This window comes from Pseudoalteromonas sp. 10-33, assembly GCF_001469195.1.
In the GTDB taxonomy this organism is placed as follows: Bacteria; Pseudomonadota; Gammaproteobacteria; order Enterobacterales; family Alteromonadaceae; genus Pseudoalteromonas.
In genome coordinates, this window is the sequence record NZ_LOFI01000023.1 from 115,343 (window position 1) to 162,610 (window position 47,268).

The 47,268-nt window shown below is 39.6% G+C and carries 41 protein-coding genes and 1 pseudogene (1 of these 42 running past the window's edge); 20 read left to right on the top strand and 22 right to left on the bottom strand.

The features are described 5' to 3' along the window. On the bottom strand, positions 1-90 hold the start of the coding sequence (locus tag ATS76_RS11405; RefSeq protein ID WP_058552242.1) for a multidrug effflux MFS transporter. The gene continues 1,086 nt to the left of window position 1, outside the view; 90 of the gene's 1,176 nt are visible here — the first part of the coding sequence; its start codon is at positions 88-90; its stop codon lies beyond the left edge, outside the window. Positions 91-272: 182 nt separating this feature from the next. Between ATS76_RS11405 and ATS76_RS11410 the strand changes: the two genes are divergently transcribed. Then, the gene (locus ATS76_RS11410; protein WP_058552243.1) at positions 273-746 is read left to right on the top strand and encodes a hotdog fold domain-containing protein; all 474 of its coding nucleotides are present in this window, start codon (positions 273-275) and stop codon (positions 744-746) included. Between the two features lie 18 nt (positions 747-764). On the opposite strand, the gene ATS76_RS11415 is transcribed toward ATS76_RS11410, so the two are convergent. The 12 genes from ATS76_RS11415 to bcsR form a co-directional block, all read right to left on the bottom strand. Continuing rightward, a complete protein-coding gene (locus ATS76_RS11415) occupies positions 765-1,235 on the bottom strand; it encodes a bactofilin family protein (protein WP_058552244.1) in 471 nt (156 codons plus the stop codon). After that, on the bottom strand, positions 1,225-2,385 hold the full coding sequence (locus tag ATS76_RS11420) for a peptidoglycan DD-metalloendopeptidase family protein (protein WP_058552245.1): 1,161 nt from the start codon (positions 2,383-2,385) through the stop codon (positions 1,225-1,227). Before ATS76_RS11420 ends, ATS76_RS11415 begins: the two co-directional genes overlap by 11 nt. A gap of 143 nt (positions 2,386-2,528) precedes the next feature. Then, a complete protein-coding gene (gene fahA / locus ATS76_RS11425; RefSeq protein ID WP_058552246.1) occupies positions 2,529-3,842 on the bottom strand; it encodes a fumarylacetoacetase in 1,314 nt (437 codons plus the stop codon). Between the two features lie 135 nt (positions 3,843-3,977). Then, a complete protein-coding gene (gene hppD / locus ATS76_RS11430) occupies positions 3,978-5,024 on the bottom strand; it encodes a 4-hydroxyphenylpyruvate dioxygenase (protein WP_006791414.1) in 1,047 nt (348 codons plus the stop codon). 305 nt (positions 5,025-5,329) lie between these two features. Beyond that, positions 5,330-8,083: a metallophosphoesterase gene (locus tag ATS76_RS11435; protein WP_058552247.1), complete on the bottom strand. Its 2,754-nt coding sequence runs from the start codon at positions 8,081-8,083 to the stop codon at positions 5,330-5,332. A 176-nt stretch (positions 8,084-8,259) separates the two neighbouring features. Beyond that, positions 8,260-9,744: a peptide MFS transporter gene (locus ATS76_RS11440; protein ID WP_058405063.1), complete on the bottom strand. Its 1,485-nt coding sequence runs from the start codon at positions 9,742-9,744 to the stop codon at positions 8,260-8,262. A 248-nt stretch (positions 9,745-9,992) separates the two neighbouring features. Next, positions 9,993-13,811, bottom strand: a complete 3,819-nt coding sequence (locus tag ATS76_RS11445) for a cellulose synthase subunit BcsC-related outer membrane protein (RefSeq protein ID WP_058552248.1) — start codon at positions 13,809-13,811, stop codon at positions 9,993-9,995. After that, entirely contained in the window at positions 13,802-14,932 is a 1,131-nt protein-coding gene (gene bcsZ, locus ATS76_RS11450; RefSeq protein ID WP_058552249.1) for a cellulose synthase complex periplasmic endoglucanase BcsZ, read from the bottom strand. The genes ATS76_RS11445 and bcsZ overlap by 10 nt, the downstream gene beginning before the upstream one ends. Further along, complete coding sequence (bcsB, locus tag ATS76_RS11455; protein ID WP_058552250.1) at positions 14,932-17,178, bottom strand: cellulose biosynthesis cyclic di-GMP-binding regulatory protein BcsB; 2,247 nt, start codon at positions 17,176-17,178, stop codon at positions 14,932-14,934. The genes bcsZ and bcsB overlap by 1 nt, the downstream gene beginning before the upstream one ends. Next, positions 17,171-19,846: a UDP-forming cellulose synthase catalytic subunit gene (bcsA, locus tag ATS76_RS11460; RefSeq protein ID WP_058552251.1), complete on the bottom strand. Its 2,676-nt coding sequence runs from the start codon at positions 19,844-19,846 to the stop codon at positions 17,171-17,173. The genes bcsB and bcsA overlap by 8 nt, the downstream gene beginning before the upstream one ends. A 2-nt stretch (positions 19,847-19,848) precedes the next feature. After that, positions 19,849-20,562, bottom strand: coding sequence for a cellulose biosynthesis protein BcsQ (bcsQ, locus tag ATS76_RS11465; RefSeq protein WP_058552252.1), 714 nt, complete (start codon positions 20,560-20,562; stop codon positions 19,849-19,851). An 18-nt stretch (positions 20,563-20,580) separates the two neighbouring features. After that, positions 20,581-20,772, bottom strand: a complete 192-nt coding sequence (gene bcsR, locus ATS76_RS11470; RefSeq protein ID WP_058405069.1) for a BcsR/BcsP family cellulose biosynthesis protein — start codon at positions 20,770-20,772, stop codon at positions 20,581-20,583. 114 nt (positions 20,773-20,886) lie between these two features. Between bcsR and bcsE the strand changes: the two genes are divergently transcribed. The 4 genes from bcsE (at position 20,887) to tyrR (ending at position 25,988) form a co-directional block, all read left to right on the top strand. Continuing rightward, positions 20,887-22,503 (top strand): cellulose biosynthesis protein BcsE, encoded by a 1,617-nt coding sequence (bcsE, locus tag ATS76_RS11475; protein WP_058552253.1) that lies wholly within the window; start codon positions 20,887-20,889, stop codon positions 22,501-22,503. A 3-nt stretch (positions 22,504-22,506) separates the two neighbouring features. Next, the gene (locus ATS76_RS19310) at positions 22,507-22,683 is read left to right on the top strand and encodes a hypothetical protein (protein WP_201020874.1); all 177 of its coding nucleotides are present in this window, start codon (positions 22,507-22,509) and stop codon (positions 22,681-22,683) included. Then, complete coding sequence (bcsG, locus tag ATS76_RS11480; RefSeq protein WP_058552254.1) at positions 22,680-24,260, top strand: cellulose biosynthesis protein BcsG; 1,581 nt, start codon at positions 22,680-22,682, stop codon at positions 24,258-24,260. The genes ATS76_RS19310 and bcsG overlap by 4 nt, the downstream gene beginning before the upstream one ends. Positions 24,261-24,431: 171 nt before the next feature. After that, entirely contained in the window at positions 24,432-25,988 is a 1,557-nt protein-coding gene (tyrR, locus tag ATS76_RS11485; protein WP_006791402.1) for a transcriptional regulator TyrR, read from the top strand. 25 nt (positions 25,989-26,013) lie between these two features. On the opposite strand, the gene ATS76_RS11490 is transcribed toward tyrR, so the two are convergent. Beyond that, positions 26,014-26,508 (bottom strand): hypothetical protein, encoded by a 495-nt coding sequence (locus ATS76_RS11490; RefSeq protein ID WP_058552255.1) that lies wholly within the window; start codon positions 26,506-26,508, stop codon positions 26,014-26,016. Between the two features lie 108 nt (positions 26,509-26,616). Here ATS76_RS11490 and ATS76_RS11495 point away from each other — a divergent pair, with 108 nt between their 5' ends. Beyond that, entirely contained in the window at positions 26,617-27,153 is a 537-nt protein-coding gene (locus tag ATS76_RS11495; protein WP_058552256.1) for a thioesterase family protein, read from the top strand. A 31-nt stretch (positions 27,154-27,184) separates the two neighbouring features. Here ATS76_RS11495 and ATS76_RS11500 read toward each other — a convergent pair whose 3' ends face one another. Continuing rightward, a complete protein-coding gene (locus tag ATS76_RS11500; RefSeq protein WP_058552257.1) occupies positions 27,185-27,493 on the bottom strand; it encodes an EscU/YscU/HrcU family type III secretion system export apparatus switch protein in 309 nt (102 codons plus the stop codon). 2 nt (positions 27,494-27,495) lie between these two features. Continuing rightward, positions 27,496-30,120: a flagellar hook-length control protein FliK gene (gene fliK / locus ATS76_RS11505; RefSeq protein WP_058552258.1), complete on the bottom strand. Its 2,625-nt coding sequence runs from the start codon at positions 30,118-30,120 to the stop codon at positions 27,496-27,498. Between the two features lie 113 nt (positions 30,121-30,233). Between fliK and ccmA the strand changes: the two genes are divergently transcribed. The 10 genes from ccmA to ATS76_RS11555 are packed head-to-tail and all read left to right on the top strand — an operon-like array spanning position 30,234 to position 37,951. Continuing rightward, positions 30,234-30,854, top strand: coding sequence for a cytochrome c biogenesis heme-transporting ATPase CcmA (gene ccmA / locus ATS76_RS11510; protein WP_152995644.1), 621 nt, complete (start codon positions 30,234-30,236; stop codon positions 30,852-30,854). Further along, the gene (gene ccmB, locus ATS76_RS11515) at positions 30,854-31,540 is read left to right on the top strand and encodes a heme exporter protein CcmB (protein ID WP_058405077.1); all 687 of its coding nucleotides are present in this window, start codon (positions 30,854-30,856) and stop codon (positions 31,538-31,540) included. Before ccmA ends, ccmB begins: the two co-directional genes overlap by 1 nt. After that, entirely contained in the window at positions 31,540-32,277 is a 738-nt protein-coding gene (locus tag ATS76_RS11520; RefSeq protein ID WP_008127600.1) for a heme ABC transporter permease, read from the top strand. Before ccmB ends, ATS76_RS11520 begins: the two co-directional genes overlap by 1 nt. 2 nt (positions 32,278-32,279) lie before the next feature. Then, positions 32,280-32,483, top strand: coding sequence for a heme exporter protein CcmD (gene ccmD, locus ATS76_RS11525; RefSeq protein ID WP_006791394.1), 204 nt, complete (start codon positions 32,280-32,282; stop codon positions 32,481-32,483). Then, positions 32,480-32,959, top strand: coding sequence for a cytochrome c maturation protein CcmE (ccmE, locus tag ATS76_RS11530; protein WP_006791393.1), 480 nt, complete (start codon positions 32,480-32,482; stop codon positions 32,957-32,959). The genes ccmD and ccmE overlap by 4 nt, the downstream gene beginning before the upstream one ends. A gap of 2 nt (positions 32,960-32,961) precedes the next feature. Next, a complete protein-coding gene (locus ATS76_RS11535; protein WP_058405081.1) occupies positions 32,962-34,932 on the top strand; it encodes a heme lyase CcmF/NrfE family subunit in 1,971 nt (656 codons plus the stop codon). Beyond that, the gene (locus ATS76_RS11540) at positions 34,929-35,498 is read left to right on the top strand and encodes a DsbE family thiol:disulfide interchange protein (RefSeq protein ID WP_058552260.1); all 570 of its coding nucleotides are present in this window, start codon (positions 34,929-34,931) and stop codon (positions 35,496-35,498) included. Before ATS76_RS11535 ends, ATS76_RS11540 begins: the two co-directional genes overlap by 4 nt. Next, positions 35,498-35,959: a cytochrome c-type biogenesis protein gene (locus ATS76_RS11545; RefSeq protein WP_058552261.1), complete on the top strand. Its 462-nt coding sequence runs from the start codon at positions 35,498-35,500 to the stop codon at positions 35,957-35,959. Before ATS76_RS11540 ends, ATS76_RS11545 begins: the two co-directional genes overlap by 1 nt. Continuing rightward, a complete protein-coding gene (gene ccmI, locus ATS76_RS11550; RefSeq protein ID WP_058552262.1) occupies positions 35,960-37,210 on the top strand; it encodes a c-type cytochrome biogenesis protein CcmI in 1,251 nt (416 codons plus the stop codon). It begins immediately after the preceding gene. Positions 37,211-37,219: 9 nt separating this feature from the next. Beyond that, positions 37,220-37,951, top strand: a complete 732-nt coding sequence (locus ATS76_RS11555; protein ID WP_008127611.1) for an MlaA family lipoprotein — start codon at positions 37,220-37,222, stop codon at positions 37,949-37,951. An 81-nt stretch (positions 37,952-38,032) separates the two neighbouring features. Here ATS76_RS11555 and ATS76_RS11560 read toward each other — a convergent pair whose 3' ends face one another. Further along, complete coding sequence (locus tag ATS76_RS11560) at positions 38,033-39,256, bottom strand: EAL and HDOD domain-containing protein (RefSeq protein WP_058552263.1); 1,224 nt, start codon at positions 39,254-39,256, stop codon at positions 38,033-38,035. A gap of 332 nt (positions 39,257-39,588) precedes the next feature. Here ATS76_RS11560 and putP point away from each other — a divergent pair, with 332 nt between their 5' ends. Further along, a complete protein-coding gene (putP, locus tag ATS76_RS11565; protein ID WP_058552264.1) occupies positions 39,589-41,067 on the top strand; it encodes a sodium/proline symporter PutP in 1,479 nt (492 codons plus the stop codon). Between the two features lie 71 nt (positions 41,068-41,138). On the opposite strand, the gene ATS76_RS11570 is transcribed toward putP, so the two are convergent. Continuing rightward, the gene (locus ATS76_RS11570) at positions 41,139-41,456 is read right to left on the bottom strand and encodes a YebG family protein (RefSeq protein WP_006794841.1); all 318 of its coding nucleotides are present in this window, start codon (positions 41,454-41,456) and stop codon (positions 41,139-41,141) included. 313 nt (positions 41,457-41,769) lie between these two features. On the opposite strand from ATS76_RS11570, the gene ATS76_RS11575 reads away from it, so the two are divergent. After that, positions 41,770-42,066, top strand: a complete 297-nt coding sequence (locus ATS76_RS11575; protein ID WP_058552265.1) for a ComEA family DNA-binding protein — start codon at positions 41,770-41,772, stop codon at positions 42,064-42,066. Between the two features lie 10 nt (positions 42,067-42,076). On the opposite strand, the gene ATS76_RS11580 is transcribed toward ATS76_RS11575, so the two are convergent. From ATS76_RS11580 to ATS76_RS11590, 3 genes and pseudogenes are all read right to left on the bottom strand, one after another. Further along, positions 42,077-42,379 (bottom strand): hypothetical protein, encoded by a 303-nt coding sequence (locus ATS76_RS11580; RefSeq protein WP_058552266.1) that lies wholly within the window; start codon positions 42,377-42,379, stop codon positions 42,077-42,079. 5 nt (positions 42,380-42,384) lie between these two features. After that, positions 42,385-42,903: a disulfide bond formation protein DsbB gene (gene dsbB / locus ATS76_RS11585; protein ID WP_006794837.1), complete on the bottom strand. Its 519-nt coding sequence runs from the start codon at positions 42,901-42,903 to the stop codon at positions 42,385-42,387. A gap of 241 nt (positions 42,904-43,144) precedes the next feature. Further along, positions 43,145-44,115: pseudogene (locus tag ATS76_RS11590) on the bottom strand (integron integrase). 250 nt (positions 44,116-44,365) lie between these two features. Between ATS76_RS11590 and ATS76_RS11595 the strand changes: the two are divergent. After that, positions 44,366-44,800, top strand: coding sequence for a hypothetical protein (locus ATS76_RS11595; protein ID WP_058552267.1), 435 nt, complete (start codon positions 44,366-44,368; stop codon positions 44,798-44,800). A 138-nt stretch (positions 44,801-44,938) separates the two neighbouring features. Next, entirely contained in the window at positions 44,939-45,445 is a 507-nt protein-coding gene (locus ATS76_RS11600) for a hypothetical protein (protein WP_058552268.1), read from the top strand. 40 nt (positions 45,446-45,485) lie between these two features. Here the strand turns inward: ATS76_RS11600 and ATS76_RS11605 are convergent, their stop codons facing one another. Next, positions 45,486-46,748, bottom strand: a complete 1,263-nt coding sequence (locus ATS76_RS11605) for an IS110 family transposase (RefSeq protein ID WP_058552269.1) — start codon at positions 46,746-46,748, stop codon at positions 45,486-45,488. Between the last annotated feature and the right edge of the window lie 520 nt (positions 46,749-47,268).

A 47,268-nucleotide genomic window follows, 5' to 3' on the forward strand; every position in this document is an offset into this window, starting at 1 on the left:
ATAAATATCAATAGCCATAGGGCAAAAAATAACAAGCAACGCTAAGATAAGTAATAAAGTTAGATTAGGTTTTGCGGGCTGTGTATGCATTGAGTCTCCTTTTTCGCGTATTTTAGGGGGGCACTCATAAAAAAGAAAGGGCTTTTGGCCTATGCATACGTCGTCATTCGTATTTTTTATTAAACACCTGATAAAAGCAGCGATTAAAACGGCTTTTTTAAACTGGTCTGATGTGTTAGCGTTAATAAAGTAACTGTAACTGGAAAACTATAATGGCAAATCAATCACCACTTGTAAAAACGTGGCATAAATTTAAAAACTTACCCTTTGGTAATTGGCTTTTTACTAAGGCGGTTTGTTTTAAAGCCCCTTACTTTGGCTCTATGAAACCTTACGTATTAGACCTTCGAGAAGGCCACTGTAGCGCTGTTGTTAAAAACCGCCGAAGTGTTCATAACCACATTGGAACTATTCATGCAATTGCACAGTGTAACCTAGCTGAGTTGTGTGCAGGTGTGATGGTTGATGCGACTGTACCGGTAAAAACCCACCGTTGGATCCCAAAGGGGATGACCGTACAATATTTGGCAAAGGTTGATACAGACGTTAAAGCTATTGCTGAGATTGATTTACCACGCCAGTGGATAGATAAAGAAGACTTGGTTGTACCCGTGAAGCTTTATAATACCCGCAACGAACTCGTGTTCACTGCAGATATTACAATGTATATTACTGAGAAAAAATAGTCTACCGCTAGTGTAGCGCTAGCTTTTATCGGTGGCTTGTTTATTTACAAACGACAAGCCGCTGTCATCTTCTTCAATCAGTGTTTTTACTTCTGTTTCAATTGGTTCAGCAGTTAATTCTACTGTTTCTTTTTCAGTGCGTTGCTTTAAGTTACCTTCTATTACAGCGCCAGCATCAATACTCAATGAGTCATGAAACACATCGCCATGAACATGGGCACCACTTTGTATTTTTACTTCACTTGCATTGATAGAGCCAATAACGGTGCCTTTAACAACAATACCTACGGCCTCAACAATTCCCTCAACAACACCGGAGGAGCCAATGACTAATTGTTCGGCTTTTATGTCACCATCTATTCGGCCATCAAGTTGAACTTCGCCTTGGCTTATTAAAGTGCCAGTAAGGCGCACATCTTCAGAAATTATAGAGGGGGTATGATTAACCTTTCTTAGGTTAGTACTTGCTGATTTTTTTTTACCGAACACGAGAGAGCGCCTTTGTTATTTTTAGAGGATTGACTTGTTCGCCATTAACCAATACTTCGTAGTGTAAATGAGTGCTGGTACTTCTTCCAGTGCTCCCCATTAAACCAATCACATCGTGCTTAGCAATATGCTGGCCTTTTTTTACTTTTATTTTATTTAAGTGGCCAAAGCGAGTAACTAAGCCATTTTTGTGTTCAAGTTCAATAAAGTTACCGTATCCGCCATTACGCCCTGCACGAAGAACCACAGCGTCTGCAGGAGCAAAAATTTCGGTTTTGTGCCAACCAGCTAAGTCTACGCCTTTGTGAAATGCACGACGATTATTCATTGGGTCTTTACGTAAACCAAAGCTACTTGAAATGTAATATTTAGCGGCGGGTAAAGGCAGGGTGTTAGGTAATTCAGTTAATAAATTTTCTAGGTTGTTTAACGCAACTAATTTGTCGACTATTGCCAAAAAATGACTGGGTATATTTGTTTCGTCAAACACATCAAATGGCCCACCTTGAGCAATGTGCAAAGCGTTAATTGCTAAGTGGCTTTCTAAAGCGGTATCAAGCCCTGCGCCTTTAAGCATGGCTAAAATGGCGTTGTGTCGCTCGTTTATTTTTTTGTCTAGGTAGTTAAAGCTTTGTTCGTATTGGTCATTTAAACGCGCCAAACGCGCTTCAAAACTATTAGGTTGACCTAAATTAACTTGCTTAGCATTTGGATCTTCATCAACTAAAGGTTCATGGAATTCGTTTTTATTTTCATTAATAGGGGACTCAAGCTCTTCACCTAACTGAATAACGTCATGGCTAATTGAAGCAGGTAAAGATTCGATCATGCTTTGAAGTAGCGCTTGTTTTTGCTCAAGCGTTACAAGCTGCTTAAGTTGCTGTTCGTGAAGACGTTGCTGCTCGGTAACTTTTTGTTCCCAAAGTGCTTGTTTGTTTAGCTGGTTTTTTTCTATGTCAGAGATGTGATTAGTTTGCGTATAAACACGAAAGCTCGAAATGCTCACCCACGCAATTGTTGCTAAAATAAGCATTATTGCGAAAAGTTGTAACCAAGACGCTAAAACAACATGCTTAACCTCGCCATTTTGACGAATAAGAAGTTGGCGAGCTGGAAAAAGTTTTTTGTAAGACTTTATAAATACTGACATGGCATATAAACACTGGCTACTAACCGGAATAATGTATCAATCTGAGCTTAAAAAGCCAGAAAAAAATTGTAACTGTTCAAAAATTAATAAAAAAGGGCTGCTTTTAAAAGCAACCCTCTTCATTTGGTTATGCTTGATTGGGATTATTTTGCGGCCAAAACCGTACTCTCAACTGAGCCAAAACCAATACGTGCGAAGCCTTCTTTTTCGCACCAGCCACGCATAATAACGTTATCGCCATCTTCTAAAAAGCTGCGTTGCTCGCCATTGCTTAGCGTTATTTTTTCTTTACCGCCACGAGATAGCTCCAGTAAAGAGCCCGCTTCTTCATGTGTAGGCCCCGATTGCGTACCCGAACCCAACATGTCACCCGGCATAAAGTTACACCCGTTAACCGTATGGTGAGTGACCATTTGAGCTACAGTCCAGTACGAATGCTTAAAGCTAGAGGTAGATACGCGGGTAGGAGAGTGCCCTTCGCTACGCATTTTTTCGGTTTGAATTTTTACATCCATTTGAATATCAAATGCACCTTGCTCGCGATTAGCTGCAGACTCTAGGTATTCCATTGGTTGTGGGTCATTTTCATCACGCGTCCAACTTGTTCTGTACGGTGCGAGTGCTTCTGTTGTAACAATCCAAGGAGACACTGTTGATGCAAAGTTTTTCGCTAAAAACGGACCTAATGGTTGATATTCCCAAGCTTGTAAGTCACGGGCTGACCAGTCGTTAAACACACAAAAACCAAATACATGATTTTCTGCATTTTCGATTGCAATTGCATCGCCAAGCGCATTTCCTTTACCTAAGTAAATGCCAAGCTCTAGCTCGTAATCAAGGCGTTTACATGGCCCGAATGATGGTACTTCAGCATCAGGTGCTTTAGTTTGTCCTTTAGGGCGGTGAAATGTTTGCCCAGACACATCAATAGATGAAGAACGGCCGTGGTAACCAATTGGTACCCATTTATAGTTTGGTAATAGTGGGTTATCAGGGCGAAATAAACTACCGACTGCTGTTGCATGATAAATAGAAGTGTAAAAGTCGGTGTAGTCACCAATACGACATGGCAATGCAAATTCAATATCAGCTTGTGCTATTAATGTATTTGCAATGTCTTTTTGACAATCAGCGCCTTCTCGTAATGCTTTTGAAAGTGCCATACGAAGTGCTGACCAAAATTGCTGACCCAAACCCATAAATGCATTTAGTGTTGATTCGCTAGCTGCATCGAGAGCTGTTTTAGCATCGCCTGTAAATACATTAAGCTCACTTAGTTTTGCAAGATCGATAACCTGATCACCTATCGCTACACCGCCACGAAATTCTTCGTTAGTACCTTTGCGACGAAACTCGGCAAATGGCAAGTTTTGAATAGGAAAGTCGCAATTGGCAACATTCGCTGACTCTACCCAGCTTGTTAAATTGATATCATGGGTTTCGTTAATTAGGCTCATTACATTTCCTTTGGTTTAACTGTATGGCAACAATGGAGTATTTATTTAAGCATACTTGCACTTTAAGCCATAATTTTAAATATTAAAACGACAAAAAGCAGCGAAGGTCGCTGCTTTTAATTTACTCAAAAAAGGTTATAAAACGCCGCGGCGCTCTTGATCGCGTTCAATTGATTCAAATAACGCTTGGAAATTACCTTCACCAAAACCGCCATCATCAACACGTTGAATCATTTCAATAAAAATTGGGCCAAATAAGTTTTTAGAGAAAATTTGTAGTAGGTAACAATTTTCGCTTTGGCTATCTACCAGTATTTGGTGTTCGCGAATTTTGTCTTTGTCTTCTTTAACCCACGGTACACGGTCAAAAATGGTGTCGTAGTACTCAGGAATAATATCAAGCGTTGCAATAGTTGATTTATCTAGTTTGTCTAGCGAGCTAACTAAATCGTCAGTTAAAAATGCTAAATGCTGTACGCCTGGGCCATTGTACTCACCTAAGTATTCGTCAATTTGGTTGTTGTCGTTGCCTTTACCTTCATTGATTGGAATTGAGAAGGTGCCACATGGAGATTTAAGCGCATATGAAATTAGCGCCGTTTTTTGACCTTTAATGTCAAAGTAACGTACTTCTGTAAAACCAAACACATCTTTATAAAAGTTTGCCCATGTTTCCATTGTGCCTTTATAAACATTATTAGTTAGGTGGTCGATGCGCTTAAAGCCTTTGTCTTCAACAACCGTTTGCGTTGCTAAATCTTCAAAGTCACTTTCATAAATGGTGCCTTTATCGCCAAATTGGTCAATAAAGTAAATTAGGCTATCGCCAATACCGTAAATTGCAGGGTAAGGAAGGTTTTTGTGTGTAGAATCGGTTGCAGGTTTTGCACCGCGCTCTACTGCAGTTTCAAATGCTTTTTGAGCATCTTCAACACGCCAACCCATTGAACAAATTGCAGGGCCATGGCTTTTAGCAAATTCGGCTGAAAAACCTTCACGCTCGTTGTTCAGTAAAAAGTGAATGTCGTTTTGATTGTAATAAACAATGTCTTTGCCTTTAAACTTTTTAAGCTTTGAAAAGCCAAAGTCAGTAAATACTTTGTCCATGTAATCTGCATCAGGCGTGGCGTATTCAGTAAATTCAATACCGACTAAACCTAAATAGTTAGTTACTTCACTCATTTTAATTACTCCCACAATGTAAGCACTGTGATTATTTGTTGTTGTGTTAATGGCAAGATAATTAACCAGAATTAGATTTAGGGGAAGCGTTGCGCTGTATTTAGTATTTAGGCTGTGTGTAAATTTTATAGGACGTTTAAGGTGAACTTGCTTTTAGTGCATACAGAGGAGAATATTTACGCTGTAAAAATAAGCGGTTAACGTTACTGGTTTTTAGTTAAGTTAATGATTTAAATTAATAAAAAAGAGAGTTTAAGTGGTTAAACTCTCTTTTTTGAAGTGGTATAAAATAGCGGTAAGTGTAATTAATTGTTTACGTTTTTGGTGTGTTCACCAAAAAACTTGCTACGCTGTTGTAACCATAAATTAGGCTTTATTGCAGGGGCAGCTTGGTAATGGCGTTCAATAGTTTGATTAAGTACGCGTGTTGCTTGCTCGTAAGTCAGTTTTTGCTGCGCATTACCTAAGCTTTTTATTTCGTCGCGGCTCATCGCACGTCCGGCATAAAGCATGGCATTTAAGTAGCCTGGTTCTGTTTCGAAATTGTCATCGTTAAATAGCAGTACGGCGTCTTTGAGTGCCCAGCGGTTGTTTATTTCTCCATCTTCCTTTACACCTACAAGTTCGCCATCTATGTATACTTCAAATACGCCATTGGTAGGTGCCGTATAAAATACTAAAGCGACACGGTGCCAAGAATCTGGTTGTGTATTACCAAAATAGCCACTGTCGCTGGTTGATTTACCATAACCACCACTTGGGTCTATAAATATGTCGGCGTCGTCGGTTAAGTAGTTAACGGTATCCGCTTGAATAACCGCACGGTAAATATCTTGGCCTTCTGCGGGCCAGTATAAATCCATTACAAGTGTGTAGTCTGAAACCATGCCATCAGCAGCATAATCGCCGTTAGCGGGGGTGTTTAAGTTAATATGTAGGCCTTCGGTTGGTGCATGCCTTGAAAATGCCATTACACCTGACGGCCCGTCACTCAAATCGCTAATGCCGAGTTCGGTAGTGGTTTTATATTGAGTTTCTTCTGGGCCCCAGTCTTTTTCTTCAGGATCGAAGTAGCTGAGCACTGAAGGTCCAAAGTCTGCTGTGAGTGGGCTTGCTGTATTATCAAAATTCCATACCGTTATGTTTTCTTTGTTTGTACATGAAAACAGTTGATTGTTGGTATCAAGGTATAAGCACTGGCTTGTTCTAAATCGGGCGTACTGATCTAGTAACCACCATGCCTCAGCAATGGGTTCTACGTTTGAAAATGTTACACCATTAAAAAATAACTCAGGATTAAGCGCTGCACCTTTAAATAAGGCAACATCATAACTGCTGGTGGCTTGAATGTTATCGGGTGTGAGTGAAAACCAGTCTGGTTGGCTTGCATACATAGATGTTAAATCTGTGCCTGTAACTGTCACTTTATATATGGCGTTAAAACCAGGTGTATTCGAAGGTTGCCTTTCTACATAAAATGCTTCGTGGAAATCTTCTTGTGTAAGCGTGCCGGGTGTCCACCGTTTTTGAACCAGTTCAGGGGTTAACAGTGCAGCAGTAATTGAGCTTGCGTGCTGCGCGGCTAATGCTGTTATTTCAGCTAACTCAATTGCACTTGGGTAGTTTTCTGAAATAGCTATTTCGGTTTGCGCATCGGGTGCGTAACGCCCCATAATTTCGTCAATGGCTTGCTTTGTTGGGTCATCACGTTCTGTAATTGTTTCGGTCGCAATTGTCTGATAGTTCACAACAGGGGATGTTTTATCAGCTAAATTAAACTCCAGCGTTAAATCGGTTATCCCTTTTGCATAAAAGTCAGGTTGAATAACAATGGCGCCATTTTCTAGTGTATCAAAGCTTTCGCCGCCATGAGTATGGCCTCCCAATACTAAATCAATGCCTTCAACGTCAGTTGCCATATCGGTATCTAGGCCTACGCCTAAATGGCTTAGCATTACCATGTAATCAACATCATCACGGTATTGGCTTACAATGCTTTGTGCGACTTGTTGCCATTCCCAGCTCATTTTAAATTGTTTGATAAAATCAGGAATTGGATCGTCTTGAAGTGGCTCATCTAATTCATTCCATGGCACCGACGTCATGCCAAATACACCTAGAGTAATACAGCCAACTTGCACTTTTGCAAAGCTTACAGCGGCAAAGTCTTGAAGTTGCTCCCCTTCATAGCGAGTGTTACTTGCAAGCACAATCGCTTTATCATCTTGCGAATAACTCAGCAGTTTTTCAGGGCCCCATGCATAGTCGTGGTTTCCCACAACGCGGATATCAAACTGCATCGCTTTAATGGCTTCTTCGGTTGCTGTCCCTTGTGAAAGTTGCTCTGCTACCGTGCCTTTTTCATAATCGTCACCACCGTTGGTAAATAGGGTATGTGGTGTTTGGTTGGCAACTTGGTTGTAATAGGCTTTAATACGGCTAAAGTATTGTTCCTCATACCCAAAACGGGCATGTAAGTCTGCTACATGAACAAAGCGTACCGATTGTGTTGTTGCGTTCGCCTCACATGTTGGGCCAATATCGGCGAATGCTTCTTTACGCTTCATTTGAATTGCATAAGTGCCTACTTGATTCACTTGTGCACTGACATAATCATCGCTTACGGTTGAGTTAGGTAGTGTTTCCCAACTATTTAGGCCCAACTGCCTGGCTATAAATAATTGCCCACCTAGTACGTAGTCTTCAGGTATTTTTATTCTAATAGTAATAGAATCTGAAAATGTAATGTCAGGAACGGGTATAAGAGTATGTAAATCAGAGATAATGTTTAGCTGTGCATTAGCGTCATCCAACGTCGTTTTTTCGTAAGTGATTTCGCTATTCGATGAGGCTGTATTAGCAGGGATAATTAATTCAAAACCCCCGTTATCTAGCGTTGAGTTTAAGCCGTTAGCAGCAGTTAAAGAAAGTAGGGTAGGCTCGGGCTCAACAGGATCATTTGGATTAACTGTTACTGCATCACTCGCACCTCCACACGCACTTAATACAAAGAGCAAAAATGGTATTGCAGCTATTTTTAATAACTTATCCAATAACATATACAGCATTCCTCGGGTATCTAATTTAACAATTTATTAATGCATAATATCAGTTAAAAGTATGGGAGCATAGCTGTATAAAAATGCCCCCATAAACAATTATGGGGGCATTTTTTATTTGTTACTACATTTAGAATATGCAGTAAATAATTATTGGTACAAAAGGATTAACCGAATTAGGTTTCTAATCCTTGTTTTTCCCATATTTTCGCTTTAAAGCTCATAAGCACTAAAACAATACCTACACCAATGCTGAATAATGCAATTTGTAAGTATAGGGTAGGAATTTCTTGAACGTTATTTGGATCAAAGTTACCCGCAAGTATACCCGAGATAACATTACCAATAGAGTAAGTTAAAACAAACACACCCATTAACTGGCCCGTATAGCGACGTGGCGACAGTTTGCTCACTGCACTTAATGCAACAGGGCTTAAACAAAGCTCACCCACTGTGTGTAAAAAGTACGTAGTTACCAACCAGTAAGGCGCTACTTTTAAGCCTTCAGCTGCATAATGTGCTGCCATAAACATGACTAAAAAGCCTGAGGCCATGATGATCAAGCCAAATGCACATTTTACGCTGTAAGTAGGCGATATCATTTTTTTAGATAGGTTTATCCAAAGCGCAGCAAAAAACGGTGATAAAACAATAATGAATATTGAGTTTAAAGATTGAAACCACGTAGTTGGAATTTCAAAAGTACCAATAAGTCGGTCTGTGTAATCACGGGCAAATAGATTTAAAGAAGAACCGGCTTGTTCAAAACCAGACCAAAAACACGCAGAGGCAACACACACTAAAAATAGCGCCCACATTCTTTGTTTTTCTTCGCCAGTTAATTTACCTTTAAAGTAAATGAGGCCAAAATACACAAAGAATATAGCAGTGAATATAACCGCTGTATAACCGGCTACAATCGAAGGGTTTATAGTAATGGCACCCGTCATAGCGGCTATGGTAACGCCCGCAACAACAGCAACAAACAACGCGATAGCGCCCCATGTACGTGAAGTGCCTTTAGCGCTTAATGGGTTAGCAGGTAAAGCGCTGTGCTCTGGTAAGTTATTAAGTGTAAGTTTGTATTGCACTAAACCAATGGCCATACCAACAGCTGCTGCACCAAATGCCCAGTGCCAACCTACGTTTTCCATAAAGTAACCACATACGTAGTAACCTATTAAAGAACCTAAGTTGATGCCCATGTAATAAATAGCGTAACCGCCATCACGACGCTCATCAGCATCGCTGTATAACTGGCCTACCATTGCACTTATATTTGGCTTGAGTAAGCCCGTACCTGTAGCAACAAAAATTAAACCAATAAAAAACGAATATTCATGCGGGACGGCCAAAATAATGTGGCCACACATAATAATAATACCGCCGTACCAAACCGCTTTTTGACCACCGAATAATCTATCGGCAAGCCAACCGCCAGGTAAGCCTAAAAAGTATACTGCACCTGTGTATAAACCATAAATTGCAGCCGCTGATGCAACAGTAAAGCCAAGGCCTTCTTGTTGTAAGCTTGCTGTCATGAATAATACGAGCATAGCTCGCATACCGTAATAACTCATTCGTTCCCACATTTCAGTGAAGAACAATGTCGAAAGTCCTTTAGGGTGGCCAAACCAGCCACTATCTGGAGCTGAACTCATATTTACTTCCTAACTTAAAGAATTGTTGTGATGGCCTTATAGTTTTTTGCTTTAGCTAAGTTAGCCTGTTTATAAGGTTAAAGTGCTCGACCATCAGTATATTATTTGTATCTAAGATAATGATTTGCTGTATGGCTGTAACACCATAAGGTAAGAGACACACCCTTATCCTAGCTACAATTGCGCTCAAGTATACATATACCTCAAGGCGAGGGGAAGTACTGAGCGGTGTATCACCTTATGCCAAGTTAGAACTCAGCATAAGGGATAATAGGTGTACCCGGAAATTCGAGTGTCCCGTAAACGGGATTGAAGTAATAGCGGATATAAAGCTGGCCAAAATTAGGTTCGTAAAAATCCGAGCGATCAATAGCTAAATAACCGCCAAAGAACCAATGTGGCGTTATTCTGTATTCAAAACTGCCTTCTAAATTGTACGATACGCCTGCACTGGTATCTGATTCAAAGGCAGGGTCTACACCGGTTTCAAGTTGGCGCGCAAAGGCTTCTGCTTGAAGGTCAGGATCATTAGGGAAAAAGTCGATGGCTTGCGTTTTAGTTTGCGAATACGACACGCCCGTTTTTACGCGGTACACAAAGTCATCACCCCAACGTGCATCGTAAGTTAAGGGAACCGATAACCCAATATAGTTTTGTGGGCTATAGTAGCCGCCATGCCCCCACGTTTCCTCACTTAAATTAAACTTATACGCCCAATGCAATAAACTTGCACCCACTGTAAATTCGCGTTCTTGATTGCTTATTACACGATAATAGGTGCCGCCCATCAAGCGGTAGCGTTGGTTATCTTTTACGTTTTGACCTTTATATAATGTAAAGTCAGCACTAGACCAAAACCCCCAATCGCCGCCTAAATCGTGGGAAACATTAGCGGTTAAACCTGTTGAACGAACACCACCCCAAATTTTACCGGTATTAACGTCTTCAAGACCTGCATAGGCGAGCACTGAGCTAGTTACTGGTCGTTTTTCTAACTCAAGGCTATAACCAAAGTCACCAAAATCGTCCGAGTAATTAACACCCCATACAATGTCTTCGATTAAAAAGCCCAGTGGTGTTGTACCAATATCTACGCGCCAGTTTTCGTTTTGCCAACCAATGCCAATATCAACGCCATCTTGCTCAGGACTTACTTCGTCAATACCACAGGTAAATATACACAAAGCGCCTTGTCCGTATCGGCTGCCAGCAAATTGTTCGTCAAATCGTGTTGTTTGAGCGCTAATGCTTGTTGGGTCTATTTTTACAAAACCTTGCCCTTGCCAAAGCGGAAAGTACGCTTCAATAGGGACTAAACCAGCGCCCAATGTGGCTTCACTTTCAGTGCTTACTTGTCCACTAAAATTAACACCAACAGCAATGTAGGCTTGGTTTTTGTTTTGCTGATTAAGTAGTTCTCGTTTAGCACCGTTTATATACCACTGGTCGTTTTCATTAATGCGCGAAAGTGATGCGTAGAGCTCTTTTTCATTTAGTTGGCGATTAGGTGAAAGCGTTTGTGCGTACCACGTTTGTGCTTGCTCTGTTTCATTAAAATTAGCAGCAACTTGCGCGCCTAAATAACGAAGCTCTAAATCATTAGGTGCTTTTTGAATAAGTTGTTCAGCTAAATAAAGGGCATCACCTGCGTAGTTAAAATCGTTTAACGATTCCATTATTTGACGCTGAAAATAACTTTCTTGCGTTGTGCTTTGTTCAATGGCGAGTTGTGTGACTTCTTTCGCTTGGAAATCATCCCCAAGTGCTCTGTAGGCTTTAGATATTGCCATTAAAGCTTGGGGTTCAATTAGCTGATTATTTTTTACTTTTTGTTCATACAAAATAATGGCTGATTGGTTTTGATCAAGTGCTAAGTTTGCATTTATTAGCGCAGTCGTTGTAGCCGGTGAGCTGGGGTATTTTTGATCAAGCTGATTTAACTTGGCAATAAGGTCACTGCCATTAAAATACTCAGAATAATAAGCATTTTGTAATTGCACGAACTGATTTATTTCACTCTCAGAGGCATTTTCAGGAAGCCTATAACGATTAAACCAATCAACAGTCTGTGCTTTATTGTCTTGTGCTAAAAGCCATTCGCCGTACAACATATGCCAATAGGCGGATAATGAGGGGTCTTCAACTAACGCGTTGCGCATTAGTTTTAAGGCATGATTTTGTTCATCTATGCTAAACCAGCTTCGGGCTAATTCAGCTTTCATTACTGGCGTTAAATTTTGCGCCTCTAACGCACTTAAGTGATAAATAGCTGCCGCTTTATTTTGAGAATTAATAAAACGTTCGCTTTGTGCTAAAGACTCATTAAGTTGCAACTGTTGTTCAAGAGATACAATATCAGCGTCGCGAGATTTAAAAGGAATATACTTAAGTGTAGCAAGAGCGCCTTGATAATCGTCTAACGCGCGCAAAAATAGTGCATGACTATACCTAAGCTGTGAATTTAGCGGAAATTGCCACAATACATTATTAAATAATGAGCGAGCTTTGTCGGTGAGCCCTTTTTGTTGGTATATAAATGCTAAGTCGTAATATAACCAAGGCTCTTCAGGTGTTGCTTGAATAGCCTCTTTTAATATTTTTTCAGCCTCTTCTAATTCACCTGCTTCAATAAGCTTTGTTGCCTTAGCTCTATACACGCTACTTATTGAACTTAAATATGACGCTCTTAAAATTTCTTTTTGTGAAAAAGAAAGTCGATTAAAAAAAGATGTCAGGGTTTTTTCACTTTGCTCAAGTTCTGCAATCTCAAATAAGCCAAATAGGGCGCCTTCGTTTAAAGGTTCGCTTTTGAGCACAACTTGATAGGTAAGTGCTGCCTGTGAATATAACCCTTGGGCAAATTGTAAGGTGCCACGAATTGCTAACACAGTGTTCGGTTCTTCTTCTAATGCGGCGGCTAAATCGAGTTTTAATTTGGCAACTCTAAATTCACTGCTGTCTATAGCGTCTCTTGCTTGGCGAATATAAAACCAAAACTTAGCCGTTTTGGCCATGCTTTTGAGGGTATTTCGCTCTGCAAAGTCGGCAGTGTATTTTTGTGCACGTGTAAAGTAATTGTAGGCTTTACCATTTTCACCTAGTTGAAGATAAAGTATGCCTAAGCTATTCATAATAGCACCGTCAGTAGGGCGGCCTTTTAATGCGTTTAAAAGGTGTGGCTCTGCTGATTTTAGTTTTCCTTGTTCAAGGAACTTTTCACCTTTTAACCAAAGCTGATAAGCAGGATCGGCTAACAACTTTCGTCGTGCTTTTAATTGCTTTTTAAAATCTTGGTACTGTAATTCACCCTTGTTACTGAAAGGGTAGAGCGTAAAATACTGCTGAAACTGTTTATCTGTATTACTGTTTATCGGCATGTTTCTTAATGCAGATAGCCAAATACCTTCTACTTCATCACTAAAACCAGATGTTGAGCCATACTTACCCAAAATACGCATAGCTGTTTTATCACGTGGGTTACGTCTTAGTAAGTGCCTGGCATAAGCAACTTCTACTTGGCCAATATTGTCATAGCGCTTTAGTAGTTGCTTATATCTATTTTTAACGCCTTGCCATTGGCCGGTGTCTTGGGCATACCAGCTTAAATGCTCAAGTTCAAAATTTAAGGTCGGATAAATATTATTAAAAATTTTATTATAAATCTGACGTGCTTGTTCATACCTGCCAGCACGAGCAAGTAGCTTAGCCTCTTGAACGTTAGCCTTATCTTGCCCTTGTATACGAGACATCACCTTGAGTTTTTTTACGCAAGGTGTTTGTTGCATTAGTTGGTTATCAAGCTTGCTCAATAGTAAGTTTGCTTGATTTACATTGCCATTTGTAAAGTCATAATGGGCCAAAGCACATTGTGTTTCTATTCGAGAAGGGGCAATAGCAACCAACTTTTGTAGGCTGTCTTCAACTAGCTTTTTGTTTTGTTGTGCTTCGCCAATACTAATTTGACTTAATAACCAATCAACAGATTGTGTATCAATATCATTTATGGTTTTGGCGTTTAAACTAGCGCTTAGTGCTAATGTACAAGCTAAGGCTAACCTTAACGACATTCAGTGCTCCAAGTAGGTTGTAGCGTTCCATCAGCCGTTATTTTAAAGCGCTTATTTACAGCACTTTCACCAAATAAATTTAATACACTGTCGTAATAACGTGTTTGTGTAAAAGATTTATCAATCATTAATTTTTGTTGAATAGCCATTACTAACTCATCGTTACCTTGCTCAGCTAATAAAGGGAGTAATGCAGCGTTAAATCCTAATGGGCCTCGTTTATCAGATTTACCTGATTGAGAATATGTATTTAAAGGAACATAGCCACGTTCTTTAATCGACTCCATAAATGGTGCAAATTGAGTAAGCAGCTCTTGTTTATAAGGTGCGTCGTTTGCCATCATACTGGCCCAAAGGTAAACCCGAATAGCGTTATAGTTGCCTATGTCAGTGGTTTTTTTGTCAAAGTAAAATCCACGGTTTGAATCAAACATAACCCAATCAGGGCTTACGCCTTGCTTAGCAGTATCTAAAATAAGCTTTGCTGAGCCTTCATGAAGTTGATGCCATGGTGAATGCGGGTAAAGCTTTTTAAATTGTTGATAAATAAATAGCGGCGAGTAGCTAGGGTTTAGCTTATAACGCTCATTATCAAACTCAAAGCCTGCAGGTGCCGGCAATAAAGATAAACCAAGGCCTGTTATATAAGCTGTTTCTTCTCTGATTATACGCTGAGCAAGCACAGCGGCTAAAATACTATAGCGACGCTCGTCCCATAAAATAGCGGCTTGCGATAAGCTGTATGCAATCCATAAATCAGAATCAGACGCAGGGTTTGAGTCTAAAATACCCCCTACACGGTTTTTATTTAGGCCCCATTTCCATGCAGGTAAACGAGTACTTAAATCGCCTTCTGATAAGTGCTCTTGAGTCCAATTTAAAACAGAGTCAAACGCGGCTTTATCGTTGGCGATAAGTGCAAAAAATAGTGCATATGATTGGCCTTCAGAGGTTGTGATACTTCCCTCACTGCCTAGGTCAATAACACGTCCGTCTTGGCTTACAAAGTGATTTTTAAATACCTGCCACGACTGCCATGGTGCACATTGTTCAGCTTGTGCGTTTGCATTAAAAGCAAATAGTGCAATCACAGTAAAAAATACATTAACGAGTGATTTCATTATTTATCTCCTTCAGCTAAACGCTTGTAAGTTAGTGCTTGTAATAATCGCCATAAAATAAATGAGATCAGTAACAGCGTTAATATAGACAGTAACGCCAATATAAATGGATGATCAGATAAGTGGAACCATACTAAAGTATGGACCGGAATATGCCCCACATAATATTGTTCGTCTACTTGTATTGTTTTAATACCTTGTGAATTAATAACGGCTGCACTGCCATTAATTAGGGCACGTTTTTCTGAGTTCATCAATGCGTCATCAAGCAGAGTAAATGCATTATTAGTTGTCGCACTTAACGATACAATTGAACGGTTTGAATCAAATGGTGATTGAAACCCCGTGATTACAGCCATGTCACCACTACTTTTAATGCTCACTTCTACTTTTTCGGTAGTTTGCTCATCATAAGCGCCATTATAAATAGCTTGTTTTATTGCTCGTTGATTATTATTAAGCAAAATGTTTGTTTGTGCATCTTCGTCTAAGTCGTTAGCAATACTGTTTGGTTTTGCGATTACAAGTATGTCTTTATCATCTAAATCAGCGTCCTCATTTAAATGAGCCACACTCATTCTATGAGCCGGGTAACCAGTAATTGCACCAAATTCGCCAGTTAAATTAAACAAAACGGTAAGTGCACTAGGTGTTGGGTTGTTATCAATTAATACAAGAGTTTGCTGTAAATCAGCGTATTTGGTGAATGGGAATCCACTATTAGCAAATACATTTAAGTCTGGCAGAGCAATGTAATGGTCAAAACCGCTTACATCAATACTTGAGTCGCCATCAATAACACCAAATTCACCGCCAGGAGGCGCAACAGCACATTCCCCTTTTTTGAGGACCCCAAATCTAAAATCAAAGTTAAGTTCATTTCTGTTCGCTAAATTAATCCCGTTCACAGAAAACCCTTCAGTGCTTTGGGTTGTATCGGTATTGGCTACTAGCGGCAGTAATGCTTGTGTTGTTTGTAATAAATCGTTGTTTTCGTCTAACAAGAAGCCGCTTATGAATTCTTGGTTTATTAACATATTTAAACGAGAGTCGATAGCTTCCGATTCTGGAGTGCTACGATATTGAAGGGTAATAGGTATCCCTCTTTCACGCCATGTAAACAAATCAGGTGCAAAACGAATATTTAGTTTTACAGGGCCATTATTAAGGCCTTGCGCCTGTAATTGTGTAGGGTAGTCAATAAGTTCGTCAAAATGCACAGGGCGATCGCTTCTAAGCCAGCGCGGTGCATCATATGCTTTACGCAGCGGTAATTGATCAATGGCTTCAATGCTTGCACTTCTGCCTGTCATTACTTTGTGGCCAAATGCAAGACCCGTCACCGCAGTTTTTAAATCAGCCTCATCACGGCCCAATATTAGCAGCAGCTTGTAATAACGATTAAATGGATTTGAAATGATTTCAATCGTTGGTTTTTCAACATCAGGGTAATCTTTTAAAAAATCAGGTTTCGAATCATTAGTAATAAACACCACGCTATGTTTGTTTGGCGCTTTATTTAGCGTTACTGGAAAATTAAAGCCGCGCCAGTCTGCTTGTGCGCCAAACCAGCTTGATAGCGTTGCTGCTGCTTCAATTGCTTCGGTATTGGGTGTTTTAGCAAATACAAAGGGTAGGTTAAGTTTATTGTAATCTTTTTCATCAAAAAACGGTTCAGGGAGGTATTCTAAACGACTATCAATAGCAAGCTGCTTTTGGTCGAGCATAATGTTGCTTGATCTATTAATTTCAGTCCAAATGGTGCGGCTGAAATAATCTTGACAACGAAGGTCATAATAACCAACTAACTCAAAGCGTACTTGGTTGTAATCTTGGATATATTTAGCGTTTAGGTCGAGGCTATGTTGCACTGTGTTTTTCACAATACTTAGTTGCTCATTAATGGGCAAAACAGTCACTAAATTATCATTAAAGTAAACTTTTAAATGCGATACATTTGCGATTAACGAAGGCGAGTTTGTATACGAAAAATTCAGCTTTAAATTAGTGCTTAATTTATCAATTCGGTTTGTGAAGTCGACGCGGGAATTGTTATTTACCCCGTCGAGCTTAAAGCCAGTAAAACCTAAAGCTTCAAACTCTAAACGTAAACTCGATACCTGAGCACTTTCAGGATAGCCATTAATAAACATTGATTTATTTTGTAATGGCTCAACCGCGTGTGCAATATGCACACTACAAATAAGTGACAATGTTAGGAGTGTATTTAGCAACTTTTTAATCATAATTATTATGCACTATTGGTCTTTTTGGGGTAAATGAGTTTACGTACACAACTATATTAGTTATGAACTGAATAGTAGGTTGAAGCGCTCTTGGCGCGTGGAAGAGCAGGTTACTAAAGCCTCTAAGGCTCGTTTTTTGCACTTCTTTAAAACTGTAAGATGGGCGATCATGTCTAAAGTTATTTTGCCAGTCAAGCCACGCATCTGCGCGTGAAAATGTACATTGTATAAACGCGCGCTGTTTTTCAAGAGACAAATCTTTAATGGTTAAGCCAATTTGGTTACCCCGAGTGTTACAAACATGGGTAGTGAAGGAAAACTGCTTATTACCACGGCTCATTAATAATTCTATTTTATCGTTAACGCGACAAGAATGCGCATGGTCGGTTTCTATACCCACGCCGTTGTCTGAGTAATCTGTAATTTTTACTTTTAGCGTATGTCCATTTGCTAAACGAACACCCGCTGGAAAATTTGCTTTAATACGGTGAGAGTGCCTAACTTGGCGTGCTTCTGCAGCTACCGCAACGGCAGCCCCTAAAATAATAATATTATAAAGCGCCCACCCCATACTAATTAGTAACACACCAACCTGTGTAGGGTCGCCAAAAAACAGGCGTAAAATACCGACCAACATGCCTAATAAATTAATGGCGAGCAAAACAAGATAGGGCTTAGAGATTCCCCAGTCATAATGCTCTTTGTCATTTAAGCCGCCTTTTTCGGTAACGTTAAATTTACCCTTGTTTGGGTTAAATAAAGCAACCGTTGTTGGCTTTAATATGTACCAAGCAAGCACAGATTCGTAAACTTCGCCCCAAAACGAATAGCGATACTTACCTTGTATTCGCGAATTGGTTGCTTTTATTTGAATCAGTGTCGGTACAACATAGATAAAAATAGCTAAAAATGGCGCATAAATAATGTACGCATTAAAGTAGATGAGTGCCAGAGGTGCGGTTAAAAACACAATGCGTGGAATGCCGGATAAAAAATGCAGCATAGCGTTTAAGTAACAAAGTCGCTGAGGTATGTTTAAGCCTTTACCTAAAAGCGGGTTATCGAGCCTAAATATTTGCGCCATGCCACGGGCCCAACGAATCCGCTGGCCAATATGAGCCGATAAACTATCAGTGGCAAGTCCTGCCGCTTGTGGAATATTTATGTAAGCCGTTTTGTAACCTGCGCGTTGCATTCTCAGCGCAGTGTGTGCATCCTCGGTTACGGTTTCAAAAGCAAACCCACCAATTTCGTCAAGCGCTTCTCTTTTTAGTACCGCACACGAACCACAAAAGAACGTGGCATCCCACATATCGTTACCGTCTTGAATAAGCCCGTAAAATAGCATGTTTTCGTTTGGAATTTGACTGTGGTTATTTAAGTTTCTTTCAAATGGATCTGCTGAGAAAAAGTGATGAGGTGTTTGCACCAAACATACTTTACTGTCTTTTAAAAATTGCCCCATGGTCATTTGCAAAAATGATCGAGCAGGTACGTGATCACAGTCAAAAATAGCGATGTAATCACCGTTGGTATAGCGCATAGCACTATTCATGTTACCCGCTTTTGCATGGTTATTATCTGGCCTTGTTAAATAACCTGCACCCACTTGTTTGGCAAATTCACCAAATTCAGGGCGTTTACCATCATCTAAAATATATACGTTTAATTTATCTGCCGGCCAATCAATACTTAACGCAGCAAGAGTAGTGGGCCTTACAACACTTAATGGTTCATTGTAAGTAGGAATGTAAATATCTACCGTAGGCCATAAGTCAGTATTTTTTGGCAGCATTACGGGTTTTCTTTCAAGTGGATTAATTGTTTGAAAGAAACCTAAAATAAGCACCATCCATGCATATGTTTCTGCAAGTAATAAACCTGCACCCAATGTTAATGCGAGTGGATCATCCCAGTTAAGTGTTTCGGTATAGCGCCACCATAAGTAACGAGATGATGTAGTGACAGAAAGCGTGACCATTACAATGGTGGCCATATGACCTTTTACGCGTTTTAGCGCGTAAGCAACAAGTAATATAAAGCTAATAAAAACGGCTTGCGCTTCAAGGCTAAATGGAATGGTTACAAAGATTGCGAGCAAAAATAATATAAGCGCAACTACAATGTACTTAATTAACTTATTTTGCCAAATTCGAGCGTCAGCCATTGTTTTAAAAGCACTTTTTTTAGGCCTGCTGCTGTTTTTAGAAAAAAGGCGCCTTATTAACCGACCTAATTTAAGATCGTACCAGCGAAGTTGTCTTAGGCTGTAGCTCACCGAATCATAAAAATAATTTGTTGCATGCTTTTTGATAGATACAGATTTATTTTTAGGTTTGTTGACGGTAAACAATAAAAAAATAGTCTGAATTATAAAGCGCACAATATTAGAGTATATGTAGGTCCTGTAAGGAAGCCTTAAGTGCGGATAATAATTATATAAGGTTAATTCAAAGCGCTCTCTGTTTTTGCTTATATTTATAAATAAAGAGCTAAACAAAGTAATAAAAGGCATAAAAAAAGCTTCAATTACATTAACTTTGTGTTGATTAAAATAACTATGAAATTTAAATAAAATATAGCGAACAAGCTTATCAGTAAACAATATGCTCAGTAGTAAATACAGAGTACTGTGTATGGGTCTTTTGTAAAAAAGAGAAAAGCTCATTGTTACAACGCCGCTCTACTTACAAGCCACCCGGCAAGTGTTTCAAAGTCATCATTAGCAACACTGTATGGTGCACAATTAAGTGCAACATTTCGGTTTGCTGTGGCTTCTTTAATAACTTCATCGCTGTTGATAAAAAACGGTGCCATAAATGGCAATGTAGATTGCCAAAGAGAAAATAGATCAAATTCTAATACAGAGGCTGAGTTGTAGCGGTTTACTACAAAAAAATGTTTCCAAGTTGATTCGGCTGTTTTTAACGTTTGTAGGCGTTTATATATAAGGCTATGGCAAATAGCATCGCAGGTAACAAGCTCAATCACAATGTCTTTTTCTTCTAACGGGTAGTGAGAAATATTAATATGATCAGGGCAGTCAAATAGTAACCAGCTTGATGCTTTATAATCCAGTTTTTTACAATTATTAACGGTTGAAACTATGTCTTCTAGCGTTACCTCATTATCACCAAAGGGTAAAAAAAGTACGCCGTCGCTGTCTTTACGAAAGTGAAGTAGTGCATCTTCGAAATTACTTTCGTTACTCCAGCCTTTAGTGCTCGTCCACTTTAAACCAAAATGCAACCCAAGGTCGCTTTTAGCATCTAAGTCTATGGCAATAACATCTACATCCGATTTTTTTAAGACGCACGCAAGATTGGCAACGACCGATGTGCTGCCAATTCCTCCTTTAATACCTTTTACAAAAATCCGTTGCAATGGAACGCTACCTTTATATTATTTATTATTGGTTGTTTTTATTGCGTCATCAATTTCTTTTAATAGCGCGTATTTGTTTATTGTTTTTTGATTTTTTTGTGTATTCATAATTTCAATGTAGTCATCGCTTTTCCCACCAAAACGGCGAGCTAGGTTTTCTATGTCACTTGATGTGAGTATTTGTGAGCTTTTTGTAGCTAAATTGTTCATCACAACCTTTGTAAGCGTAATTTTTTATTTTATTAAAAGTGGACAATATTTGGCTATTATATATAGAATAGCGGCCAAAACTAGTAAAAAAGTATTTTTTTAAGGACTTTTTAAGTGCATAACTTTAACATACCGGGATTAGAGCCAGCTGCAAAGGAGTTAAAATCGGCTTCAAGTTATGCTGTTTTGGCGCCTTTAGACAATTTTGTTGTTGAACTTGCTTTACATGCAGTTAACCAAAGTCTCTCAAATGATATCTATATTGTTTCTCAAGAAGTTGAATCATTTTTTGAATCGCCCTATTCGGCTGCACTTAACAACGCTTATAAACGCAATAAGGTTCACCCGTTTTCATTTTCATCTGAAACCCAACACTACTCAATAGAGCGCACAAATAAAGGTATAATAAAAGAAATTAGCGCCTATAAAAATTCAAAAAATGCCCTTGTGTTTATTCACTTGAGTACTGAATTACTCAGTGCTACGAGCGAAGCAAATATAGGTGTAATTCTGAGTGATTACAGTGAGTTTGCTAAAAAAGCAGGGGTGACCTTGTTGTTTTTGATATCGGGTCCAGAAGTAACACATTACCGATTTTTAATGAGGCGCTTAAATACTATTTTTGATGGCTTAATTTTTGTTGATAATGACTCTGCCACACGTGTTTTAGATTATGATTACTGGTTGCATAGCACGGGCGTTTTTGCTGAAAAACAATTCCAGCTTGCAATTGAAAACAATCAGTTTGCTGTTTCAGAGACTAATATTAACGAGCAAAAAATGCCAAACGGCAGTCATTTTCCTGATGAAGATCACGTATGGTTAGTGCAAAGTGCGGTGCCTATAGGCACAAAATTACCCACACACTATTATACCGCTAAAGACAATAATGAGTTGTTCGATAAAGGCCCAAAATTAAAGGCCGCAACACTTGTTTTTGCTGTTACTCGCTATACTGATTTAGCGCAATTAGGTAAACAGTGCTTTGAGCTCAGAAAAAACTGTGGTCGTTGGTTAAAATTAGTTATACAAAATGTAGATGGCGTAATACGTCACCAAGATGAATGCTTATTTTTAACGTTAGGCGTAAATCTTATTTTGTATAGTTTTTCTGAGCCTTCGCGGTTATTATCTCAAATCCAGTCTATTCAAGGCTTTCAATTTTCGAGGCCATTACCTCCATCTGTTGAACATGTTTTAAAGTTTACTGAAAACACCTTCTCTAAAGGCTATCTCCCTTTTGATGAGTTTACACGCCAGGTTGAAGTTCATAGCGACTCTGCGGTTAACTTAGGGGTAAGCGGTGTGTTAGTTAAGCTTGAGTTACTGCCACGAATAGATCCGATTCATCCTTTACACTTGTTCCATATTAAGCGTGAAGGAGATGTTTTTAGCCTTGCGGATAACACAGTATATTTGTACTTGCATGCGTGTAGAGAAAACGATGTAAATAATGCAATTAAACATTTGTTTAAATTACAAACCAATGATTTTTTTGTGCAGCAAAATGTTATTTCAGACCACTTTCATATACAGCAAGAGTGTAAGCAACTCAGACGATTTTATGCCGGTAAGCCCGTTGTTGATTATTCTAAGCAGTTAACCGAAAATGACAGCTATAAATTTGAACCCAGTGTGTCAAAACATATTACAGAGGCATTAGAAACGCCCGAGTTTACAAATGATGCGCGCCCCGATGCGGTATCATTTGTGATGAGATTAAAGGTCTAACCCATGAGTATTGATCAGCTTTTTATTACCGCTATTTTGGCTATGCTCGTCGGTATTATGTTATGCATGTCAGCAACCTACATACTAGCCAGAGTAAAAAAATATTATTACAAGCTTACTTTTAAACATGAAGTACTTGAACCTTACACACCCAATAACAAAAAAAAGGATGAGCAGTGAAATTATCAGGTTTAGGAGCTTGGAACCTTTATTTTCTGGCTAAATTTGCCCTATTTTACTACGGTGCAATTGATTTTAATTTATTGACCAATGCTGCACTTGCTGCTCTTTTAGCAATCAAGTTCAAAAAGGCAATAATCGAAAAAGCAAAGCACGTATTAGGCGGCTTTTTGGCAATTATTATATTGTATCAAGACTCGTGGTTACCGCCTTTAAATAGACTAACTAAACAAGCAGGTAATGTTCAAGATTTTAGCTTTGGCTATTTTATTGAGCTTTTAGCACGCGTAATTAGTGTTGATATGTTATTAGCATTATTTGTTATCACAGTCTGCTTTTGGTACACATCGCAGTGGTTACGCTTTACAACGATCACCATTGTGGGGTTACTCATTATTGGCTGGCAGGGAGACAGCGAACAATCGTCAACTGTTGCTGGTAACAGCTCAGCGAATACCACCCTATATAATCAACCTGAGCAACAAACACAGGTCATTACTCGCGCCACTCAAACACCTGATCAAAAACTCACTGATTTTTACCAGCAACAAAGCCACCTAGTGAGTCACTTTCCTTCGCAGGTAAATGGTGAGTTATTTGATGTCATTGTGTTAAATATTTGCTCTATGGCAATTGATGATTTAAATGCCATTGGTGTCAGTGTTGAAGATATGTTTAGTGACTTCGATGTGGTGTTTTCAGACTTTAATTCGGCCACATCGTACAGTGGGCCTGCCGCAATTAGGTTGCTTCGAGCAAGTTGTGGGCAAACCAGTCAAACCGCTTTATTTAACGATGCACCAGAGCAGTGCTATTTATTTAAAAATTTAGAAAAGCTAGGGTATCAAAGTAGCGTGGTAATGAACCACGATGGGCATTTTGATAACTTTAAAGGTTTAATTGATCAATTTGGTGGTTTGAATAATAAACCACTTAATATCAGCTCAATGCCGGTGGCTCAATATGGGTTTGATAATAGCCCTATATACTCTGACGGGGCTGTATTGAACAACTGGCTTGAAAATGAGGCTGACGATTGTAAGCCATGTGCAATGTACTACAACACAACAAGTTTGCACGACGGTAACCAGTTAGCTAATCAAAAACGTATGAATAGCCTTGAAAGTTACCCAATCAGGCACGCTAATTTACTATCTGATATTAACCGCTTTATTAAAAACCTTGAAAAGCGTGGTCGTAACGTCATGCTAATGATAGTGCCTGAGCATGGCGCAGCATTAAAGGGTGACAAGGTTCAATTTGCTGGCCTTCGTGAAATACCCAGCCCTAGCATTGTATCAGTGCCGGCGGCTATTAAATTTATTGGTCCGGATGTTCAAAGTTATTCGCAAATTATGATTAACGAATCGACTAGCTACTTTGCCCTGTCTGAAATTGTTGCTAAAACACTCGAAACAAATGTTTTTGGTGGCAACAACAGCATTGCAAATTTAGTAGAAAACCTACCTAAAGCATCAAAAGTAGCCGAAAATGCGGGTACAATTATGATGTACGTTAATAAACGCCCTTACATACAACTTGATGGCGAAGAATGGTCTGCCTATCCTCAAGGTTAAAAAAAATTTAGCTATGCAGTAGGCTAGCACTGCTGCATAGCGTATTTAGGCTGTTATTCCTATGCCTTAAGTAAAACGCAAGTTTGTCCAAAAATGTTTACAATAAGCTACCTTCTCAAAGCGACTTAGCGTATTATTCGGCTAATTTAGTTTTTCCTGCTTTGAGGATGTATGCGTCTAGATATTCACTGTGCTGATAGAATCGGTATAGCCCAAGAAATCCTTAATATTTTAGTTAACTACAGTGTTGATTTAAAAGGTATTGAGGTTGATTCTGTTAATTGCCGTATGTATGTGAGCTTTCCCGAAATTGAGTTTGAGCAGTTTCAAAAAATCATGCCTTCGATTCGCCTTATTGATGGTGTGCATGATGTACGCACTACCGCATTTCTTCCTTCTGAACGAGAGCATAACGAATTAAATACCTTATTACGTGCATTACCTGATGGGGTTATTTCTATTGACGCTAAGGGCTGGGTGCGTTTATGTAATGATGCTGCGTGTAAAGATTTGCAGTTAAGCGAAAAAGAAGTAATTGGTGCCAATATTAATAACTTACTCAAAGGCTTTAACTTTACGCGTTGGTTGGAAGGCAAAGAAGTGTTGGGGCAAACCACCCGAGTTGAAGTCGCTGGAGAAGACTTTATTGCTGATATTTTGCCTATTGCCGTGCCGCAAGGCAGTGAAGGCGATGTGTTAGCTGGTGCCGTTATTAATATTAAGTCGCAAAGTCGTTTAGGGCAGCAAGTTAGTGCATTCAGACGCTACGGACAAGAGAGCTTTGCAACCATTCATAACTTTAGTACTGCAATGCGCCGTGTTGTTCGTGAAGCTCGAAAAATGGCGCAACTAGAAGCCCCAATACTCATTACTGGTGAAACGGGCACAGGTAAAGAGTTACTTGCGCGAGCGTGTCATTATGCATCTAACCGATCAGTTAAGCCGTTTATTGCGCTTTCGTGCGCGTCGTTACCTGACGATGTAGCAGAGTCTGAATTATTTGGTTATGCAGGCTACGAAGAAAATGCAGCTCCTAAACGCGGTGTACTAGAGCAAGCCGATGGCGGTACTGTATTTTTAGATGAAGTGGGTGAAATGTCGACCCAATTGCAAACTAAACTTTTACGCTTTTTACAAGACGGGACTTTCAGAAAAGTAGGCGATGAGAACGAAGTAAAGGTAAATGTTCGTATTGTTGCTGCTACTCAAAAAGATTTACCCGCAATGGTACAAGAAGGTGTTTTTAGAGAAGATTTATACTACCGAATTAATGTATTAACACTCGAAATTGCGCCATTAAGAGATCGTAAAGCTGATGTAGGGCCACTCGCAGAGCACTTTATTCAAAAATACGCACAACAAAATGGCCACGCCATTCCGTTATTATCACAAGAGTGCTTAAGCTTTTTACAAGAATACCCATGGCCGGGTAATGTACGCCAACTTGAAAATGCGATTTACCGTGCAGTGTCCTTGCTAGATGACAGCGAGTTACGTTTAGAGCATTTACAACTGCCTACGTTTACCCATGAATTAGGGTATTTGGAGTCAGACTTTGAGGGGTCGCTTGATCAAGCAGTAAAACGTTTTGAAGCCACATTATTACGTAAGCTTTATCCTGCCTACCCAAGTTCAAGGCAGCTCGCTAAACGTTTAGGGCTTAGTCATACCGCAGTGGCAAATAAGCTACGCGACTACGGTATTAATAGAAAAACCGTTAAGGTTTAGATTTTTCTAAAACAGAAATATGGGGCTAGTTTTTAGTGCCCATATTTTTTGTAACACCATCAATAGCAATAGTTTCAATACCGTCTTCATTAAAGTTTATAACAATACTGGCATTGTTACGGGTAAAAAAGTAACTACGGTTATTTAACTCTATAACGTAATCGCCTTTTACTCGGTCACTAAACTTTTGCTTTTTCAGCCACACAGTATGCTCGCCAATTTGCCAATTAAACCCTTCAATAAAACCATTGTTAAACTCTTGCACCCATACCTGGCTTTCATCTTTTGATAGTGTAATAGCCACTGAGTATGAACTTGGGATGCTTTGCATAGCGTAGCTTTTAGCGCCAATTTTAAATTGTTCAGCTTTTTGCTGCCATGCAAAACCAAATTCAAAGTTTTTTTGTATTCCAGTGGAGTAGGTAATGGTCCCTTTTCCTGGCAGTGAAAAATCAGCTAGCGCTGAATAGCTTGGTAGGAGTAATCCAATAAACGTAATTATATGTAGTAGAGATTTCATAAGCGTTTTATTTTTATATATATGAGTGAATTAAGAGTAAGGGAGAACATTCGTCTTCGCAAGTGCTTGTGATACACTCAATTAAATTTTACTGGTAAGACCTTTGTTGTGAACTTATATATTCGACTCCTATTATTATTTTTTAAGATTAAGCGTAATAAACACTATCAAGATTTACTCGATACCGTAGATATTGACTACAAAGCGCTCCCTACTGACTGTGATATTAATCTGCATTTAACTAATTCGCGTTATTTGGCAATGATGGACTTGTCGCGAACGTGGATGACCGAGCGGGTTGGTTTACTTAAGCAAATAATGAAACGCCGGTGGTTTCCTATCGTTAATGCGACAGCAATCACTTATATTCGTGATATAAAACCGATGCAAAAATACACCATTAGTACTAAGTTAGTAGGGTGGGATCATAAGTATTTTTACATAGAGCAAAAATTCCACTCTGACCGAGGTTTGCATGCTATAGCCTACGTGCGTGGTGTGTTTAAAAGCAAAAAAGGCGTTATAAGTATTGAAGAAATGCTTGAAGTGGCTGGCTTTAAAGGTAAAACGCCTATTTTGCCAAGCGAAGTAATGCATTGGAAAGAAATGCTTGAGCAGAAAAAAATGACTAATTTACCAAAGTAAACGTTAAAGGCGCTTAGCGCCTTTTTTAATGTTAAGCTTTTATATTCAACTTACCCTGAAAGTCCTGCCATCCTGGTGGAAATTGCCCACGTAATACATACGAAAACGCAATCAGTTCTGCAATCACAAAATAAAGCTCTTTTGGAATTTCTTCACCTAATTCGAGGTGCGATAAGGTTTTTGCTAAGTCAGGGTCTTCGTGGATCATGATCCCTTTTTGTTTGGCGGCTGCAATGATTTCTTCAGCTAATTCGCCAAAGCCTTTAGCACTTACCGTGGGGGCGCTCCCGGTTTCGTATAAAAGGCCAATTGCTGATTTGCTTTTAGGGGGAGGACTCATAACTACACCTTAATATTAATAATTGCATGAGATTTATAAAAAGCAGCATGGGTTGCTTCGCCTCGTTTTAGGTTTAGCTCGGCAACTTGTAAGCCGTGTTTAGCAAGTTTTGAGCGCAAGTTATCTAGGTGAGGGTGCGCAATAGCACTCACCTCTTGGCTTGAAGCGAGTAACTGACAGTCAAGTGATTTGTCCATTAGCTCGGCTGTAATTTGCAGTTGTCCAAGCTCGGCATAATCAAAATTTAATCTAACAAACCATACATTTTTCGGCTCTAGTTTATCGGCCGATGGCTTTTTATATTGCCCAAGCGTTATTTCTGTTTGGGCTGCTTCTGGCGGTAATTTCATCGGCAATAAAAATTGTGCCAGCGGGTTACTCTCAGGTTGCTGGTTAGGTGTTGATACATTAACTTGTGTGAGCGCATTTTTAACCTGAACAAGCTCTCCAGCAAGCGCTTGAACTTGTGATTGCTGCAGTTGATCGAGTATTTTTGAACTTGCTTTGCCAGTTTTAAACGTAGGCATAAGCACCTGTAGCAATGCATCAATGCCTGTTTTTGACTCAAAAGTAATAGGGGTTACAGATTGGTTAATAATAGGGGCGGCCAAAATACTGACGGCTAGCTGCTCAAGCCCTTTGGTGAAGCTACTTTGCAGGGTGTCATGCGTTAAGCTGTGAGGTTGCAATGTCGCCAGTATTTCTCTTTGCACAGCAGTCGGGCTGACGTTGCTGCTTGATACCATCCGATTAAAAGCCTGATTAACCAGTGCATTAAGGTCAGGTGTTTGTTTAGTGGCTTTAACTTGAATATCGGCTATTTGACTGCTCAATGGGGGTTTTTCTTCAGAGATTTTTTGAGTTGAGTCATGCGATGGTGGCAGTTTTAAAAGCGGTGTTAATATTTTAGCTTCAATAGGTTGAAGCATTTGGCTTTGTGAAGCAATAGTCGCAGTGTTATTAAAAACTGTACTTAAAAGGTTATTATTTGTTGGTGTTAAAGATAAAACGTGTGTTTGCTGAGCTGTTTGGCTATTAGGCTTGGGGATAGGCAGCGTGGCCAGTTTATTATCTGTGTTAGCTTGTTGAACATGACTAAGCCCCACTTTTGTTAGAGGCAGAGAATTTAACGCTTTAACTCTAGTTTGTTTTTGCGGTTCGTTATTTAAGGTAGTTTGAACTTGGGCTGTTGAGCTTTTTAATACTTGCTCTGTATTTTTGGCTGCGTGTTCTGCTTTTATTTGAGTGCTTAACGGTGCAACTGATTGTGTACCTAGCGCTGTTTTACTTTGCTGAGTGGCTTTTTCGATTTGTGGCTGCTTATTTTCTGATGTATTTGTTGTTTTTGCATCAGGTATTTGCAAATGACTACTCACAACTTTGGCGTTAGGAGATTGCCAAACAGCGACATTTGCTTTTATTAACTGCGTTAACTGCACAATAGGCGGCAGTTGAGAGAAATGCTTAGGTAAAATATTAGCACGATCACCACTGGGCTTTTGCGCATTAGTAGCAACTTGTAAACCTGCATGCTCAATTACATTAATTTTATTTGTTAAGGGGGGAGTGGCTGTTAACTGCTTGTTTAAAGTGAGTGATGGCGAGAGTTGAGCTTTATTTTCGTTTGCAAACGATTTGTTTTCAAAATAGCTAACTGCATCATTAATTCGTGTTTTTAAATCACTAAAACTTGTTTGAAGCCACGATTTTATAGGGCTATGAGTACTCACCAATGGGCTTAATTTAATGCTGCTATTATTGTGTGTGAGTGAGGTTGATAAATTGGCGTGTTGCGCAGTCAGTAATTCATTAAAGGGTTTGGAAAAAGAGTTACTTAGCATCACTTTTGCGTTTTCGGCTTGTGTTTTTATTACTAGCTTGTCTGCTTGATTTGTTAGACTTACTTTTACTGGCGAACGAGGAATTTCAGCTAGCTGCGCGTTCGATACTTGTGTAGTAAAAGAACCTGATTTTTGAGGATGCGTTAAAATGGCTAATTTTGGCGTTGCGTGTAGTTGTGCATTAGGTAACAAGCTTGTTAGCATTTTAACCAGCTTCGTTTGGCTTAGCGGTTGTGTATGAACGGTATCAGCAAAGCGATTAATAACATTAATTTGCGCCCCTTTACTGCTGGTGCTCATAACTAGCTTTAAGGGTTGCTCTGTGCTGAGCAATTGTGCCACGTCTTTATTAATGGCAATACTGGCATTGAACTTATCAATAATTAATTTTGGTGCCGGCGTTAAAGCAACCTGAACGGCAAGTGGTTTGCTTTCAACCTCGGCACCGGTACTAATAAAATTGAGTAAGCGTTGTAATTGAGCGGGTTTATTAATTGTGAGTGTTGTTACATTGGGTAAAATAGCAAGCTGTTTACCATCTGCACTTAATTGAATATTAGCGCTGGCTATTTTGTCTAAAGATTGAGGCGCATGGGTTGTACCTAGCCTGAGAGTTTGCCAATGCTTATTAACGAGTACGTCAAGGGTAATGGAGTCTTTAGAAAATTGAATGTTTTTAGCCGCAAGTACTTCACCTGGTAATTGTGGTAACTCATTGGTTTGGTTATTAGTTGATGAATTGATAACCAATGAATTAGATAATGTTATTTGCGTTGGCGTATTCATTATTTTAAATCAAGTTTTCTCTATTTTAAGTGAATCGATTTTAAAGCAATATTCGTATTACCCTATCATTATGGTAGACTAACGCCTAATTTTTGGCAGAGAGAATCGTCATCTTGTTACACATTAAGTCCGTCTCCTGCATCAAGCAAGAACGTTGTTTGTTTGCGGACCTTAATTTTAGCCTTAAAAGCGGTCAAATCATGCAATTAGCGGGTCCTAACGGGGCTGGTAAAACATCGCTATTGCGTATCATCGCCGGTTTTTCTGCGCCTGATGAAGGTGAGGTTTTGTATCAAAAACGCTCAATAAATAAATACTATGAAGAGTTTGCTCACGACTTACTTTTTATAGGCCATAAAACGGGTGTTAACATACAGTTGAGCGCTGTTGAAAATGTAAGTTTTTGGTTGCGGATTAATGGCTATTCAAATGAGCCCGACCTATATCCAATTTTGGCAAAGCTAGGTTTGGTGGGCCTTGAAGACGTGCCTGTTAGAATGCTGTCAGCAGGCCAGCAACGACGAGTTGCATTAGTTAGGCTTTGGCTAAGCGACGCAAAGTTATGGGTATTAGACGAACCATTTACCGCACTCGATAAAAGCGGTGTTGCATTTTTGCAGCAGCGATTTACTCAGCACTTAAATAATAATGGCGCCATATTATTAACTACCCACCAAGATTTAACCGCTCATTTTAGTGATTTACAAACAGTCACATTGGAGTATCGTCACTGATGACTCGTCAACACTCTTATTGGTTACTATTTAGCGCGGTTTTTATTAAAGATGTGAAGCTTGCTTTTCGCCAGCGAGCTGAAATTGTAAACCCAATATTGTTTTTTTTAATTGTTATTTCATTGTTTCCGTTAGCAATAGGCCCTGAGCCCGGTCTGCTTGCTAGAATGGCGCCCGGTATTATTTGGGTTGCCGCTTTACTCTCTACCATGTTGGGTTTAGATAAATTGTTTAGAGATGATTTTAATGATGGATCTCTTGAGCAGTTAATTGCCTCATCGTACCCTTTGTCACTCACAGTGCTTGCGAAAGTAGCAGCCCATTGGGTGGTAACGGGATTGCCCCTAGTACTCATGACACCACTGTTTGCGTTGTTACTTAACTTAGACAGTAATGCGCTGGTGGCCACTGTTTTAACGTTATTACTGGGTACACCGTTATTAAGTTTTATTGGTGCAATAGGTGCTGGGCTTACTGTTGGGCTACAAAAAGGGGGTATTTTGATGAGTTTACTCGTACTGCCTTTATATATTCCTGTTCTAATTTTTGCAACGTCGGCTATCGATACCAGTGTTATGTCGCTGGATTATAGCGGGCAACTTGCCATCCTTGGTGCTATGTTAGTCATAGCTATAATTAGCGCACCAATCGCCATATCGTCAGCTTTAAAAGTGAGTATAAGTTAATGTGGAAGTGGTTACATCCCTATGCTAAAGCAGAGCGTGCATACCAGTTATGCAATACGTTACTGCCTTATTTTGCCGTAGTTACGGTTGTTAGTATGCTCGTTGGTTGGGTGTGGGGGCTTGGTTTTGCACCTGCCGACTACCAACAAAAAGACAGCTACCGTATCATTTTTATTCACGTTCCTTCTGCCATTTTATCAATGGGGGCATATTCCTCTATGGCCATTGCAGCTATTGTTGCACTTGTATGGCAACTCAGAAATGCAGAACTTGCCGTAATTGCGATAGCCCCTGTTGGCGCATGTATGACTGCAATAGCACTTATAACCGGGGCTGCATGGGGTAAACCTATGTGGGGCGCTTGGTGGGTGTGGGATGCACGACTCACATCGGAGCTTATTTTATTATTTTTATATTTGGGCGTCATTTCGTTATACCACGCTTTTGAAGATAAAAAATCAGCGGGCCGTGCTGCATCTATCTTAGCGATTGTAGGGGTGATCAATTTACCAATCATTCACTTTTCGGTTGAGTGGTGGAACACCCTCCATCAGGGAGCCAGCATCACTAAATTCAATACCAATGCAGTTGACCCAAGCATGTTTTGGCCACTAATGGTAAATATTTTAGCCTTTGCAGCGTTTGTTGGCACCGTCACTTTAATTCGTCTTAAAAATGAAATTTTGCAACGTGAAAAGCATCGCCCATGGGTGCGCCAGTTGCTTAATAGGGGGTAATTATGCAGTTTGACTCTTTTTCTGATTTTATTGCAATGGGAGGCTATGGATTTTATGTATGGCTTTCATTTGGCACATGCGCACTTATTTTACTGGGTATTTTAGTGAGCTCTTTAAGAGATACTAAGCATATTATGGCTTCAGTAGAGCAACAAATTGTGCGTGAAGAGCGTATAAAACAAGCCAAGCAGGAGCAAGCATCATGAATCCCAGACGTAAAAAACGCTTATTAGTCATTGTTGCTATTTTATTTGGTTTGGGTTCTGCCATAGGTTTAGTGCTTTATGCTTTACAAGAAAACATAAACTTATTTTATACCCCAAGTGAGTTGATTGATGGCAAAGGCCCAAACAAAGAAAAACCTTTTATTGGTCAAAAGCTTCGTATTGGCGGCATGGTAGTCCCAGGATCTGTTGAAAGAAACGAGCAAAGCTTAGAAGTAAGCTTTAAATTAATTGATACAGGTCCATTAGTGACTGTGAAATATCAGGGGATATTGCCTGATCTGTTTCGCGAGGGGCAGGGTATTGTTGCGCAAGGTGTTTTAATTGAACCTAATGTCATTGAAGCGTTTGAAGTACTTGCCAAGCATGATGAAGAATACATGCCGGCAGAAGTTGCTGAGGCGGTTAAAGGCATTAAGCACGAAAAACCAAAATACAACCTAGATAGTGGTAATTAGCTATGATCCCAGAAATTGGTTACTTTTCTTTAACGCTCGCCATGGTGCTGAGCGTTTTATTATGTATTTTTCCACTTTGGGGCGCACATACAGGTAATCTTCGCTTAATGCGTGCAGCCCCCTCTTTAGCTATTGGTCAGTTTGCGTTTGTATTAATTTCGTTTGCTGCGCTTATATACGCAAGTTTAACTGATGATTTTACCGTGTCATATGTGGCTTATCATTCAAGTAGCACGCTACCATGGTATTACAAAATAACATCGACTTGGGGCGGCCATGAAGGGGCTATTTTGCTTTGGTTAGTGATGCAAGCTGGATGGACTGCTGTCGTAGCTGCTCGCTCAAAGTCATTACCTTGGGTTTTACGTGCCCGTGTTTTAGGTGTACTTGGCTTCTTAGGTGTCGGCTTCATGATGTATACATTACTTCTATCAAGCCCATTTGAACGTTTACTTCCTTACTTTCCGGTAGAAGGACGAGATTTAAACCCTCTTTTACAAGATCCCGGTATGATTATTCACCCGCCGTTACTTTACATGGGCTATGTTGGCTTATCGGTTGCATTTTCGTTTGCAATTGCAGCACTTTTAACTGGAAAACTCGACAATACATGGGCTAAATGGTCACGCCCGTGGACAATGACCGCGTGGGGCTTTTTAAGCCTAGGTATCACAATTGGCAGTTGGTGGGCTTATGCAGAACTTGGCTGGGGTGGCTGGTGGTTTTGGGATCCAGTAGAAAACGCGTCGCTAATGCCATGGCTTGTTGCAACCGCTTTGCTTCATTCGCTAAGCGTGACAGAAAAGCGCGGTATTTTTAAGTCGTGGACTGTTTTACTGGCAATTGCTGCATTTTCGTTAAGTTTGCTAGGCACGTTTATCGTGCGTTCAGGCATTATTGTATCTGTTCATGCGTTTGCAACAGATCCAGACAGAGGTTTGTTTATACTTGCCTTTTTAGGAATAGTTGTTGGCGGTGGTTTAGCGCTTTATGCACTTCGGGTATCGCAGGTTCATAGCGAAGGTCGATACAAGTTTGTATCGCGCGAAGTGGCATTATGGCTAAATAATATCTTTTTAGTTGTCGCAACCTTAATTGTATTACTAGGTACTTTGCTGCCTATGGTGCATAAAGAAATGGGCTTAGGTAGTATTTCTATAGGCGAACCATTTTTTAATAAGATGTTTGCAATACTACTGGTGCCATTTGCTATTTTAATGGGTATTGGTCCTTTTTTACGTTGGAAGCAAAACAAATGGGCGTTTTTACAAAATAAAATCGCGGTAGGTGTTTTGGCCAGTGTGGCAATTACTTGTGTATGGTTATTTTCAGCTTACGATGAAGTCACACCGCTTACACTATTAGCAACAACACTGGGTGTGTGGGTTGCCATTTCAACCTTGATAGACATAGTCACTAAAGCTGCAGTGCATGGCACATTAAAAGAAGGGTTAAAACGCTTAGGTGTTAGTTATTGGGCCATGGTGTTGGGCCACATTGGTATGGCATTTGTTATTGCGGGTGTTGCGCTAACCTCTGCGTACTCGGTTGAGCGCGACGTATCGATGAAGCAGGGCGATACAGTGCAGCTAAACCAATATAACTATCGTTTTGAAGGTGTTAAAACAATTCGTGGGCCTAATTACAGTGGCCATGCTGGTGTTGTTACGGTGCTAAAAAACGATGACGTAGTGACTCGTTTGTACGCTGAAAAACGTAAATACGACATTGGCATGCAGTTTATGACTGAAGCCGCCATTGATGCTGGTTTTACACGTGATTTATACCTAGCACTCGGTGAGCAATTAAGCCAAGGGGCTTGGTCGCTTCGCATATACCACAAGCCATTTGTGCGTTGGTTATGGATTGGTGGTGTATTAATTTCACTTGCAGGGTTTATGATTTTGTTTGATAAACGTTACCGTACATCTGCAAAAACAGCTCGAAAAGCGGCAGCGGAGAGTGTGTTATGAACCGTAAATTGTTAGCCATAGCGCCTCTTTTAGCCTTTGCTTTTATTTGTATATTTTTATACCAAGGGCTGTTTGCAAACCCACGTGAAATACAAACCGGGCGAATTGGCCATGAAATGCCGGCTTTTACCCTTCCTGATTTAATGCAAGACAACAAGCAATGGACCAACGAAGCGTTAAAAGGCGAGGTTTATTTATTGAATGTGTGGGGCACGTGGTGCCCAACCTGTTTAGCAGAGCTGGGTTACTTAACAAAGTTGCGAGAGCAAGGCGTTAAAATTATTGGCTTGTATTATGTGCAAGGCTACGACGCCGACTTTGATGGTCCGTTTGACATGCAAGCACTACGTACTGAAGTACAAGACATGCTTGAGCGTGCGGGTAACCCTTATCAGTTTAATATTTTGGATTTACACCGCACGCTGTCGTTAGATTTGGGTGTGTCGGGTGCGCCAGAAACATTTTTAATCGATAAAACCGGCACCATTTTGCTACACCATACCGGTGATATTAATCCACGAGTATGGCGTTCTAAATTTGCACCTATGATGCAGGAGCTAAAATAATGAAGTGGCTATTGTTTTCACTCAGCCTTTTACTAACTACAAGCGCATTAGCACAAGCCGATCGCTACGTGTTTGATACCGACGAGCAAGCGGTTCGTTTTGAAGAGCTTACAAAAGAACTTCGTTGTCCTAAATGTCAAAACCAAAATATTGCAGATTCAGACGCTATTGTTGCCAAAGACCTTCGTGAAAGAGTGGTAGAGCTAGTTAAAGAAGGTAACAGCAAAGACGAAGTAATTGACTACATGATTGACCGCTATGGTTATTTTGTTCATTACGACCCGCCTGTTACACCTGCAACACTGGTGCTTTGGGTATTGCCGGTACTCATTGTTATTGTTGGATTTGGTTTTATTGTAATTCGTCAGCGTAAAGCGTCTGTAAAGCAGACCTGGAGCAACCAGGATGAAGTACTTTTAAATAAGTTAATTGAACAAAATAAACGTCAGGAGCAAAGTTAAATGATTTTAATGTGGGCGTGTTTTGCTTTACTCACACTGATTGCACTGGCGTTTGTTATGCTGCCTTTTTTGCAAAAAGAGCGTGTTAAAACAATTACTCATAACGCAAATGCAGAGCTTATAAGTATTTATGAACAGCGTTTGGTTGATTTAAAGACCGATTTAGATAATCAACGTATAGATGATGCTAACTATTCTGAGTCGATAGTTGAACTAAAACGCCGCTTACTTAATGAGCTTTCACCAGAAAAATCATTGATTAGTAAAGGTAACAACCGCATTTTTGCCCTGACAGGGGGTGCATTTGTTATTGCACTAAGCGGTATTTTTTATAGTTTAACGGGTAGCCAACAACAAATATCAGCATGGCACGATGCCATGGATAACCTGACCGAATACGGTGAGCGCGCTGTGATGCAAAAAGGCGAGCAGCTTACTCAAAATGAGCTACAAGCATTTGCACTGGCACTGCGCACTAAGTTAAGCCGTTCAGGCGATGACGAAATGGCGTGGATGTTACTTGGTCGTGTTGCGATGTCACTGAATGAGTTTGATATGGCTCAGCAATCATTTGATAAAGCACTGCGCATGAACCCTGATAATAAACAGGTGTTAATAAGTTACAGCCAAATTTTGCTACTTGAAGGCAGCGAAGCGAATATGACGCGTGCTGCGGGTATGTTGTCAAAAGTATTAAATGCAGAGCCCACTAATTTAGATGCTATTTCGTTATTAGCGCTGATTGCTTACGAGCGAAAGGACTGGCCTCAAGCCAAAGCCGCATTTGAAGTATTGCTAGCCAGTATGGAAAAAAATGATTCTCGCTATGGTTTAATATCTCAGCGTATTGCAGATATAGAACTGCAAATGCAAAGCGAAGGCTCGGTAATGCCAGTGACTAAAGCCAATAGCATTGCTGTTACCGTTAATGTTGCCAGTGAGCTTATTAGTAAATTGCCGCAAGAAGGGACTTTGTTTGTATTTGCAAAAGCCGCGAGCGGTTCGCCAATGCCACTTGCTGCTGTAAAACTCACTTCATATTCATTCCCTGTTACAGTTGAGTTAAACGACAGCACTGCCATGGTTGAAGGTATGAACTTATCTAGCGCAGAAGATATTATTATATCGGCGCGTATTTCGCTTGATGACTCTGTTATGCCAAGTTCAGGTGAATTAGAAGGGCATTCTTCTTCACTAAAGCGTGAAAGCGTAAGTGAATACCAACTCCAAATTGATACATTAATACCTTAAGGACGACACATGTTAAGACAAAGTTTAGCTTTTTTAAGCTTTTTGATACTTGCCGGTTGTGCGCAAGTACCAGAAAGTAAAGTCGATGAAAGAGATCCACTGCAAAGTATTAACCGTCCGCTGTACGACTTTAATATGGATGTTTTAGACGCTTACATACTTCGCCCAGCAGCAGTGGGTTATGTTGCTGTGACTCCTGTGCCTGTGCGTCAAAGCATTGTTCACTTTACCGATAACCTAACGGCACCTGTCGACATGGTAAACGCGGGCCTACAGGGCAAACCGGGTAACGCAAGTGTTAGCCTTGCGCGCTTTTTAGTGAATTCTACCGTGGGCATTTTTGGTATTTTTGATGTTGCTAGCTCGCTTGGTTTAAATCGAGTAGATGAAGATTTTGGCCAAACAATGGGTGTGTGGGGCATTGGTGATGGTGCATACTTAATGCTACCTGCAATGGGGCCTACTACAGCTAGAAACTTAACCGGTGACGTAGTAGATAACTTTGTATTACCAGAAATAGCCCTAACTACACCACAAACGGTGTTAGTTTTTGCTTTAAAAGCAGTAGAAGCGCGCGCGTCTTTAATGGCGCAAGAAGGGCTTTTAAATGACTCACTTGACCCCTATTTATTTGTGAAAGATATTTATTTTCAACGTCAATTATTTGAGCTTTACGATGGCAATCCGCCAATTAAAGAAGAGCCAGCCGACTTTGATGAAGACTTTCTAGAAAGTTTATAAGTTGAATCAAACGTAAAAACGCCAGCTAAAAGCTGGCGTTTTTATTATGAAATAAGGTTTACTAAGTGCCCTACGTTATATTTAGGCATTAACCATCAAACTCATTTGCTCGTTAACCCAGCTTAATGCTTCATGATAAGCATCAGGTACTTTGTCGGCAATATTGAGTGCCTTAGAAATGTCGTTTGCTTGTGACCAATCAGCTTTTTCGTAGTGCTTAACAAGGTTTAAGTACTGCGCCAATAAGCCCTCGTTATCTAACAATGCTGCCTTAATATCGTTAGATAAAGGAAGCTTTTGCATCACACTTTGCATACTTTCATCTAAAATGGCATCCATTAGCGACATCATACCTGTTAAAAACGCCATGCCTGTATCTTTCATTTGCCCATGTGAAATAGCTAATAGTTCACAAAAGCGAGCGCGCGTGAGAGATAATCTAATTAACTCTACCGGTTTATCAGCCGATACTTGTGCAGCAAATAACAAAGAGAGCAGTTTTTTAATTTCTTGAGCGCCTAAAACAATAAGCGCTTGTTTTATTGTGCTTATTTCAGCTCGTCGTGTAAAAGCTGCTGAGTTTGAGTATCTAAGTAGTTTGTAAGACAGGTTTACATCACGTTCAAACACATCGGTGATTTTTTTAAGATCCATCTCTACACTTGACGTTTGGTAGAGTAATTCTGCAAGGGCCATTTCTGATGGCGGTAGCGCTTTGCTTTGAACCATTTCTGGTTTAGAAAAGAAAAATCCTTGAAAGTAATCAAAGCCAAGCTCTAACGCTAAGCTGTATGCTTCATACGTTTCTACTTTTTCTGCTAAAAGCTTTATATGCGGTTGTGCCTTTAGCTCTTTTATAATGGTTTTTATTGTTGCTAAATCACACGTTAAAAAGTCGATTTTAATAATATCGATAAACGGGTAAAAGTGGCGCCATACCGGCTGGTGAATATAATCATCGAGCGCGATGGTATAGCCCTTGTCTTTTAGGTCTTTAACAATAGCAAGTAAGCGTTTACCGGGTTGAATTGTTTCAAGTATTTCTACAACAATGGTGTCTTTACCCAATAGGGTAGGGTAACCCTTAAGTAAGGTTTCTAGTGTAAAGTTAATATAAGCAGGCTTGTTATCGGTTAAGTCTTCTAAACCAAAGTTAAACTGACTGCCTTCAATTAAGCGCGTAGTTGCTTCGTCACCATCTATATTGGGAAATACATTATCCACGCCATCACGAAACAAAAGCTCGTAGCCAATAAGCTCTTTATCACGATTTAAAATAGGTTGGCGCGCAGCATAAAAATACATAAAAAAATCCGTGTCAGTCAAGTCAGTCGCTATTGTAATAATATATTAGAAAACATACAAAATAGCATGCTGTATATTTTGCTAAATAATGAAATAGCATTATTAAATAAATGCGTTTAGCTATTTTTTACATGCTAAAACGCTTTTTTTAGCAATCGTTTTCAACATGATTATTTTTAAACTAAGAAAATACAACAAATAGAGATTTTTATGACAGGCATGATATAGTCCGAAAGAATGCTTTTATCCTAATAGTGACTTTATTATAAAATTTTAAGAGTCAATATTCGGATCAAAAGCCTGCTACTTTTAATTGTTTTATGGAGGCGAATTTGGAAACAGGAATGATCATTTCATTGTCACTATATTTTGTTGTTATGTTAGGTATTGGTTTATATGCCTATAAGCAGTCAACAAGTGATGTTTCTGGTTATATGCTGGGTGGTAGAAATTTGTCACCAAGTGTTGCAGCACTTTCAGCGGGTGCTTCAGATATGAGTGGCTGGATTTTAATGGGTTTACCTGGCGCCATGTTTGTTACTGGCTTAAGTAGCACATGGATTGCATTTGGTTTAATTGCCGGTGCATGGTTAAACTACTTTTTAGTTGCACCGCGTTTAAGGGTTTACACTGAAAAAGCGAATGACTCTATTACCATCCCTGATTACTTTTCTAACCGATTTAACGATAAATCAAATTTACTTCGTGTTGTATCGGCAGTTGTAATTATTGTGTTCTTCACACTGTATACCTCTTCAGGCGTTGTTGCCGGTGGTAAACTATTTGAAAGCTCATTTGGTTTAAGCTACGAAATGGGGCTGTATATCACAACGGGTGTTGTTGTTTTGTATACACTCTTTGGTGGCTTTTTAGCGGTTAGCTTAACTGACTTCGTGCAAGGCTGTATTATGTTTATTGCACTTATTTTAGTGCCCGCTGTTGCTTATTCATTATTAGATCAACCATTGCAGTCGACCTTAAACAGCGTTAACCCAGACATGCTTAGTTGGATAGGTGCGGGGTCTGCGCTAGGTATTATTTCAGCAATGGCGTGGGGCCTGGGTTACTTTGGGCAACCACATATTATTGTGCGTTTTATGTCGGTGCGCAGTGTTAAAGATATGCCAACAGCGCGTCGTATTGGTATGTCTTGGATGATTGTTGCTGCGATAGGCGCTGTAGGTACAGGTATTTTTGGTGCGGCTTATACGTACGAAAATAATATAGTAGTGGATGATCCTGAAACTATATTCCTGATCCTTTCAGAGCTCCTGTTCCACCCACTTATTGCTGGCTTTTTACTTGCTGCAATATTAGCTGCAATTATGAGCACAATTTCATCTCAGCTATTAGTAAGTTCAAGCTCACTAACTGAAGATTTTTACAAAACATTTTTACGTAAAGAAGCCAGTGACGCAGAGCTTGTACTGGTAGGGCGCATTAGCGTGTCTATTGTTGCAATACTCGCTATTTACCTAGCGTACGATAGAGACAGCTCTATTTTAGATTTAGTAAGTAATGCGTGGGCAGGCTTTGGTGCTGCATTTGGGCCGCTTGTATTGTTTAGCCTTTACTGGAAACGTATGAACTTTGCTGGCGCGCTTTCGGGTATGGTTGTGGGTGCGGTTACCGTTTTATTATGGATTTACGGCCCGTTCACAATCAATGGTGAAAGTTTAAGTAGCGTAATGTACGAAATTGTCCCGGGCTTTATACTCGCGAGTATTGCTATTGTAGTTGTAAGTTTAGCAACCAATGAGCCTAATTCAGATATAACAACGTTATTTGATGAAGTAGAAAAAGAGCTCTAATAATATTCGTTTTTATAAAAGCGATAAAAAAAGGGAGCAACTAAGTTGCTCCCTTTCTTTTTGCAAAATATTTAGCTTGCTTGTTTGGCGTTGTTATCGTCTATCGATGCAACGTTATCTGACTTTTTATTTTTACTTGCCGCTTTAGCTGTAGCAGGTTCTTTGGCACCTTTAAGTACCGACATAAAGTCGTCTTTGCTTTTTGCTATTTCTAACGCAAGCGATTCTATTTGTTGCTCACTTAATGGCACGTCTACTTTTTCTAGCATCAGCTCAAGTGATTCTGCTATGTCTAGCATTTTGTCATAGGCATCAGCTTCTTTTTTAGTAGTAAACGTCATACGCTCGACTCCGTTTCGTTCTACAACATATTTAACAACAACAGCCATGATTTCTCCTGCAAACTTGCTTGGCACTGTGGTTTATAAAAACCATAAGATTACTGTTTTTATATACAGTAAAGGTTTGCAAGTAAATATGCAAGCGCAGAGTTGTAATTTTTAAGTGTCTTAAATTTGACAAAAAACGGTAACTTAACTTTATTTAATATATCACTTGGTTGTACCAGCTGCATTTTAAGGATTTCGGAGAAAAGTGATAATGCATTTAGGTACCTCCAAAGTGGCTAGCCTCGCGTTTGTTATTTTTGGGTTCCTAATAATTAAAATAAATATGTTCTAAAATGGACAATAAGGACGATAAATGAAAACCTTTAAAATTTTACTTATAGCAAGCCTATTAAGTATCTTACCTATTGCTACCTCTTACGCGCAATTACCTGAAGTAAGCAAATCTATGGCTCAAATCGAGGCGGTGAGCATTAATGATGCAGATGCTAAAATGTTAGCTAAACTGCCTGGAATTGGTAAGAAAAAAGCACAAGCAATAGTAAATTACCGAGATGAAAATGGTGTATTTACAAGCCTTGAGGATTTAGCCAAAGTGAAGGGGATAGGTAAAAAAGTAATGAGCAAGTTAGAAGGTAAAGTTAAACTTTAAAAAAAGGGCGCTAAGCGCCCTTTTCATGTTGTAGGAGTGCTTCGTCTAGGTTTCTTCGTGCAAAATTAATATCAACAGGGGCGGTTAATAACGGATAAAAAAGTCCACCTAATAGTAAAAAAGGGATAATTAGCCAACCTTCAAAAAGGGTAAATATTAAAAATAATGGGCTTAATAGCAATATTTTGATAATACGGAGTAATACACGGTCTGTTGGCGACAACATTGATAAAGACCGTGCTATAACAAGCTGCCTCTCGCGTATTTTTAAATGCTGCAACTGTTTAAGTTGGCTAGAAAAAAATGTAAACATAATTATTAAACCGTTCTTTTTAGTATTAATCGACTGCCCAATACAATAAAAAAAGCCAGTGCGAAAAGTGCAAAAATAACTTCCATCCAAGCAGGCATGCTAAGCGATAAAAACTCCCAATCTATGTTACCGCAATCGCCAGTGGCTTCAAAAAAGCTTGGTATCCATTCATGCAACGGCATAAACGATGGAAAATTAGGCTCAAATTCACAGCTAAACGCAAACGGGTCTGTTGTCGTTTGCATATCTATGTGCTCACGGGCAATTAAATACCCCCAAATGCTCGATACTCCCCAAGCAGTGTATGCAACTATACGCATTACTTTACTTTGTGGATTAATTGACCCAACAATACCTGCGCCAAGTAACCCCAATACCGCGGTTCGTTGATAAATACACATAATGCAGGGCGCTAACCCCATTTTGTATTGAAAAAACAATGCGGTTACTTCTAGCAAAAAAACAATCGCAGAGAATAAAAGCCAAGGTGTTCGTTGAGTCGGTAATTGCGCAAGCCAGTTCATAAAAAGTCCGCTAATAAATAAGGCGTTAGATTATGACGCACGAAAAAGTAAGCGGCAACAAAAAGAGTGAGATAAAAAAGTTTTATAGCTATCCTCCAAAAAATGTTCCAGTACTCTAAAAGGCCATGTTGAAATACTCTGTGATATGTTTTTATGCATATTGTGGTATTGATGGATTTACATTTTTACTACTGAAAAATATGTGCTTTGCCCATTTGTTTGCCTCATAGTAGGCCTTATTCTAGAAAATTTTGCTTAACGGGCTAACAACACCGTTTGCCCCTTGCTGTAAAACATGAGTGTAAATCTGCGTGGTTTTAACATCTGTATGACCTAACTGAGCTTGCACCGTTCTTATATCTGCTCCACTTTGTAATAAGTGTGTTGCAAAAGAATGACGAAAGGTATGAGGCGTCACAATCTTTGTAATATTGGTTTGCTTTAATGCCTTTTTAACCGCTTTCCTAACACATGTAGGATGGAAGTGATGACGCCGTATCTCGCCGGTTTCTAGATCACTACTTAATTTATAGGAAGGAAATAAGTATTGCCACGCGAGTGATTTGTTAGCTGACGGATATTTACGAGCTAAAGCGTTTGGCATCCATACGCCTGCGTATTGTTCGTTTTGTAAATCTAATCGCAAATATTCTTCAACTTGCATAATTTGATTTCTAAGTAAAGGGAGCAACTCAGTTGCAAGTGTAACGATACGATGCTTATTGCCTTTCCCGTTCCAAATTTGAATGCATTTATAATCAAAATCAATGTCTTTTACTCGCAGCTGCACAGCTTCCATTACTCGCAAGCCACTACCATACATTAACCCCACGATTAAGTAATATCGCTTAGATAGATGAACCATCAATTGTTTGACCTCATCAGGGGTCATCACAACAGGCAATTTGGGTTGTCGTTTACTTCGTGCAAAGTTCAAGTTTAACGAAAGTTCATTTTTGACAATATGTTTATATAAAAAAACTAACGCATTTAAAGCTGCACATTGTGTTTTAGCTGACATGTTACGTTTTAATACAATATGGTCTAAAAACGCTTCGACTTCTGAATCTCCCATTGAGCTTGGGTGGCGTTTGTTGTGAAAGTGAATAAAGTTTGGATCCAACTCAAATAAGCATTAATAGTTCTTAATGAATATTGTCGAGTGAGCATATAGTCCGCAATGTAATTTAAATACGCAGAGCGAGTTTTCATTTTCAATCCGCCGAATTTTAACTGTATATATGTACAGTTGTAGCTCAGTCGCTCGCATAGTCAAGAAAACGACCCAGTCGCTCGTTTTATACTGAGAGGAAAAACGAGCACTGATGAATTTTAATAACACTGGCAATTAGTTGACAAGTTTGCTAAAAATAAACCAATAAGAAAACGAGCTACGCTTTGGTAGAAATACGCGCGATTAGCTCGCTATAAAATGTTAGGCAACCATAATTCGAGCAGAGCAATGAACGACGAAAAGTATAGAAGGATGGAGCTTAGAAAGGCTAATGGAACACGAGAGGTAAAGCCAATCGTGTCGCCTTCATATCATCGCGGGCCAGAATACCTTATTGCTCATGCATGCTTTCCTTGTCGTAAAAGCTTCAAAATGCTGCTTTTAGAGAGCGACAAAGCTCATAAGTGTCCTGATTGTGAAGGTCTTGTCTATGAGATGGGGCGTAGCTTTACTGCACCCAAAAAGACAGACATTAAGCAGTGGAAAAAGGTGTATGGTCTATACGTCGAGGGGTTTAGGTTTTTTGGTAGTGGTTTTCACAATGCAGAAAAGTTACCTGAAAAACTAAGTGATCTTAAATACTTTCTCCAGAGAAATTCTGAACATCATTTACGAATTGCAAAGCCAAATTATAGTGTTGAGTTTGAGCGAAATAATGCCTAACAATCACATCAAGGCTCGCCGCTTTGCGGTTGGACCTCCACTGCGTTGTCTGTTTTGGTGTTTCACGCTACGCTACACCAAAATAAACAACTACGTTACGGCCCCTTATGTGGGGCGTTAGCAAGCAAGGAAAGCACCGTGCAATATTCACTAATCTTAGCACTCTTATGTAGCTTAATTACTTTCGATAGTTTTGCCTGCTCAATTGCTGGGTGGAGAGTTTTTACACCGAGTCCTGAAGTATGGAAGCCAGCTCAGCTTGAACCACCAGAAAATGGTTTTTTTTGGGAGTTAGTCCCTAAACCGAATGTTGATTTAAGTGGCTTAACTAGAGGTACAGGAAAAAGAGGTTCCTCTTGTTCTGATTTTGGTATTATTGAAATTAATGTTTCTCTTCCTGAAGTAAGCTCTTATCAAATTTCTGATTTTGGTGTTTACGTCAGAATTGTAGATGGAACGCAACCTGATCTAATATTCCCAGATACACCTATGACTGGCCGCATAGAAAATGGAGTTATGAAATTGGTGTTTCCTTGGTTGGAGCCTCAAAATGTGGAGCTAATACCTTTGAATTTAACACTAGATATATTTTTAGTTTCACACAGACTTAATGTAGGAAAATCAACGAGGCTTGTGGTTAAATAGCTTGCTAACAACACACCCTGAGGTGGACGACTAGTGAAATTTAGCTATTAATTGCAAATTTTAAAAGTGGTGAGCCTCTGCGTTTCAATGCTGCTAAATACGTCGATTCATCGTAGGGTGTATTCGTTTTCCAACACCTAAATACAATCCTTATCCATTTAAATGCCAGTGATCTAATAATGCTGTTATGCGGCTTACTCTTGGCTTTTTGTTGCTCATAATACGCTTTAGCCCAAAATGAATATCGAATAGAAAAGCCTGCCCATTCTACAAATGTTTGCCTTAAAAAAGTGGGGCAACTATAACGCCAATGCGTCCACATTTTTTGACCGCTGCGCTCAATAACAGGTGCTATACCCGCGTACTTTTGCAGTTCTGCAGCATCATTGTAACGCGCACGATTACTCCCAAAAGCAACAAGTAAACGTGGGCCGAGTTGTGGACCTGCGCCGGGTAAGCTATCAAATATCTTTTTATCCTGCTGGGCTTTATAAGCAGATTTTATTGCTTTATCGAGCTTTTCAATGCCCTTTAATAACACTTTAAATTGCGTGATAAGCACTTCAACGAGCATTTGATTAGGTACAATTACTCCTTCGTCCAGAGTTAATGGCATCGCATTTTTGATACTGTCTAGTCGTGCATTATTAACCGCGCAATAGTGTGAATTATGACTCTCAAAAAAGTCGAGTAAAGTCTGTTTTCTTGCTTTTTTAACCGCAGTGAGCGATGGCCATTTCTGAATGAAGTCGCAGAATATATACGTGTCCTTTTCTTTAAACCATTCAAGTGCTTGCGGGTAATAATTCTTTAATGTCGCCGTTATTTTATTGGATAAATCGACACTGTCTTGCACTAAACTTCGGCGATATTCAACAAGCTGAGACAGCGTTCGCATAGCTGCTGACTCGGGCTCAATGACAGAGAGCTTATCCATGTGTAACTTAAGAATTTCAACTTGCAAAAAGGCATCTGATGGGTCATTTTTTGCGCCACTGGGCGTAAAAGCCTGGCGATATTTAGCAACAGCACAAGGATTAACGGTGAATAAAGTAAGGTGGTCGTATTTAGCTAATGCATAAATAAGCGGGCCTTTTTTAAGTTCGCAAACAATCGCTATTTTCTGGTCTGGATAACGCTGTTTAATATCCATAGCCCATTTATGCAACGCTTCAGGTCTGTGTTTAACTACGGTGTAATGATATTTATTAGTGCTTGTTGGATGCTCACAAATATCATGTTTTTTATCGGCCCAATCAATGCCAATGAGTGCAGCAAAATTATCAACGTTATATGCTTTCATTTTATAGCGCCTACGGTTAAAGTTAAGGACGGAATGTGCTTAAATCTCGTTTCTCGCAGGTCTTATAGATAGTCTTGGTCGGCAATCCCTGAGTATGCGTTTTGAAATCGAGGTGCTCTGTTGGCTCGAACGTCTTGTTAAAAACATTGGATGTTTGTCATTCAATATTCGTAACCAACAGAAGCATATTCCACTTAATATAATAGTCAGTTACTTTTAAATTAAGTGGCTTGGTCGAACTATAAGGCATTCAAACGGACAATTTACAGTTGGCTTTTGTTCGTTCCTCACTTATTTTAGCCAACTACAAATAGCCGCTTAATGTGGCGTAGGTTACCTTTGAAGTTATGCGTAAGTTTTTAAATGTGAGCAAACAACGTCAAAAAGCATTGGAGCAACAATTCCCAAGGCTTATAGATTTAGCTCAAGTTAACGAAACGAAAGAGTATACTTACTTAGCAGTCTCTATTTTTGACCATTGGCTTAATCGTGATGAAGCAATGGAGTTATTAGGTGATCT

Coding starts and splice junctions, on each gene's coding strand:
- ATS76_RS11595 (WP_058552267.1), top strand. CDS start 44,366: ATGAACGACGAAAAGTATAGAAGGATGGAGCTTAGAAAGGCTAATGGA.
- ATS76_RS11575 (WP_058552265.1), top strand. CDS start 41,770: ATGAAAACCTTTAAAATTTTACTTATAGCAAGCCTATTAAGTATCTTA.
- ATS76_RS11435 (WP_058552247.1), bottom strand. CDS start 8,083: ATGTTATTGGATAAGTTATTAAAAATAGCTGCAATACCATTTTTGCTC.
- bcsR (WP_058405069.1), bottom strand. CDS start 20,772: ATGAACAATTTAGCTACAAAAAGCTCACAAATACTCACATCAAGTGAC.
- ATS76_RS11545 (WP_058552261.1), top strand. CDS start 35,498: ATGAAGTGGCTATTGTTTTCACTCAGCCTTTTACTAACTACAAGCGCA.
- ATS76_RS11440 (WP_058405063.1), bottom strand. CDS start 9,744: ATGAGTTCAGCTCCAGATAGTGGCTGGTTTGGCCACCCTAAAGGACTT.
- bcsB (WP_058552250.1), bottom strand. CDS start 17,178: ATGATTAAAAAGTTGCTAAATACACTCCTAACATTGTCACTTATTTGT.
- ATS76_RS11555 (WP_008127611.1), top strand. CDS start 37,220: ATGTTAAGACAAAGTTTAGCTTTTTTAAGCTTTTTGATACTTGCCGGT.
- ATS76_RS11560 (WP_058552263.1), bottom strand. CDS start 39,256: ATGTATTTTTATGCTGCGCGCCAACCTATTTTAAATCGTGATAAAGAG.
- ATS76_RS11540 (WP_058552260.1), top strand. CDS start 34,929: ATGAACCGTAAATTGTTAGCCATAGCGCCTCTTTTAGCCTTTGCTTTT.
- ATS76_RS11410 (WP_058552243.1), top strand. CDS start 273: ATGGCAAATCAATCACCACTTGTAAAAACGTGGCATAAATTTAAAAAC.
- ATS76_RS11500 (WP_058552257.1), bottom strand. CDS start 27,493: ATGAGTCCTCCCCCTAAAAGCAAATCAGCAATTGGCCTTTTATACGAA.
- tyrR (WP_006791402.1), top strand. CDS start 24,432: ATGCGTCTAGATATTCACTGTGCTGATAGAATCGGTATAGCCCAAGAA.
- ccmD (WP_006791394.1), top strand. CDS start 32,280: ATGCAGTTTGACTCTTTTTCTGATTTTATTGCAATGGGAGGCTATGGA.
- ATS76_RS11605 (WP_058552269.1), bottom strand. CDS start 46,748: ATGAAAGCATATAACGTTGATAATTTTGCTGCACTCATTGGCATTGAT.
- dsbB (WP_006794837.1), bottom strand. CDS start 42,903: ATGAACTGGCTTGCGCAATTACCGACTCAACGAACACCTTGGCTTTTA.
- ATS76_RS11535 (WP_058405081.1), top strand. CDS start 32,962: ATGATCCCAGAAATTGGTTACTTTTCTTTAACGCTCGCCATGGTGCTG.
- ATS76_RS11570 (WP_006794841.1), bottom strand. CDS start 41,456: ATGGCTGTTGTTGTTAAATATGTTGTAGAACGAAACGGAGTCGAGCGT.
- ATS76_RS11520 (WP_008127600.1), top strand. CDS start 31,540: ATGTGGAAGTGGTTACATCCCTATGCTAAAGCAGAGCGTGCATACCAG.
- fahA (WP_058552246.1), bottom strand. CDS start 3,842: ATGAGCCTAATTAACGAAACCCATGATATCAATTTAACAAGCTGGGTA.
- ccmB (WP_058405077.1), top strand. CDS start 30,854: ATGACTCGTCAACACTCTTATTGGTTACTATTTAGCGCGGTTTTTATT.
- ATS76_RS11490 (WP_058552255.1), bottom strand. CDS start 26,508: ATGAAATCTCTACTACATATAATTACGTTTATTGGATTACTCCTACCA.
- ATS76_RS11445 (WP_058552248.1), bottom strand. CDS start 13,811: ATGTCGTTAAGGTTAGCCTTAGCTTGTACATTAGCACTAAGCGCTAGT.
- bcsZ (WP_058552249.1), bottom strand. CDS start 14,932: ATGAAATCACTCGTTAATGTATTTTTTACTGTGATTGCACTATTTGCT.
- ATS76_RS11580 (WP_058552266.1), bottom strand. CDS start 42,379: ATGTTTACATTTTTTTCTAGCCAACTTAAACAGTTGCAGCATTTAAAA.
- ATS76_RS11420 (WP_058552245.1), bottom strand. CDS start 2,385: ATGTCAGTATTTATAAAGTCTTACAAAAAACTTTTTCCAGCTCGCCAA.
- ccmI (WP_058552262.1), top strand. CDS start 35,960: ATGATTTTAATGTGGGCGTGTTTTGCTTTACTCACACTGATTGCACTG.
- fliK (WP_058552258.1), bottom strand. CDS start 30,120: ATGAATACGCCAACGCAAATAACATTATCTAATTCATTGGTTATCAAT.
- ccmE (WP_006791393.1), top strand. CDS start 32,480: ATGAATCCCAGACGTAAAAAACGCTTATTAGTCATTGTTGCTATTTTA.
- hppD (WP_006791414.1), bottom strand. CDS start 5,024: ATGAGTGAAGTAACTAACTATTTAGGTTTAGTCGGTATTGAATTTACT.
- ATS76_RS19310 (WP_201020874.1), top strand. CDS start 22,507: ATGAGTATTGATCAGCTTTTTATTACCGCTATTTTGGCTATGCTCGTC.
- bcsA (WP_058552251.1), bottom strand. CDS start 19,846: ATGAGCTTTTCTCTTTTTTACAAAAGACCCATACACAGTACTCTGTAT.